Here is a 57,391-nt window from a genome sequence, read left to right on the forward strand (position 1 = left end):
CAACATCCTGGCCAGAAAGCTGGCCAGGATCGCTTGGGGCGTCTTCAAGAGCGGCCGGGACTTTGACCCGGCCATGCTGAAAGTGGGTCAAGCCTGCTTCCAGCAGGCTTGACCACGAACATAGGATCTCGGCTCTACAGAAGAGCGCGCCTCCGCATGATTTCCAAAAAAAAGCCCCGGCAAAGACCGGGGCAACATGCTGCGAGGGTTTTGCGTTCAGCGGGGGAGCGGGGGGAAGCCCCCGCGCCCGGCACACGCTTAGAACTTGAAGACGTACGACGCGCCGTAGACCAGCGGATCGATGTTGACTGTGCCGATCTTCTCGCCGTTCAACTTCACCTTGCTGTCGATGTCGATCCAGCGCATGTCCACGCGCAGGGCGCCCTTCTCGCCGATCGCGAAGTCGATGCCGGCATGCGCGGCCAGGCCCCACGAATCCTGCAGCTTCAGCTTGCTGCCGGCCAATGCGCCGGTGGTGTCTTCGCTGAAGAAGGTCGTGTAGTTCACGCCGGCGCCGACGAACGGCGAGACCTTGCCCTTGCTGTTGAAGTGGTACTGCAGGGTCACCACAGGCGGCAGCTGCTTGGTGCTGCCCACGCGGCCGAGGCCGTTGATGTTGATGTCGTGCTTGAACGGCAGCGCGGCCAGTACTTCGATGCCCAGGTTGTCGGCGATGAAGTACTCGCCGGTGATGGTCGGCTTGACGTCGTTGTCGACGTCGACCTTCAGGGTGTGGCCGGCCAGCCAGCCGTTGTTCGACTTCGGCGCCACCTGGTGGACGCCGGCCGAGACGGTCCAGTCACCCTTGGACTGGGCCATGGCCGGGGCGGCGGCGAGGGACAGGGCAGCGGCCAGGCCGGCCAGGATCAGGGGGGAGGTCTTGCGCATGGGGGTGATCTCGTTGCTGGGTGGATGGCGACAGTCTCGGCCTCACGCCGCGCTAACGCTTTGATCCGGATCAAATCCTGTCCGCCCGCCCTCTGGCGCGGGGGCTGGCCCACGGTGGCCAGCCCCGGTTTGCTAGACTTGTGGGCCCTATCCATCCCGCCGCACCCGTCGCGGCCGCAGGAGCTTGAGAACATGGCAATCAAGGTTGGTATCAACGGTTTCGGTCGCATCGGGCGTAACGTCCTGCGCTCGGCGGTGCTGAACTTCGGCGACGACATCGAAATCGTGGCCATCAACGATCTGCTGGAGCCGGATTACCTGGCGTACATGCTCAAGTACGACTCCGTGCACGGCCGCTTCAAGGCCGACGTGGCCGTGCAGGGCAACGACCTGCTGGTGAACGGCAAGAAGATCCGCCTGACCCAGGAACGCGACCCGGCCAACCTGAAGTGGGACGAAGTCGGCGCCGACGTGGTGCTGGAAGCCACCGGCCTGTTCCTGACCAAGGAAACCGCGCAGAAGCACATCGATGCGGGCGCGAAGAAGGTCATCATGTCGGCCCCGTCGAAGGACGACACGCCGATGTTCGTGTTCGGCGTGAACGACAAGACCTACGCCGGCCAAGCCATCATTTCCAACGCGTCGTGCACCACCAACTGCCTGGCCCCGCTGGCCAAGGTCATCAACGACAAGTGGGGCATCAAGCGTGGCCTGATGACCACGGTGCATGCGGCCACCGCCACCCAGAAGACCGTCGATGGCCCGTCCAACAAGGACTGGCGCGGCGGCCGTGGCATCCTGGAAAACATCATTCCGTCGTCCACCGGTGCGGCAAAGGCCGTCGGCGTGGTCATTCCGGAACTGAACAAGAAGCTGACCGGCATGAGCTTCCGCGTCCCGACCTCCGACGTGTCGGTGGTCGACCTGACCGTCGAGCTGGAAAAGGAAGCCACCTACGCCGAGATCTGCGCTGAAGTGAAGGCACAGAGCGAAGGCGCGCTGAAGGGTATCCTGGGCTACACCGAAGACAAGGTGGTGGCCACCGATTTCGTCGGTGAAACCCACACCTCGGTGTTCGACGCAGACGCCGGCATCGCCCTGGACGGCACCTTCGTCAAGCTCGTGTCGTGGTACGACAACGAGTGGGGCTATTCCAACAAGTGCCTGGAAATGGCCAAGGTTGTCGCCGCCAAGTAAGGCCGGCGAAGATCGCACGCGGACCCCGGCCTGGCCGGGGTTCGTCGTTTATGGGGCCGGCCCTGTCGTAGCATGGCCCGGTCGACCGCTGCCGCTGGGGCGCGGGATTGCAATGGAAGCATGCAATGGAAGCATTGATAGCCCTGGTGGTACTGGTTCTGCTGGCCATCCCGCTGCTGCTGGTGGTGGCGCTGGTGATGATTGCTGGCCTGCGCCGCCGTGTGGCCGCGCTGGAAGCCGCCATGGCTGCCGCGCCGGCCGCCCGGCCGGTTGCAGCCGAGCCTGCGCCGGAACGGTCTGCGCCCCTGCCTGTGGCCGGCGCCGATCCGCCGTTCCTGCGGCCGGTGGCGGCTGCCGCACCGCCTCCGCCCCAGCCAACGCCACCGCCGGTGCGCGAAGTGGTGTCTGCGGCAGTGGAGGCGCCGCGCCCGGTCGCACCACCGCCGGTGCCACCCGCGCCGGTGCAGCCGCCGTTGCCCCCCGAACCGGCACTGCCCAACTTCATCGAGCGCGGCATCGGCGCGGTCAAGCGCTGGTTCACCGAGGGCAACGTGCCGGTCAAGATCGGCATGCTGGTGCTGCTGGCCGGTGTTGCCGCGCTGTTGAAGTACGTCAGCGACCAGGGCTGGCTGGTGCTGCCGATCGAGCTGCGCCTGGCCGGTGTCACCGTGGGTGCGCTGGGCCTGTTGGCGTTCGGCTGGCACCAGCGCGAGCGCCGGCGCCTGTTCGCACTGGCACTGCAGGGCGGTGCCATCGGCGTGTTGCTGCTGACCATCTTCGCCGCCTTCAAACGGTTCGAGCTGCTCAACCCCGGGTTTGCCTTCGCCAGTTCGATCGCGCTGGTGGCCGGCCTGTGCGTGCTGGCGGTGGTGCAGAACTCGCGCACGTTGGCGGTGCTGGGCATCCTCGCCGGCTTCATGGCACCGCTGTGGCTGTCCACCGGCAGTGGCAACCACGTGGGGCTGTTCAGCTACTACGCGGTGCTCAATGCTGGCATCTTCGCCATCGCCTGGTTCCGTCCGTGGCGTGCGCTGAACCTGCTTGGCTTCGCTTTTACCTTCGGCATCGGTACGTTCTGGGGCGTGTTGCAGTACGCGCCGGACAAGTTCAGCAGCACCGAGCCGTTCCTGCTGCTGTTCTTCGCCTTCTACCTGTTGATCCCGCTGCTGTACGCGCGCCGGCAGCCCGCCGGGCGACGTGACCTGGTCGACGGCAGCCTGGTGTTCGGCACGCCCCTGGTTGCCTTCTCGATGCAGGCGGGCATGCTGCACGAGCAGCCGATGACGCTGGCGCTGTGCGCGCTGGGCCTGGCGGCGATCTACGCCGTACTGGCGCGGGCACTGATCGCGCGCGCGTCTTACACCGTGCTGGCGCAGTCGCATGCGGTGCTGGCGGTGGGCTTCGCCACGCTGGCGGTGCCGCTGGCATTGTCTGCGCGTGCCACCGGCGCGGTGTTCGCACTGGAAGGTGCGGGCCTGGCCTGGCTGGGCCTGCGCCAGAAGCGCTGGCTGCCGCAGGTGTCCGGCGCGTTGCTGCAGATCGGTGCTGCGTTCGCCTTTGTGGCCGGCGCCGACCACTGGCTCGACGACGCACGCTTCCTGCTCAACCCGACCGCCATCGGCGCGTTGCTGCTGGCCATTGCCGGCTTCGCGTCGGCGTGGAGTTACCAGCGCAGGGAGCGCCACGAGATCGCACTGGTCTACTACCTGTGGGGCCTGCTGTGGTGGCTGGGCGGTCTGGTGCACGAGATCTTCCGCTTCTTCCCGCACCGCACCCAGGCCGACGCGCTGCTTGTGCTGGTCGCAGCCACGGCCTGGCTGGCGGCTGAAGTGCAGCGCCGCCAGCCGGCACGCGCGCTGGGCGTCACCGCGCTGGCGATGCTGGCCCTGGGCTTCCCGCTGGCGCTGATGCAGAGCGATGCGCACCAGCAGCCGTTCGCCGGCTATGGCGCGCTGGCCTGGGCGGTGTTCGCGGCGCTGGGCGTCCGTACGTTGCTGTGCCTGCGCCAGGGCGGCAACACCGTGGCACGCATCGCGCAGTTCCTGTGGTGGCTGCTGTGGCCGTCGCTGCTTTCGTTGCTGGCCCTGTGGGGCGGTGGCGAGGCCGGGCTGGCACAGGGCTGGACGCTGCTGTTGTTCACGCTGCCGTGGCTGCTGATGGCGGCGCTGTCGTTGTGGCGCTGGGACGCACTGCGGTGGCCCCTGGGGGCTGCCTTCGACAGCGTGCGCCTACCGTTGCAGTGCGTGCTGTTCGGCCTGCTGTCCGCAGGCTGGCTGTTCGGCCAGTTGCTGCCGGGTGACGCAGCGCCGCTGCCGTGGCTGCCGGTGTTGAACCCGGCCGAGCTGGGGCAGTGGTTGAGCCTGGTGCTGCTGGCGCGGTGGCTGTACCGCGGGCAGGCGCCGCAGGCACTGGTGAAGATCCGGCTGCCGCTGTTGGCATTGGCCATCTTCGTCGCGCTGACCAGCCTGGTGCTGCACGGCGTGCATCAGTGGGGCGGCCTGTCGTGGAGTTCGTCGATGATGCGTTCCAGCCTGGCGCAGACCAGCCTGACCGTGCTGTGGAGCGTGCTCGGCGTGATCGCCTGGGTCTGGGGTTCGCGCCGTGGCCAGCGCGTGTTGTGGATGGTGGGAGCGGTGCTGATGGGCGTGGTGTTGGCCAAGCTGGTGCTTGTCGATCGCCAGCACCTGGGCAACCTGCTGGGCATCGCATCGTTCATCGCCTACGGCCTGCTGTGCACGGTCGTGGGTTATCTGGCACCGGCACCGCCCAGCGCGGCGCCGACCGTGGAGGAAAAACAATGAAGACGTGGAGCAGGGCGCTGCTGCCGGCGATGTTCGGCATGCTGGCCGCCATCACCGCACAGGCTGCCGATTACCGTACCCAGTACGCCGAACAGTGGCCGCTGACGTTGTCCAGCGCACAGTCGGGTGCCTACCGTGTCGTGCTGGAACCGGCGATCTACCGTCGCTCCGGTAGCGCAGACCTGGGTGACGTGCAGGTGTTCAATGCCGCCGGCCAATCGTTGCCGTCGGCATTGCTCGCGCCGGACCAGCCGCTGGCACAACCGCCGGTGCAGCGGGAACTGCCGTGGTTCGCGTTGCCGCCGCTGGCCGAAGCACAGCGTAACGACCTGCAGTTGCTGACCGAGCGCGATACCGATGGCCGTGTCCGTCGCGTGGAAGCACGTGTGACTGGCGGTGCAAGGGCCAACGGGCAGGGCGGCTGGCTGATCGACGCCAGTGTGCTGGGCCAGCAGCCGCTGGCGGCGCTGGTACTGGATTGGGCCGACAGTGGCCAGCCGTTGCAGGCTCAGGTGCAGCTGGACGTCAGCGACGACCTGCAGCATTGGCGTGCACTTGGCCGCGACATTCCGCTGGTGGACCTGCAGCGCGCCGGCAAGCGCCTGCTGCAGCGCCGCCTGCAGGTGGATGGGGAAGCGCGCTATCTGCGCGTGCTGGCGCAGGGCGATGCCCGTCTGCCAACGTTGCGCAGCGTACTGGCCGAGCTGCCGCCGGCACCGGCCACACTGCCATGGGAGTGGTTGTCGCTGGCACCGACCTCGAAGGGCAAGGGCGAGTACACCTTCGAGATGGATGGCCGCTTCCCGGCGGCGCGTGCCGACGTGGCCAGCACTGACAACAGCCTGGTGCAGTGGACTTTGTTCAGCCGCGATGACGAGAGCGCGGAGTGGCAGCGCCGCAGCGCACCGTGGATTGCCTATCAGCTGCAGCAGGGCGCGCAGGGCCAACGGCAGCAATCGGCTGCGCAACCGCTGGGCGGCGTGCACCGCGATCGTTACTGGAAGCTGGTGGCGAACCCCGCCGAAACGGCAACCGCACCCACCCTGCGCCTGGGTTATCAACCCGAAGTGCTGGTGTTCCTGAGCCAGGGTGCAGCGCCATATGCACTGGCAGTGGGCAGCGCGACCGCGCGCCGCATGGAAGCGCCGATCGGCGTGCTGATTGAAGAGCTGCGCCAGCGTAATGATCCGTCGTGGCAGCCGACGCTGGCGCGCCTGGAAGGCAGTCCGGAACCGCTGGCCGGCGATGCGGCGCTGAAGCCGCCGCACGATTGGAAGGCGTGGTTGCTGTGGGCGCTGCTGGGGCTGGGTGTGTTGGTTGTTGGCGGCCTGGCGGTCAGCCTGCTTCGGCAGAAGCCGGCGCCTTCGGCGTAGGTTCCGGCGAACGGCGCAGCCCCTCGTGGGTGGGGGTGGTCGTGCAAAGCAAAAGCAAAAGCGGCGCTTGGCCGGGCGGGGTGGGTTCGCGGGGGACGCCGCAAGTACGTCCTTGTAGGCTTGGCAGCGGCTTGCTCGTGTGCGCTGTCCTGCGCACCCGGCAAGACCGGGGTTGGGCGTCCTGCCCAACCCGCCCGAGGCATGCCTCGGGCCCATGCGGCTGACACCCCCGCGAACCCACCCCGCCCGGCCTCTGACAATTTCCGTGTGCGTCCACCCACGGAAAGAAAAAAAGAAGAGCAAAAGCTGCTTGGCAGGGCGCTCTTTGTAGAGCCGAGCCCACGCTCGGCTGCTGTTCGCGATAGACCCAGCCGAGCACGGGCTCGGCTCTACATTTTTCTCCGACATCAGAAACCGCTCTTGCCTTTGCCATCCGCTCCGTCACATGAACCTGTCGATGCCGGGGCGGTGTGGGTTGGCAGGGGTGTCAGCCGCATGGATGCGGCTGCCAAGCCTCCATGAACGGATTCACGGCGCCCCCTGCCAGCCCACACCGCCCCGGCCCACCCCCAGCATCATGAAGCGTCAGCGCTTTGGCAGTTGCTGTTGCCGTTGCCGTTGCCGTGCGCCTCTGCCTGCCGCAGGCATCGACCCTCCCACCACCCGCACCCGATACAATGGCCGTCTGCCGTACGCCGGCATCCCGTCCCTGAGCCAAAGAGTTGCCCATGTCCATCGTCCGCATGACCGACCTCGACCTCTCCGGCAAGCGCGTGCTGATCCGCCAGGATCTGAACGTGCCGATCGAGAATGGCCGCATCACTTCCGAACAGCGCATCACCGCTTCGCTGCCGACGCTCAAGCGTGCGCTGGAGCAGGGCGCGGCGGTGATGGTCACCTCGCATCTGGGGCGCCCGAAGGAAGGCGTGTGGAGCGAAGCCGATTCTCTGGCGCCGGTGGCCCAGCGCCTGTCCGAACTGCTCGGCCGCGAGGTTCCGCTGGTGCGTGACTGGGTCGACGGCGTCGAGGTGCAGCCGGGCCAGCTGGTGCTGCTGGAAAATTGCCGCATGAATGTCGGCGAGGGCAAGGACGATGAAGCCCTGTCGAAGAAGTACGCGGCGCTATGCGATGTGTTCGTGATGGATGCCTTCGGCACCGCGCACCGTGCGCAGGCCTCCACCCATGGTGTCATCCGCTTCGCACCGGTCGCGGCCGGTGGCCCGCTGCTGATGGCCGAGCTGGACGCGCTGGCGCAGGCGCTGGATGCACCGGCCAAGCCGTTGCTGGCCATCGTCGCCGGCAGCAAGGTCAGCACCAAGCTGGAACTGCTGGCCAACCTGGTCGGCAAGGTCGATCAGCTGATCGTGGGTGGCGGCATCGCCAATACTTTCATTGCTGCCGCTGGCCATAACGTCGGCAAGTCGCTGTATGAACCGGACCTGCTGGACACGGCGAAGAAGATCGTGGCCGATGCGAAGGCGCGTGGCGCCGACATTCCGCTGCCGGTGGACGTGGTCACCGCCAAGCAGTTCCTGCCCGACGCTGCCGCGGAAGTGAAGGCGGTCGATGCCGTTGCCGAAGACGACCTGATCCTCGACATCGGCCCGCAGACCGCCGCGCAGTACGCGCAGCTGATCGAGAAGGCCGGCACCGTGGTCTGGAACGGCCCGGTCGGCGTGTTCGAGTTCGAAGCCTTCAGCAAGGGCACCGAAGCGCTGGCCCGCGCGATCGCCAGCTCGAAGGCATTCTCCATCGCCGGTGGCGGCGACACCCTGGCCGCGGTCGACAAGTTCGATATCGCCCAGCAGGTCAGCTACATCTCCACCGGCGGCGGTGCGTTCCTGGAGTTCCTGGAAGGCAAGACCCTGCCGGCGGTGGCCGCACTCGACGCGCGCGGCGCATGAGTGGCGAGCGCGGCAAGGATGTGCTGTTCTTCGACCTGGACGGCACGCTGATCGATTCGCAGGTGGGCATCACCGCCTGCATCGCCTATGCGCTGCAGAAGATGGAGTACCCGGTGCCGCCGCAGGACACCCTGCGGGGCTGGATCGGTCCGTCGCTGCGTACCACCTTCATGCCGCTGTTCGGTGAACCGGCGCGGGTGGAACAGGCAGTGGGCTACTACCGGGAGCGCTTCGATGTCGAAGGCTGGCGCGAGCACACGGTGTACCCGCAGGTGGAGGACACCCTGCGCACGTTGCATGGTCGCGGCCACCGCCTGGCGGTGGTCACGGCCAAGAACGAGCCGCATGCGCGCCGCATCCTTGCCCACCTGCCGTTCGGCGGGCTGTTCGAGGAGATCGTCGGTTCGACCCTGGACGGCTCGCGCAGCCACAAGCCGGAACTGGTCGGCGAGGCGTTGCGTCGGCTGCAGGTGCAGCCTGCGCAGTGCTGGATGATCGGCGACCGCCGCATGGACATCGAAGGCGCGCGCCACCACGGCCTGCGCAGTGTGGGCGTGCTGTGGGGCTTTGGCGGTGAGGCCGAACTGACCGAAGCCGGCGCGGGCCAGCTGGCCCGTGAGCCGGCGCAGCTGACGACGCTGTTGGCCTAGGCTCCTGTGGAGCCAAGCCCATGCTCGGCTGCTTCGGCCTATGCCCAGCCGAGCATGGGCTCGGCTCTACAGAACTGCCTGCGCCGGCGTATGTCCGGGTGATGTCCGTTCCATGACCCGCGAAGACAAGCGGCACAAGGCTGTAACCGTATACATGCGACGTGAAGGATGTGCTAATTTCCGTCCTTTACCGGGAGAGGCCCATTCACCATGTTCGAGCGTCAGCGTCGCACCAAGATCCTTGCCACCCTCGGTCCGGCCACTGATCCGCCGGGCGTGCTGGAGGATCTTTTCCGCGCCGGCGTCAACGTGGTACGCCTGAACTTCAGCCATGGCGACCCCTCCGGCCAGGCCAAGCGTGCCGCCGAAGTGCGTGCCGCCGCTGCCCGCGTGGGCGTGGAAGTGGGCATCCTGGCCGACCTGCCGGGCCCGAAGATCCGCATCGAGCGCTTCGCCGAAGGCAAGGTGCAGCTCAAGGCGGGTGACCGCTTCGACCTGATCGCCAGCACCAACGCCGGCCCCGGCGATGCGACCCAGGTAGGCGTCAGCTACCTCGGCCTGCCGCAGGACGTCGGCCCGGGCGATGTCCTGCTGCTCGATGATGGCCTGATGCAGCTGCAGGTGGTGGAGGTGCAGGGCGAGCGCATCATCAGCACCGTGCTCAACGACGGCGCGCTGTCTGATCGCAAGGGACTGAACAAGCAGGGCGGTGGCCTCTCGCTGGGCGCACTGACCGAGCGCGACAAGGAACTGATCGGCATCGTCGCCAAGATCGGTGTCGACTTCATCGCCGTGTCGTTCTGCCGCAACGCGCAGGACATGAACGACGCGCGCGAGATCGCCCGCTCGCACGGCTGCGATGCCGCGCTGGTGTCGAAGATCGAGCGCACCGAGGCGATCGAGAACCTGGAAGAGATCGTCGAGGCCAGTGACGTTGTGATGGTAGCCCGTGGCGACCTGGGCGTGGAAATCGGCGATGCCGAGCTGCCCGGCCTGCAGAAGAAGATCATCAAGGCCTCGCTTGCGCAGAACAAGGTGGTGATCACCGCCACGCAGATGCTGCAGTCGATGGTTGAAAGCCCGATCCCGACCCGCGCCGAAGTGCTGGACGTGGCCAACTCGGTCATCGATGGCACCGACGCGGTGATGCTGTCGGCCGAGACCGCTGCCGGTGCCTGGCCGGTCAAGGCGGTGGAAGCGATGGCGCGTATCTGCCTGGGTGCCGAGCGCCAGTTCCAGACCGAGACCGACTTCAACGCCTCGCCGCGTAATCTGGAACGTGCCGACCAGGCGATTGCCATGGCTACCATGTTCCTGTCGCAGCACGTGGGCGTGCGTGCGATCGTGGCGATGACCGAATCCGGTGGCACCGCCCGCTACCTGTCGCGGTTCCGCGCCAAGGCGCCGGTGTTCGCAGTCACCCGCCACGACGGCGCGCGCCGCCAGATGGCCCTGATGCGCGATGTGTTCCCGATCAACTTCGACAGCCGCGGCCTGACCCCGCGCGAAGCCGCGCGCGGCAGCATCCGCCTGCTGGTGGAAGCCGAACTGCTGCAGGCCGGTGACCGCGTCGTGTTCACCAGTGGCGAGCACATGGAAACCCACGGTGCCACCAATACCCTGCGCCTGCTGGAAGTGGGAGAGGACGGCCGCGCCATCGGCCTGGGCGACCTCTGAGGCCCGCCGGGGTCGGATCCCCGCAAGGGCTCTGACCCCGTGCCGCAGGACATCGCTTGTCCTGCGCCGACATTGGAATCGTTTCCATTCTGGCCTGCACGCCGGCGCAACGGGCGGCGGGGCTATACTTGTGTTTTTCCCGCACCCGCCACAGGAAGTACATGAGCATCGAACAGCTGGCTGAAACCGCCCAGGCCATGGTTGCCCCGGGCAAGGGCATCATCGCGATCGACGAATCCACCGCTACCATCGCCAAGCGTTTCGCTGGCGTCGGTATCGAGAACACCGAGGAGAACCGTCGTGCCTACCGCGAACTGCTGCTGACCACGCCGAAGCTCAACGAGCACATCTCCGGCGCCATCCTGTTTGACGAAACCATCCGCCAGTCGACCAAGGACGGCGTGCCGTTCGCCAAGTACATGGCCGACCACGGCATGATTCCGGGCATCAAGGTGGACAAGGGCGCGCACCCGCTGGCCGGCTGCCCGGGCGAGCTGGTGACCGAAGGCCTGGATGGCCTGCGCGAGCGCCTGCAGGAGTACTACAAGCTGGGCGCGCGGTTTGCCAAGTGGCGTGCTGTGATCAACATCGGCGAGAGCATCCCGTCGGGCACCTGCATCGAGTCCAACGCCCATGCGCTGGCCCGCTACGCAGCGCTGTGCCAGGAATGCGGCCTGGTGCCGATGGTTGAGCCGGAAGTGATCATGGACGGCGACCACGACATCGAGACCTGCTACGAAGTCACCGAAGCGACCCTGCGTTCGCTGTTCGACGCCCTGTACCAGCAGAACGTGCTGCTGGAAGGCACCATCCTGAAGGCTTCGATGGTCATCTCGGGCAAGGACTGTGAAGAGCAGGCCGATGTCGAGGAAGTGGCCGAGTCGACCGTGATGTGCCTGAAGAGCACCGTGCCGGCCATCCTGCCGGGCGTGGTGTTCCTGTCCGGTGGCCAGAGCGACGAGCAGTCCACCGAGCACCTGAACGCGATGAACCAGCTGGGCAACCTGCCGTGGCCGCTGAGCTTCTCCTACGGCCGTGCCATGCAGCAGGCCGCGCTGAAGCTGTGGGCCAAGGACATGAAGGGCAACTACGCTGCTGCCCAGAAGACCGTGTACGAGCGCGCCAGGGACAATGGCCTGGCCGCGCTGGGCAAGTGGAACGGGTGATCCGTCCCATCGCTGGATGAACAAGGCAGCGCCGGCATCACGCCGGCGTTTGCTTTTGCGGGTATCTTTTCCGCCCCCATGCGCCCGGCCGGTGCGTGGGAACCACATGGAAGGCCAAGGAGAAACAACATGCGTTTGGCAGCAATCACACTGGCCGTAGCCACGGTCCTGGTCGCCGGCGGGTGCAACCGCATCGGTGGCGGCGGTGCCGAGGCAGGCAAGGCCGCGTCGCTCGATTTCGACAAGCCGGTCTCCGGCGAGATCACCTCGCGCAGCGGCATCAACTTCAATGACGGCAGCCATCACCAGCTCTACCAGATCAAGCTGGAAGACAGGGATCTGGTCGGCCTTAAGCTCACTGGTGCCCTCAGCGGCTCGATTGCGGTGTTCAACAACGGCAGCCTGGTATCCACCAGCAACACAGGCTATGAGCGCGAGGGGGACGTCTCGCTGGCTTTCCGTGCCAACGGCAGTGGTACCTACCAGGTGGCAGTCAACGCCGATGGCCCGACCGCGTTCGGCCCTTATCGCCTTCGCGCCGAGAAGCTGAAGCCGTATGACGGCAAGCCGCTGGCGGGCAGTGGCGAGATCGTCGATATGCTGGCCAGCAACTCGCAGGACTACACGTTGCAGGTGGACAAGGCGGGCCTGTACGAGATCCGGCTGGTCTCGGACGCCTTCGACCCGGTGCTGAAGCTGTCCGGGCAGGGCGTGGATGCCGAGAATGACGACGGCGGGGAAAGCACCAACTCGCGCCTGACCCTGTCGCTGAAGCCGGGCAAGTACACGCTGACCGCGCGTGGCCTCGGCGACGGCGTCAGTGGCATGTTCACCTTGTCGGCCAATCGGATCGAGCTGCCGGGCAACCTGGTCGATCGCGATGGCACCGCACTGCCGAAGTCCGGCAGCGTGTACACGATGCTCGATAACGATGGCGTCCGCCGCTTCCTGCTGACGCTGGACCGTCCGACCAATGTGCGGCTGGATGCAATCTCCGGCCAGGTCGATACCGTGCTGCGCGTGGTTGGCGGCGATGTCGAACTGACCGACGATGACGGTGGCAACGATACCAACGCACGCCTGGAAGAAGCGTTGCCTGCCGGTCATTACACCGTCGAGGTGTCCAGCCTCAGCAACGGCGCGGGCATGGTGGAAGTGCGTGTGCAGGTGGACGGCGCCAGCGCTGATGGGGCTGCTGCTTCGGCGGCAAGTGCCGCTGCCGACGCGGCCGCTGCTGCGGCCGATGATGCCGCCGCGGTGGAAGCTGCCAGCCGTTGAGCGTGTTCCACACTCCGTGGGAGTGTGGACAACGGCGCAACAGGAAAGGCCGGGCAATGCCCGGCCTTTTCCTTGACGCTGACCGCCGGATTCAGTGCGCGGCGGCGAAGCCCGCATCACCCAGCGGCGACAGCATCGAGCCGCGCGGTTCGCCGTCTGCGCCTTGCCCGGCGGCGCTCAACGCTTGCTGGTACGCCTTGGCCGTCGCGGTATTGAACGCCACCAGCACGATGCGCATCGGCTGCGCATGGCTGCGCTGCCAGGCCAGTGTCTCGGTCACGGCGATCTGCGCCGCCTGGTACAGCGGATAGCCATACACACCGCAGCTGATCGCCGGGAAGGCGATCGACTGCACCCCCAGCGACTCGGCCAGCTGCAGTGATTTCCAGTAGCAGTTGGCGAGCAATGCCGGCTCGTCGCGCTGGCCGTCGTGCCAGACCGGGCCCACCGTGTGCAGTACATGCCGTGCCGGCAAGGCGTAAGCGCCGGTGGCACGCACTTCGCCGGTCGGGCAACGCACGCCCGGGCGCAGCTCGGGCAACCGCTCGCACTCGGCCCGCAATGCGGGGCCGGCCGCACGATGGATCGCACCGTCGACACCGCCGCCACCGAGCAGTGTTTCATTGGCCGCGTTGACGATCGCATCCACCGCCAGGGTCGTGATGTCGCCCTGCCAAACTTCGATCTTCATGCGTCCGTCTCCTGCCTGTGAGGTGTTCCGCGCAGCATCTGCGCCGGCTGTTCCCACGGTAGGGGACAGGGCATCGATACTGCGTCATGACCGTCTCACGCGCTGCGATCCGACGGCCTTCACGCACGATGGCGGTCGCTGCCTTCACGCAGGCTGAAGCGGTCACGGATTCGCGGCAGGCGGTGGCGCCAGGCAATGCCCGGCGGCTTGCGTCATGGCAGGCCAGCCAGCCAGTCGTCGTCGGAACCCTCGTTCACATCGGCGAACAGCGGCGTGGAGAAATAGCGTTCACCGGTGTCCGGCAGCATCGCCAGGATCACCGAGCCCGGCTCAGCGCGGGCTGCCACGTCCAGCGCGCTGGCCACGGTGGCGCCGGCGGAGATGCCGACGAAGATCCCTTCCTCCGCCGCCAGTCGGCGCGCGGTGGCGATGGCGCGGTCATCCTCCACCGACACCAGTTCATCCACCACATCGCGGTTGAGCACGTCCGGCACGAAATCCGGGGTCCAGCCTTGGATCTTGTGCGGTTTCCAATCATCGCCCTTGAGCAGGGCGGCGCCGGCGGGTTCGGTAGCAATGACGCGGGTCTGCGGGCGCGCGACCTTCAACACTTCGCCCACGCCGGTGAGCGTGCCGCCGGTGCCCCAGCCACTGACGAAGTAATCCAGCCGCTTGCCGGCGAAGTCGCGCAGGATCTCGGCGGCCGTGGTGTTGCGGTGATAAGCCGGATTGGCCGGGTTGGCGAACTGGCTGGCCAGGAACCAGCCATGCTGCTCGGCCAGTTCGCGCGCCTTGCGCACCATGCCGCTGCCACGCTCGGCGGCCGGGGTCAGGATTACCTTCGCGCCATAGGCGCGCATCAGTTTGCGACGCTCCACCGAAAAGGTCTCGACCATCGTGGCCACGAATTTGTAGCCGCGCGCGGCAGCGACCATCGCCAGCGCCACGCCGGTGTTGCCCGAGGTGGCCTCCACGATCGTGTCGCCTGGCTTGAGCAGGCCACGCGCTTCGGCGTCGAGGATGATTGCCAGCGCCAGGCGGTCCTTGACCGAGCCGCCCGGATTGAATGACTCGACCTTGGCGTAGACGCTGACCTGTGGCGGTGCCAGGCGCTGCAGCCTGACGATGGGGGTGTTGCCGACGGTATCGAGGATGGACTCGTACAGGGCCATGGAAGCGCTCCGGAAACGGGGCCGCGCCGGGCTTCGGCGGGCAAGGGGGAGGGCTGGCTGTTCAGGCCAGCGGCTGCCGGCTGACCGTAGCGCCGGCATATGACGCCCGGAAATGACCAGATACCTTTCTTAAACAACCTTTGGTTATAAGCTGGTGACGGCAATTGACCCTAGAGTGGACCTCCGCCCCACGCCGCCTGCCTCCCATGACGCTGACCCAGCTGCGCTACCTGGTTGCCATTGCCGATGCCGAGCTGAACATCACGCTCGCTGCCTCGCGCGTGCACGCCACCCAGCCCGGCCTGTCCAAGCAGCTCAAGCAGCTGGAAGACGAGCTCGGCTTTCTGTTGTTCGTGCGCAAGGGCCGCAGCCTGGAGTCGGTCACCCCGGCCGGCACCGAGGTCATCGCCCGCGCCCGCGCGGTGCTGGCTGAGGCCAACAACATCCGCACCTACGCGGCAAACCAGCGTCGCGAGAGCCAGGGTCAGCTGATCCTGACCACCACGCACACCCAGGCGCGCTTCGTGCTGCCGCCGGCGGTGGCGGCGATCAAGCAGGCCTACCCGCAGGTCAGCGTGCACCTGCAGCAGGCCGGTGAAGCCGACGCGCTGGACCGCTTGAACCAGGGTGATGCCGATATTGCGATCATCAGCACCGCAGGCGGTGAGCCCACCGATGGCATCGCAGTGCCGCTGTTCCGGTGGCGGCGCCTGGTGGTGGTGCCCAAGGGCCATCCGCTGGACCGCGCCGGCCGCGCACCGGACCTGGCCGCGCTGGCCCGCCAGCCATTGATCAGCTACGAATCCTCGACCCGACCGAACTCATCCCTGCAACGCGCCTTCGCCGCCAATGGGCTGGTGCCCGATCTGGCACTGACCGCGCTGGATGCGGACCTGATCAAGACCTACGTGCGCACGGGTCTTGGCGTAGGCCTGCTGGCCGAGATGGCGGTCAGTTCCAACGATGAAGACCTGCGTTCGTGGCCGGCCCCGGACCCGATCGCCGAGTGCATCGCCTGGGCGGTGTTGCCGCGCGACCGCGTGCTGCGTGACTACGCGCTGGAGCTGGTGCACGTGCTGGCACCGCAGATTGATCCGCGTGACCTGCGCAGGGTGCTGGATGGCAACCAGGCGGCGGCGTGGCCGGTGCCACCGACGTGGGAGTCACTGACCCAGACCATCACGGTGTGAGGGGTTGGTCGAGCAGGGCTTGCAGCCCTGCACCCACTACGACATTCAAGCAACAGCAACAGCAACAGCAGAAGCGGCATTCCGTGGGTTGGCGGGGCGGTGTCGGAGTGTGGGGACGCTGCAAGTACGTCCCTGTAAGCTTGGCAGCCGCATCCATGCGGCTGACACCCCGCACTCCGACACCGCCCCACCTTTGACAGATCCCGATGGCTGTTGGTAGGAGTCGACCTTGGTCGACACGTAGATCCATGCCATGCGTGGATGAATCTCCATCGAAATCGAATATTTCGAATTGAAATCGAAAAGCATCCACGCATGGCGTGGATCTACTGCAGATCGCGGAGATCTGTCGAAGGCGGGGTGGGTCCGGTTGCGGGAGTGTCCGCGGCATGGGCCCGAGGCATGCCTCGGGCGGGTTGGGCAGGACGCCCAACCCCGGTCTTGCCGTGTGCGTAGGAAAGCGCACACGAGCAAGCCGCGGCCAAGCCCCCATGGATGGGTTTACGGCGTCTCCCGCAACCGGACCCACCCCGTCTACCCTCAGGGAACCGCTTTTGCTGTTGCTTCGGCTCTTGCCGTGGTCCGCAGCAGGTGCAGGGCTGCAAGCCCTGCCGATAAACCCCCTCCTGCGACGGTTCGTCGCACAGGGCAACCCTGGACCCGCCTCTACACTAGCGCGGTGACCCGCCTGTCCCGCCCGCAGCGCCTTCTGCTCCAGCTCGCCGTCCTGGCGACGCTGCTGATGGTGCTTGCGCCGCTGGTCAGCCGCGCGCTGCAGGCGCCGCCGATGGACCACACCGCAATGGCGGGCATGGACCACGCCGCCATGGGCCATGGCATGCACGACATGACCATGGCCGGGCACGACCCGCATGGCGCTTCGCAGGCAGCACCCAACCGCCCAGCCGACCCCCACGCCATGCATGGCGAAGTCTGCGAATACTGCGTGCTGGCCATGCGCCTGCTGCCGTGGCTGGCGGTGCTGGTGCTGCAGTTGCCGCTGCTGTGGCGGCCGCGCCTGGTGTTCCCGTGGTCGCAACAGGTGCTGCCGGCACTTCGCTGGCCGGCGCATGCCGCACGTGGACCACCACGCTCCTCCATCGTCCGCTGATGTCCCTATCGAATCTGCCGCACGACGCCTGACCGGGCGCCGTGCGCGCGTGCGTACCTTGGAGCTGTTCCGATGAAAATGACTTCCCGCCCCGCGGGCGCCTGCGCGCGCCTGCCGGTTGCCCTTGGCCTGGCCGTGGCCGCGTCACTGGCCCACGCTGCGCCTGCCGAAGAAGCGCGCACCCTCGACACGATGGTGGTCACTGCCGCCGCGCCTTCGTCGCCACTGCACTGGGTGACCGATCCGCGCCTGCCGCGGCAGCCGGTCCCCGCCAGTGATGGCGCCGATTACCTGAAGACCGTGCCTGGCTTCTCCGCCATCCGCAACGGCGGCACCAACGGTGACCCGGTGCTGCGCGGCATGTTCGGTTCGCGGCTGAACATCCTCAGCAACGATGGCAACCTGATCGGTGCCTGCCCGTCGCGCATGGACAATCCGCTTTCCTATATCGCGCCGGAGAGCTTCGACCGGCTGACCATCATCAAGGGCCCGCAGAGCGTGCGCTGGGGCGCAGGTGCCTCGGCCGGCACCATCCGTTTCGAGCGCGATACGCCGCGCTTCGAGGAACCCGGTCTGCGTGCCGATGCCAGTGGACTGGTCGGCTCGCGCAACCGCAACGACCAGGTGCTGGACCTGACGCTGGGCAATCCGGCCGGTTACGTGCGTGCCAGCGGCAATCGCTCGGAAGCGGACGACTACAAGGATGGTCATGGTGACGTGGTGCCGTCGAAGTGGCGCAAGTGGAACGGCGACGTGGCCATCGGCTGGACGCCGGACGCCGATACGCTGCTGGAAATCTCCGCCGGTGCCGGCGATGCGATCGCGCGCTATGCCGGGCGTGGCATGGACGGCGCGGCGTTCGAGCGCACCAGCTACGCGGCACGCTTCGAGAAGCGCAACCTGCCGGGCGCGTGGGAAACGTTGCAGGCCAACGTGTACTACAACGAAGCCGACCATGTGATGGACAACTACACGCTGCGCACGCCGAATCCCAACAGCATGATGCCCATGCCGATGGCTTCGAATGTGGACCGCCGAACCCAGGGCGGCCGGGCCAGTTCCGAGTGGCGCTGGCAGGAGGTGCAGCTGGTGGCCGGTGTGGACGGTGAGGACAGCCGCCACCGTGGCCGCAACGGCATGGGCCGCGGTACTTACCGCCAGGCCGCGTGGCAGACCGATGCGAACTTCCACCGCTATGGCGTGTTCACCGAGTTGACCCTGGGCGCCGGCACCGACCAGCGCTGGATCAGTGGCCTGCGCATCGACCGTGCCAGCGCCCGCGATGAGCGGCAATCGATCGGCGGCATGATGGGCAACCGGCCCAATCCCAGCGCCGGGCAGACGCGCAAGGAATGGCTCGGCAGCGGGTTCCTGCGCTACGAGCAGGACCTTGCCGACGGCCTGACCTGGTACGCCGGCCTCGGCCACAGTGAACGCATGCCCGACTACTGGGAGCTGTTCTCGCCCAACCATGGCCCGTGGGGCGCAGTGAACGCGTTCACCGGCGTGCAGCCCGAGCGCACCACCCAGCTCGACGTGGGCCTGCAGTACAAGGGACCGCGCGTACAGGCGTGGGTTTCGGCGTACGCCGGGCAGATCCAGGACTACATCCTGTTCACCTACCATGGCAGCGGCATGATGGGCATGAGCCAGGCCAACAACGTCGATGCGCGCATCGCCGGTGCCGAAGCCGGGCTGGAAGTGAGCCTGGCTGCGCAGTGGAAGCTGGGTGGCACGCTGGCCTATGCCTGGGGCGAGAACCGCGACCAGCAGCGTCCGCTGCCGCAGATGCCGCCGCTGGAAGCGCGCCTGAGCGCGAACTGGGAAGGCCAGCGCTGGAGTGCCGGTGCGCTGCTGCGTGCGGTGACCCATCAGCATCGTGTCGCAGATGGACAGGGCAACGTGGTCGCGCAGGACCTGGGGCCGAGTGCCGGCTTCGCTACCTTCGCGCTCAATGCCGCTTACCGCTTCAGTTCGCAGCTGCAGCTCAGTGCGGGCGTCTACAACCTGTTCGACCGCGCCTACAGCGAGCACCTGAACCTGGCCGGCAGCGCCGACTTCGGCTTCCCGGCCGACCCGGTGCGCATCAATGAACCCGGGCGCAGCCTGTGGATGAAGGTGAACTACCGGTACTGATCGGCCGGGTAAAAAAACGGGGCCGGATCCCCGCCAGGATCCGTCCCCGCCCGACGCCCTCTGTCGGGCAGCTTCGACTCTACGATGACAACGCCTGCGGCGCACGGCGGGATACACCTCGACACATGCCGACACCGCTGCTGCGAGCCTTGCACGGAACAGGTTCACGGCGCTATCGCCCCGCCGGTGCCACGCCAGTAAACGCTTGGCACATATCGCTTCCACGGGTGCTTGCCTACACTCGGCGGCCGTGGATCTATCAGGACCGTTCATGTTGGCTCGCATTGCTTCGACCCTGGCCCTTGGCCTCAGCCTGGCCCTTCTGGCCGGGTGCGGGGGCAAACAGGAGGCCGCCGCCCGTCGGCAGGGCGAAGCGGTGCCGGTGACCGCGCAGGTCGTGCAGTCCTCGCAGTGGAATGACACGCTGCAGGCGCTGGGCACGGCCAAGGCGCGCGAGTCCATCAGCGTGACGGCCAAGGTCAGCGAAATCGTCGAGAAGGTGCACTTTGAAAGTGGCCAGCATGTGGCCGCCGGTGCGCCGATCGTGACCCTGCGCGGGCAGGCCCAGGAGGCCGCGCTGGTGCAGGCGCAGGCCACCTTCCACGAAGCCGACCAGCTGTACAGGCGCCAGCGCGAGCTGGCCTCCCAGCGGCTGGTGTCCAGCGCCACGCTGGATACGCAGAAGTCGATCCGCGATGCGGCCGAGGCGCGCGTGATGCAGATGCAGGCCGACATCGGTGACCGCCGCGTGCGCGCGCCGTTCGCTGGCGTGCTCGGCATCCGCCAGGTCAGCCCCGGCTCGCTGGTGACCCCGACCACGGTCATCGCCACGCTCGATGACATCGAGCACATGCACGTCGATTTCCAGGTGCCGGAAGTGGAACTGGCTGCGCTGGGCGTCGGTGACAAGGTCAGCGCCACCAGCGTGGCGTGGCCGGGCCGCACCTTCGAGGGTGAGGTCAGCACCATCGATGCGCGCATCGATCCGGTCACCCGTGCGGTGACCGTGCGCGCCGACTTCGCCAACGGCGATCATGCGCTGCGCCCGGGCATGCTGCTGGACGTGCGGCTGTTCCGCCCCGAGCGCCCGGCGCTGGTGGTCCCGGAAATCGCCGTGGTGCAGGTCGGCCGCGATACCTTCGTGTACCGCATCAAGGCCGACGACAGCGTCGAGCGCGTGGACGTGGTCACCGGTGCGCGCCGCGCCGGCGTGGTCGAGATCAAGCAGGGGCTGGAAGCGGGCCAGCGCATCGTGGTTGATGGCACCGGCAAGCTGCGCCCGGGCCTGAAGGTCGCGGCCAGGGATGCGGCACCGGCCAGCGGCGCGAAACCGGATGCCGCGCCGGCACCGGCCGCGGCCGAGGGGCACGGCGGATGAAACTGTCCGACATCTCCATCCAGCGGCCGGTGTTCGCCGTGGTGATGAGCCTGCTGCTGCTGGTGCTGGGCGTGATGTCCTTCACCCGCCTGACCCTGCGCGAGCTGCCTGCCATCGACCCGCCCATTGTTTCGGTGTCGGTGGATTACACCGGTGCCTCGGCGGCGGTCATCGAAAGCCGCATCACCCAGGTCCTGGAAGATGCACTGGCCGGCATCGAAGGCATCGATACGATCAACGCGCGCAGCACCAACGGCCGCTCGCAGGTCAGCATCGAGTTCACCTCCAACCGCGATATCGAAGCGGCGGCCAACGACGTGCGCGATGCGGTCAGCCGCGTCGCCGACCGCATGCCGGAAGAAGCCCGGCCGCCGGAAATCGCCAAGGTCGAAAGCGATGCCGACCCGATCATCTGGTTCAACATGGTCTCTTCGACCATGGACACGCTGGAACTGAGCGATTACGCCGACCGCTATGTGGTCGACCGCTTCTCCAGCCTCGACGGCGTGGCCCAGGTCCGCATCGGCGGCCGCCAGCGCTATGCGATGCGCATCTGGCTGGACCGCGACCAGCTGGCCGCACGCGGGCTGACCACCGGCGACGTGGAAACCGCACTGCGCAACGAGAACGTGGAACTGCCGGCCGGTCGCATCGAGTCGACCGACCGTGATTTCACCCTGCGCGTGGAGCGCAACTACATCAAGCCCGAGGATTTCGCCACCATCCCGCTGGGCAAGGGCCGCGACGGCTACGTGGTGCGCATGGGCGACGTGGCGAAGATCGAACTGGCCTCGGCCGAGCGCCGCGCCTACTACCGCAGTAACGGCGAGCCGGGCATCGGCCTGGGTATCGTCAAGACCTCCACCGCCAACTCGCTGGACGTGGCGCGCACCGCGCGCGCTGAAGCCGAGCGGGTGGCACTGACCCTGCCCAAGGGCACGCAGATCTTTGTTGCGTTCGACAACACCACCTTCATCGAAGCCGCCGTTGACCGCGTCTACGCCACGCTGGTGGAGGCAATGATCCTGGTGCTGGCGGTGATCTGGCTGTTCCTCGGCAGCTTCCGTGCCGCACTGATTCCGGCGGTGACCGTGCCGGTCTGCCTGGTGGCCGCGTTCATCGCACTGTACGCGTTCGACTTCTCGATCAACCTGCTGACCCTGTTGGCACTGGTGCTGTGCATCGGCCTGGTGGTGGACGATGCGATCGTGGTGGTGGAAAACGTGCAGCGCCGCATCGACCTGGGCGAGCCCCCACTGGTGGCCTCCAAGCGCGGTACCACGCAGGTTGCCTTCGCGGTGATCGCCACCACCGCCGTGCTGGTGGCGGTGTTCCTGCCGGTCGGTTTCCTGGAAGGCAATACCGGGCGCCTGTTCCGCGAGCTGGCGGTGGCGCTGGCGGCAGCGGTGGCGCTGTCCGCATTCGTAGCGCTGACGCTGACGCCGATGATGGCGTCCAAGCTGCTCAAGCCGCACACCGGGCAGGCACCACGTGGCCTGCATGGCTTCATCAACCGCAATCTGGAGCGCCTGGCTTCGGGCTATGGCCGCGTGCTCGACCACCATGTCGACCGCACCTGGATCTACCTGCTGGTGATGGTGGCCGCACTGGCTGCCAGCTGGGGCCTGCTCAAGCTGCTGCCGTCGGAACTGGCGCCGGCCGAAGACCGCGGTTCGTTCCAGATCATGATCGACGGCCCGGAAGGCGCCGGCTACGACTACACCGTGCAGCAGGTGCAGCAGGTAGAAGCGCTGCTGGCGCCGCATGTCGGCCCGGACAAGCCGATCGTGCGCGCCAACCCGCGCGTGCCGGGCGGCTGGGGCGCCAGCGAGGAGATGCACACCGGCCGCGTCAGCATCTTCCTGCAGCCGTGGCGCCAGCGCAGCGAGGGGACGCCTGAAGTGGCCGACGCGCTGCAGAAAGAACTGGACACCATCCGCGGCGTGCGAGTGCGCACGCAGGTGGGCGGTGGCCTGGTGCGCAGTGGCGGGCAGCCGTTCCAGATCGTGCTGGGCGGCCCCGAATATGCCGAGATCGCGCAGTGGCGCGACCGCATCCTGCTGCGCATGGCCGACAATCCCGGCCTGGTTGGCCCGGACTCGGACTACAAGGAAACCCGGCCGCAGATGCGGGTGAACATCGACCGCCAGCGCGCGGCCGACCTCGGCGTGCCGGTCACCGCGATCGGATCGGCGCTGGAAACCATGATGGGTTCGCGCCGCGTCACCACCTTCGTCGACAACGGCGAGGAGTACGACGTGCTGGTGCAGGCCGGGCGCGATGGCCGTGCCAGCCCGGCCGACCTGGCCGCGATCCGCGTGCGTGCCACCTCCGGCGAGCTGGTGCCGCTGTCCAACCTGGTCACGCTGAGCGAAGTGGCCGAGGCCGGAACCCTGAACCGCTTCAACCGACTGCGCTCGATCACCATCAGTGCCGGCCTGGCGCCAGGCTATCCGTTGGGCGAGGCCATTGCCTGGGCACAGAACGTGGCCCGGGAAGAGCTGCCGCAGTACGCACAGGTGAACTGGAAGGGTGAGTCGCGTGAGTACCAGAGTGCCGGCGGTGCGGTGCTGCTGACCTTCGCGATGGCCCTGCTGGTGGTGTACCTGGTGCTGGCCGCGCAGTTCGAAAGCTTCATCCACCCGCTCACCATCATGCTGACCGTGCCGCTGGGTGTGCTCGGTGCGCTGGTCGGCCTGTGGGTGAGTGGCGGCACGGTGAACCTGTTCAGCCAGATCGGCATCGTGATGCTGGTTGGCCTGGCCGCGAAGAACGGCATCCTCATCGTCGAATTCGCCAACCAGCTGCGCGATGACGGGCGCACGGTGCGCGAGGCGATCATCGAATCGGCGATGGTGCGCCTGCGCCCGATCCTGATGACCTCGATCGCCACCGTGGTCGGCGCGATTCCGCTGGTGGTCGCCGGTGGCCCCGGCTCGGCCAGCCGTGGCACGATCGGTATCGTGATTATCTTCGGCGTAACTCTTTCGACCTTCCTGTCGCTGTTCGTGGTGCCGGCGTTCTACGCACAGCTGGCCCCGTACACCCGCTCGCCGGAAGCGGTGAAGCGCGAGCTGGAGAAGCAGGAAGCGGAATCGCCATCGGTGGGTGGCCATGCCTGACCCGACCACCGTGCTGCGAGGTGAAGGCTTCCAATTGCGCCCCTGGCGCCCGGATGACCTGGAATCGCTGCTGCACCACGCCAACGACGCCGAGGTGTCGCGGGGCCTGCGTGATCGCTTTCCGTACCCGTACACGCGCGGGGATGGCGAGGCCTTCCTCGCCGGCCGCGTGCTGGCTCCCGGCACCCTGAACCTGGCCATCGAGATAGACGGCCAGGCCTGCGGCAGCGTCGGTGCCCAGCAGGGCGTGGCCGAGCGTGGGCATACCGCCGAACTGGGTTACTGGCTGGGCCGGGCCTACTGGGGCCAGGGCCTGATGACCCGGGTGGTCGGTGTGTTTGCGCCTTGGGTGATGGACGAGCTGCGCCTGTTCAGGCTGCAGGCCACGGTGGTCGACTTCAATCTCGGCTCGGCCCGGGTGCTGGAGAAGAACGGCTTCCAGGAAGAGGGCGTGGAGCGCTGCGCGGTCTACAAGCGCGGCGCGCTGCACGACCTGCGCCGCTTCGCCCGGGTACGCACGCAGCTGCCCTGAACGCGCGGGCTGGCCGCTGTAGCGCCGAGCCCATGCTCGGCTGATTCCGGGGCCCAAGCCGGACATGGGCTCGGCGCTACACGACAGCGCTACCGCAGCGGCCTTCGATCAGGGAGAATCGACCGGTCCCCTCCAGCCGACGGGACGTCCTTACAACCCGCCGACTGGAGAGAGCGCGCGTGGAAGCAACCGTACACTTCATCAACAGCATCATCTGGAGCAAGGCACTGATCTTCGTGTGCCTGGGCGCCGGCCTGTTCTTCAGCCTGCGCACGCGCTTCATGCAGATCCGTGGCTTCTTCGAAATGTGCCGCCTCACCGTCAGGGGTGAGAAATCCGACGCCGGCGTGTCCTCGTTCCAGGCGCTGGCCATGTCGATGGCCGGCCGCATGGGCATCGGCAATATTGCCGGCGTGGCCACCGCCATCGCCTTCGGCGGCCCCGGGGCGATCTTCTGGATGTGGGTGATGGGCTTCCTCGGCGCGTCCACCTCGTACGTGGAATGCACCCTGGCGCAGATCTACAAGACCAAGGACGCCGAAGGCCGCTACCGCGGTGGCCCGGCGTACTACATCGAGAAGGCGATGGGCCTGAAGTGGTATGCGCTGGCCTTCGCCATCGCCACGATCATCGCCGCAGGTTTCCTGATGCCGGGCGTGCAGGCCAATGCCATCGCCGACAGCATCATCAACGCCTGCCGTGGGACCGCGCTGTGCGGGCCGCTCGACGGCCAGGCCTTCGGCATGGAATCGGTGCAGGCGCTGAAGCTGGGCATCGGCATCGTGGTCGCGCTGCTGCTGGGCGTGGTGATCTTCGGTGGCGTCAAACGCATCGCCAACTTCGCCGAAGTGGTGGTGCCGTTCATGGCTGCCGGTTTCATCCTGATGGCCATCATCATCATGGTCATCAACTACGACCGCGTGCCGGAAATGTTCGGCATCATCTTCCAGAGTGCCTTCGGCACGCATGCCGCATTCGGCGCGATGATGGGCCTGGCGGTGGAGTGGGGCATCAAGCGCGGCATCTACGCCAACGAAGCCGGCCAGGGTTCGGGCCCGCATGCAGCGGCCGCCTCGGAAGTCTCGCACCCGGCCAAGCAGGGCTATGTGCAGGCCTTCGCCATCTACTTCGACACCATGATGGTGTGCACCGCCACCGCGTTCCTGATCCTGGCCAGCGGCACCTACAACGTGTACTCGCCGGCAGGTGCCAGCGCACCGCCGATCTTCCAGGGCCTGGCCGGCATTCCCGAAGGCGCCGGTTACGCCCAGGCCGGCGTGGAAGCGGTGCTGCCGGGCTGGGGTTCGGCATTCGTGTCCATCGCCATCTTCTTCTTCGCCTTCACCACCATCATGGCGTACTACTACATGGCCGAGACCAACCTCAGCTATGTAAACCACAACAGGAAGCGCCCGCTGACGGTGCTGGTGCTGCGCCTGGGCATCATCGGCATGGTGGTGTTCGGCGCGTTCCACAATGCCACCCTGGCCTGGGCGCTTGGCGACATCGGCGTGGGCCTGATGGCCTGGCTGAACATCATTGCCATCCTCATCATCCAGAAGCCGGCGATGCTGGCCCTGCGTGACTACGAACGACAGAAGAAGCTGGGCCTGGATCCGGTGTTCGACCCTGATGCCTTGGGCATCAAGAACGCCGATTTCTGGCGCCAGCGCAAGCAGGAGAGTGTGTAAGTGAACAACCCTTGGAACAACCGCCGCCCGTCCGCCCGTCCGCCGCGCGCAACGCCGTTGCCGCGCCCGGAGGTGCCGGCCACGGGCGGTGGTGGGCGCGGTGGCAGCGATGAGCTGCGTCTGTACGGCCTGAATGCCGTGCTGGCTGCGTTCGAAGCGCGGCCGCAGGCGCTGCGCAAGCTGTACCTGCTGGAAGCACGCATTCCGCGCCTGCAGCCGTTGTTGAAGTGGTGCGTGGCCAACCGCGTGGGCTACCGCGTGGTCGAGGATGGCGATCTGAACAAGCTGGCCGGCACCACCCATCACGAAGGCGTGGTGGCCGACATGCTGCGCGCACCGGCACTGCCGCTGGCGCAGTGGCTGCAGCAGGTCGGTGACGGCCCGGCGCTGGCGCTGTGGCTGGATGGCGTGGGCAACCCGCACAACCTCGGCGCGATCCTGCGCTCGGCCGCGCACTTCGGCGTCAAGGCGCTGCTTCTGCCGGCTGGCAGCACGCTGGCGCTGTCCGGTGCCGCCGCGCGCGTGGCCGAAGGCGGCGCCGAAGCGGTGCCGCTGGTGCAGCTGCCGGAGACCGCTCAGGCAATGGCACAACTGCGCGCAGCCGGTTTCGGCCTGGCCGCGACCCTGGTCGAGGGCGGTGATGACGTGTTCCGCGCGTCCCTGCCAGACCGGCTGGTGTACGTGATGGGCGCCGAAGGCGAGGGCATGGACCGTGGCCTGGCGAGCCAGTGCGATCTGCAGGTCTCGATCCCCGGCAGCGGCGCGGTGGAAAGCCTGAATGTTGCTTCCGCCACGGCCGTGCTGCTGGCGCAGTGGGCGAGCCGCCGCGGCTGAGTGACGCCCGGTGGGTGCGAACCTTGGTTCGCACCGCTCTTCCCGCCGCAAACGCCGGGCATGGCCCGGCGCTACCGCATCATTCGTTCGGCGGCGTGGTCGCCTTGGCCTCGCTGCCGAAGCTGCCATCGGCTTCCGCCGCCAGGTAGGCGAACACAGTGTAGGCGGCCACGTTCTGTGCCAGCGCCTTCGGGTCGATCTTATCCAGCGTGTCGTCGGCGGTGTGGTGCAGGTGGAAGTAGTCCGAGCCGTCCTGCGCCAGCCACGCCCACGCACCGCCCTTGGCGGCCAGTGGGCCGACGTCCGGGCCCGGGCCACCCTTGTCGGCCTGGTACTCGATGCCCAGCGGCTTCATTACTTCGGCAATCTGCTTCGTCGCTTCGCGCGAGCCGTCCGGATTCGGCGAACCGGTATTGAAGGCGTAGATGCGGCCCGCGCCGAAGTCGCTCTCGGCGGCCAGCTGGTGCAGGGCCACGTCCTTCGCGTGCGCTTCGGCATAGGCCTTGCCGCCATACAGGCCCTGTTCCTCGTTGGCGAAGGCGATCACGCGGATGGTGCGCTTCGGTGCCTGCTTGAGCTGGCCGATCAGGTGGCCTGCGGCCATGGTGATGCCCACGCCCGCGCCGTCATCCACCGCGCCGGTGCCCAGGTCCCACGAATCCAGATGCCCGCCAATCACCACTACTTCCTTCGGCAGGCTGCGGCCGGTGATCTCGCCGATCACGTTGTACGAGGTCGCCGTACCATCCCAGCCGCAGTCCAGCGCCACCTTCACCGTGGTGCTGCCACGGGCCAGCAGGCGGGCCAGCTGGTCGGCATCGGGCACCGACAGTGCCGCAGACGGCACCGGGGTCAGGCCGTCATCGAAACGGGTGATGCCGGTGTGCGGCACGCGGTGCGAGTCGGTGCCGGCCGAACGCATCAGGAAACCGACCGCGCCCTTGCGGATCGCCTCGGACGGACCCTTGCTGCGGATCGCGCCGCCGCGGCCGTAGTCGCGGCCATCGCGGAACGGCAGCATCTGGTAATCGACGAAGGCGATCTTGCCCTTGAGCGAACCGGCCGGCGCCGCCTGCAGTGCGGTCAGGTCGGCGAAGCGCACCACCTCGGCTTCAACGGTGCCGCCCGGGCTGCCGCCCAGTGCGGTGATCTGCAGCGGCTGCGGATTTTTGCCGGTCACGGCAGCGTGTTCACTGCGGCGCTCCCACTTCGGGAAGGTCACCGGTTCCTTCCACACCTTGTCGAAGCCCAGTGCCTTGAACTTGGCTTCGGCCCAGGCCACGGCGCGGGCGTCAGCCTCGCTGCCGGCGATGCGCGGGCCGATCTCGGTGGTGAGCGATTCGACCACCTTCCAGCCGGTGTCATCGGCCAAGGCCTGGTCGCGCAGCTGTGCGGCGGTGGCCAGCGACGCCGGGGGCAGGGTAGTGGTGTGCGGCGCCGCGAAGGCCGGGGCGGCCAGCAGGGCGAGGGAGGATGCGATGGCAAGAACGCGGCGACGCATGGACAACTCCGGGAAGGGACCTAAGCCTTGGAGCTTAACAGTCGTTCAGCCCGGCGCATGGGCGGGAGGTCATGGCTGGCGCGGATGCTGTTTCCCGCCAGATGCAGCAAAGCGAAAGCCCCGCCGGGGCGGGGCTTTCGCCTGCTTCTGTAGAGCCGAGCCAATGCTCGGCTGCCTTTTGCAGATCAGCCGAGCGTGGGCTCGGCTCTACAGGTGGGGGGGGGCGCCCATAGGCGCCCGATACCTTATTTCTTCAGGCTGTCGCGGATCTCGCGCAGCAGCACCACTTCCTCGGCCGGTGCGGCCGGTGCAGCTTCCTTCTTGCGAGACAGGCGGTTGATCGCCTTGACCACGATGAAGATCGCGAAGGCCACGATCACGAACTGGATCAGGGTGTTGATGAAATCACCGTAGCCGATCACCACCGCCGGAATCTCCTTGCCGTCCGGGCCGATGCGGGCCGGCGACAGCGTCCACGCCAGCTGCGAGAAGTCCACCTTGCCGATCAGCAGGCCCAGCGGCGGCATGATGATCTTCTCGACCAGCGCCGTCACGATCTTGCCGAAGGCCGCGCCGATCACCACGCCGACAGCGAGGTCGATGACGTTGCCGCGCATGGCGAATTCCTTGAACTCGGTGAGCATTCCCATTGTTGTTTTTCTCCGGTGGGGAAGTGGACAGCGCGCAGGGTAGCGCAGGTGACGTCAGCCGGCGATCACGCCGTGGCGCTCGGCCACGTTTTCCAGGCGGGCACTGAAGCGGTCGCCGGGCTTCAGCGCAGCCACCCCGGACGGGGTGCCCATGAACACCAGGTCACCGGCACGCAGCTGCCACAGCTTGGACAGCTCATGCAGGATCTCCGGCACGTTCCAGATCATCTGGTCGAGCAGTGCCTGCTGGCGCACCTCGCCGTTGACCTCCAGCGACAGGTTCAGCGCAGCCAGGTCGCCGACTTCTTCGGCGTGCACGATTTCGCTGATCGGCGCGGAGGCATCGAACCCCTTCGCGGCATCCCAAGGATGGCCCTTGTCCTTGGCTGCGGCCTGCAGATCGCGGCGGGTCAGGTCCAGGCCGACGGCGTAGCCGTAGACCAGCGCATCGGCGTCGGCCACGGCCAGCTCGCCGGCGGGCGCATCGCGACCGATCGCCACCACCAGTTCCACTTCGTGGTGCAGGTTGGCGGTTGCTGGCGGATAGGGGATGGCATCGTCGTGGCCGACCACGATGGCGTCGGCCGGCTTGCTGAAGAACATCGGGCGGCCGCGGTCATCGGCCGCCGGCACCGCCGCGCCCATTTCGCGGGCGTGGTCGGCGAAGTTGCGGCCGACGCAGTAGATACGGTGCACGGGGAAGCTGCCGCCACCGGCTACCGGTACACGCGGCAGAGCTACGGCAGGGATCACATCGGAGACATCGGACATGCGGGCATCCAGGAAGGGCGTGCCCGCAGTCTAGAACGCATGGCGCCCGCCGTCAGCGGGCGCGGAAGGCCTGGATCAGCGCGAGGCCGGCAACACCGGCTTGCGCACCACGCGGTACTCGCCCTCGACCACGGTCGGGTCCACCGGACGCGCGGCACCCGGCTTGCGCGAGGCCAGCAGCTTCCACGCCAGGCCGACCATGATCATCGCCGCACCAACAAACACGCCGATGAACACCATCGCGGCCAGGATCGCCAAGCCAAGCAGGCCCACGGCAACGCGCACCAGCGGATGGCGCGGCTTGCGCGGCGCGAACAGGGTGCGGAACTGGTTGAAGGCGGATGCGCGGTTGAACATGGCGGCTCGATAGGCTGGGATCAGCGAAAACAGAGTATCGGGAGGCGCCACTGTCATTGAGTGAAAAACTCGTTAAATATAGCCTGTGCTAATTACGGATCAATGACTTGTGTTCATGTCGCAGCCGGTCACCTGAGCAGGCATGCGACAATTCCGGTTTACCGTCCGAGCTTTCGCCATGACTATCGCTGCTGCCCTGATCGCCCTTGATGCCATTGCCGATGGCGCGTTTGCCGAGGTCGAAGCGGTGATCGATGGCGATGCCGAATCGCTGGTGCTGTACCGCGACGGCGCGCAGGTGCGCGCATTCCTGAACATCTGCCCGCACGCCGGCCGTCGCCTGGACTGGGCCCCGGGCCAGTTCCTGAAGAGCCGCGAAGGCCATCTGGTCTGCGCCGCGCATGGCGCCTCGTTCACGCTGGACAGCGGCGACTGCATTGCCGGCCCGTGCAAGGGCGACCGCCTGCGTGCGGTGCCGGTCGATATCCGCGATGGGCAGGTCTATCTGGCTTGAGGCCGGAAGCAGTCGAGCACGGCTCGATTCTACAAAGGCTCCACGCATGGCGTGGACCCACCCCGCCATCCCACGGAATGCCAGCCGTTGACGTTGACGTTGACGTTGACGTTGATTCTGCGGGTGCAGGGCGCAGCCCTGCCAACAAACCCAACCCTCAGAACATCAGGTTGATCATCAACACCACCACGCAGGTGTAGATCAGCGACAACGGTCCGCCGACCCGCCACATCTCGCGCGGGGTGTAATTGGCCGGGCCGGTGATCATCGAAATCACCGGGTTGGAGGCCGTCATCAGGTTGTTGGACGCCGACAGCGCCACGATCAGCGCGAACGCGGTCGGGTTGCCGCCCGCCGCCAGTGCCAGATTCACCGCGATCGGTACCATCACGATGGTCGCGCCCACATGGCTGATCACCAGCGAGAACGCCGTGGTCAGCAGTGCCAGCGCCACCTCCAGCACCCACACCGGGATGCCGGTGGGCAGCTTGTCGATGGTGTGGCCGGCCACCCATGCCGCCGCACCACTGGAGTCCATCGCCCATCCGAGCGGGATCAGCCCGGCCATCATGAACACCGTTTTCCAGTTGATCGAGGCATACGCCTCGTCCATGCGCAGCACGCCGGTCAGCAGCATGCCGGCCACGCCGGTCATCAGCGTCAGCGCGACCGGCAGCTTGCTGGTCAGCGCGATCAGGATGGTCAGCGCGAAGATCGCCATCGCAATCTTGAACTTGTGCGGGCGCTGCTCGCCGGTCGGATAGTCGGTCACCACCACGAAGTCGCGGCTCTTGGCCGCCTGTGCCAGGTCGGTCCAGATGCTGTGGAAGACCAGCATGTCGCCTGCACGCAACTGCACGTCGCGCACGTCCTCGCGGATCACCTGCTTGTCGCGGTTGATCGCCAGCAGGCTGATGCCACGCTCCTTGCGCAGGCGCAGGTCGGCCGCGCTCTTGCCGATCACGTTCGAGGTCGGCGGTACCACCGCCTCGGAAATACCGGCGCGGCTCGGGTTGAACAGGTCACCCAGGTGCTTCAGGCGCGAAGACATGCGCAGGAACTGGTTCTGCGCGAAATCGTTGATCTGCTGGCGCGGGCCCATCGCACCGAGCACGCTGCCTACCCAGATGCGCATCTCCGCCGGCGGCGCCAGGCGGGTGTCATTACCGGTTTTCAGGGCCAGCAGCAGCGGGGCGTCGTGCAGGTTCTCGGCCTCGCCCAGGGTCATGCCCACCAGCGGACTTTCCGCGCTGACCACCAGCTCGAACACATCGCCTTCGATGCCATAGGTCTTGGCGAAGTAGCTCTCGGTGCGTGCTGGGGTGACCCCGTCGTTGACCAGGGTTTCTTCCTCGATCAGCTTGCGGTCGCCGTAGTAGCGGAAGTACAGCAGCGAGGCGATCAGCAGTGCCACGCCAATCGGCAGCGGCGCGAACATGCGCAGCGGCTCGATGGTGGCCAGGCCGGAAGGCAGGTTGTTGTTGGCCGAGGCCAGCAGATCGTTCAGCAGGATCAGCGGCGAATTGCCGACCATGGTCAGCGCACCGCCCATCACGATCGCCGCCGAGATCGGCAGCAGCAGGCGCTGCATCGTCAGCCCGGTGCGCGCTGCCAGTCGCGAGGCGACCGGCAGATACAAGGCCATCACCGACGGGTTCTGCATGAAGGACGAGTTCAGGCCGGCGATGGCGGTGGTCATCATCAGCAGCCGCTGTTCGACGCCGTGGCCGCGCCGCAGCAGCCATGCGGCCAGCCGGTTCAGCGCCCCGGTGCGGTCCAGGCCCGCACCGAGGATGGTGGTGGCGATGATGCTCATCACCGCGTTACCGGAGAAACCGCCGAAGATCTCCTCCGGCGCGATCAGGCCGGTGACACCGAGTACCACCAGCACCACCAGCGCGACCACGTCGGCGCGGATGCGCTCGAACAGGAACATCGCCATCGTGAAGCCGACCAGCCCGAGCACGAGCTTCATGTCGTTGGTCAGCGTCAGCGCGGTATCCATGTGGGGCGCGGCGTCCTCAGGCGATCATCAGGTGCGGTCGTACAGCAGGTCCCAGACGCCGTGGCCGAGTTTCTGGCCGCGGGTCTCGAAGTGGGTCTGCGGGCGCCAGTCCGGACGCGGCACGCTGCCACGCGGGCCGGCGCGGTTGACCAGGCCGGCAGTCGCGTCAAGCACGTCCCACATCTGCTCGGCGTAGTCTTCCCAGTCGGTGGCGCAGTGCAGGCGGCCACCCGGGCGCAGCTTGCGCACCAGCAGCTCGGCAAATGCCGGCTGCAGCAGGCGGCGCTTGTTGTGGCGCTTCTTGTGCCACGGGTCCGGGAAGTAGATGCGCACTTCATCGAGCGCGCCATCGGCGATCTCGTTCTGCAGCACTTCCACCGCGTCATGGTGGTACAGGCGCACGTGGTCGGCATTGTCCTCAGCCAGCGCGTTCAGCAACCGGCCCACGCCGGGGGCGTGCACTTCGATGCCGATGTAGTCGCGCGACGGATCGTGCTGGGCGGCGAAGCGCAGCGCGGCACCGTTGCCGAAGCCGATTTCCAGCACCTTGTGTGCCGGGCGGCCGAAGGTGGCATCCAGGTCACGCGGCTGGCCGGTGTAGTCGAGGCCGAAGCGCGGCCAGCGTTCGTCGAACGCGCGCTGCTGGGCGGGGGTGAAACGTCCCTGGCGCAACACGAAGCTGCGCACCTCGCGGCGGCCCTCGCTTACGGTGAAGGGCTTGGGTGGGGCCTTGGAGCCGGCGCTGTCAAAAGGATTGGTCATCAGCCGATCAGCCCGTCCACCGGAGAGGATGCGCTGGCGTAGCGCTTGCGCGGGATGCGCCCGGCCAGGAAAGCCTCGCGGCCGGCCTCGACTGCCTTGCGCATGGCAGTGGCCATCAGCACCGGGTTGCGCGCACCGGCAATGGCGGTGTTCATCAACACGCCGTCGCAGCCCAGTTCCATCGCGATCGCCGCATCCGACGCGGTGCCCACGCCGGCATCAACAATGATCGGCACCTTGGCGTCTTCGATGATCTGCAGCAGGTTGTACTTGTTCTGGATGCCCAGGCCCGAACCGATCGGCGCGGCCAGCGGCATCACTGCGGCGCAGCCGATCTCTTCCAGGCGCTTGGCCAGGATCGGGTCGTCGGAGGTGTAGACCATCACCTCGAAGCCGTCCTTGACCAGCTGCTCGGCGGCCTTGAGGGTCTGCACCACGTCCGGGTACAGGGTCTTCTGGTCGCCCAGCACCTCCAGCTTGGTCAGGTTGTGGCCGTCCAGCAGCTCACGGGCCAGGCGGCAGGTACGCACCGCGTCTTCGGCGGTGTAGCAGCCAGCGGTGTTGGGCAGGATGGTGAAGCGCTCCGGTGGCAGCACGTCCAGCAGGTTCGGCTCGCCCGGGTTCTGCCCGATGTTGGTGCGGCGGATGGCCACGGTGACGATCTGGGCGCCAGCAGCCTCGGTGGCCAGGCGGGTTTCTTCCAGGTCCTTGAACTTGCCGGTGCCGGTGAGCAGCCGCGAGCCATAGGTCTTGCCGGCGATCACCAGCGAATCGGGGGAGACATGAACGTTCATGGCGCGATTATCGCCTATCCGCCTGAAGATGGGATCACGCAATGGCGTGCCGGCCGTGGATCGGCATGGGTAGTGCCGGCCGCTGGCCGGCAAACCCGGACAGGCCTCAGCCCCCACCCAGCGCGTGCACGATCTCGACAATGTCGCCTTCAGCCAGGACATGCTCGCGATGGCGGCTGCGGCTGACGATCTCGCCGTTGACCTCCACTGCCACCCGGCGCTGCAGCAGCTGCTCGGCCTCGAGCAGGTCGTGAAGGGTCGCCGAGGCGGGCAGGGTGCGGGGTTCGCCGTTGAGCTGGATGTTCATTCGTGCATTGTCGCTTATAGCCCTTCGTGATCGGAACGTTTGCAATTTGATCGGGGCGCCAGCTCCAGCACAGCAGGCTTCGGCGTGCTCAGGCGACAATCCATGCGGCGGCGCAGCGTGAGCAAACGGCGGCCCGGTGAAACCATTGACCGTGCGCCGGCGTACGTGTGCCGGATTCCAACCTATTTACCCCACAGGAGTTCCTAGATGCAGCTCAGCAAACACCCGATCCGCTCCCTGATGGCGGCTGCGATCGCACTCGCCGCGCTGCCGGCCATGGCAGGCGAAAGTCCGTATTCCAAGGCCGTGTTCTTCGGCGACAGCCTCACCGACGCCGGCTATTTCCGGCCGCTGCTCGATCCGGGCGTGCAGCCGGTCACCGGCCAGTTCACCACCAACCCGGGTTGGGTGTGGGCACAGCAGGTCGCCAACTACTACGGCCTCAACGGGGGTGCCAACGGCAACGGCCAGAGTGGCGACAACTACGCCGTGGGCGGTGCCCGGGTATCGGTGGACGAGGCCGGTGGCCTGGGCGTGATTCCGTCGCTGAAGTCGCAAGCAACCCGCTACCTTGCCGCGAACGGTGGCAAGGCTGACGGCAACGCCCTGTACACCGTATGGGGAGGCGCCAATGATCTGTTTGCGGCCACCCGTGCGGCGGCAGGTGGCGCGTCGCAGGCCCAGGTGCAGGGCATCATCGGCGCAGCGGTCACCGACCAGATCGCGCTGGTAGGTGCGCTGAAGCAGGCTGGTGCCCAGTACGTGCTGGTACCGAACCTGCCGGATGTGGGCATCACCCCGCAGTTCCGCGGCCCCAATGCCGCCGCCGCCACCGCACTGTCGGCCGGCTACAACAAGGCGCTGTACGGTGGCCTGAAGCAGGCAGGCATCGAGTTCATTCCGCTCGATACCTTCAGCATCCTGCGCGAAGTGACTGCCAATCCGGGCATGTACGGCTTCACCAACGTCACCAGCACCGCCTGCAGGATCGATCCGAACAACTCCACCGCCAGCATCATCGGCTGCAACCCGACCAGTTACGTCAGCCCGGATGCAGCCAACACCTACCTGTTCGCCGACGGCGTGCATCCGACCACCGCCGGCCATCAGCTGCTGGGCCAGTATGCTGTCTCGGTGCTGGAAGGCCCGCGTCTGCAGCAGGTGCTGAGCCACTCGGCCCAGACCATCGGCCGTTCGCGTGCCGACCAGGTCAGCATGCACCTGGGTGGTCGCCCGGCCGATGGCCTGTCCTGGTGGGGCGGCGTGCGCGGTGACCTGCAGCGTTATGACCATGCCGACCTGTACGACGGCCTGGCGCCCGCCGGCCTGTTCGGTATCGACTGGGCACGCGACGGCATGGTGTTCGGCGGCTTCGCCGGCTTCGGCCGCCTCAACGCAGACTTCGGCAACAGCCGTGGCGACTTCACCCAGAAGGACACCACTGCCGGTCTGTTCGCCGGCTGGTATGGTGACCGCATCTGGATCAATGGCCAGGTCAGCTACACCTGGCTGTCCTATGACGTGAACCGCAAGGTCCAGCTGGGCCCGGCCACTCGTGAGCACGGCGGTTCGCCGGACGGCAGCAACCTGACCGCCGCGCTGAACGCCGGCTACGAGTTCGGCACCGAAGGCGGTTTCCGCCACGGCCCGATTGCTTCGGTGATCTGGCAGAAGGTGAAGATCGATGGCTACACCGAAAGCGCTGCCGCCGGCACCCTGGCCACCGCACTGGGCTACGACCGCCAGAACGTCGATTCGACCGTCGGCCGCATCGGCTGGCAGGCCCGCTTCGATGGCGGCACCGTCAAGCCGTACGCGCAGGTGACCTACGACCACGAGTTCGAAGACACCAAGCAGGCCAGCGCATGGCTGCAGACCCTGCCGGAACTGGGCAGCTATCGCGTGCCGGGCCTGAACTTCGACAAGAACTACGCCGCCGTGGTGCTGGGTGCCCGTACCGAGCTGTTCGGCCTGCAGAGCAACTTCGGCCTGAGCGCTTCGGCCGGGCAGAAGCGTGCCCAGGACGCGACGCTGTTCGCCAACTTCAGCGGCAGCTTCTAAGCAGAAACCAGGCGGGGCCGGATCCCTTTCGGGAACGAAGGGGATCCGGCCCCGCTCTGATGCGGGGGCACCATTGCGCAACACCGGCCCCAGCGCATAGACTTTCCACCGCAACGCGGGCGTAGCTCAATGGTAGAGCTGTAGCTTCCCAAGCTACTGACGTGGGTTCGATTCCCATCGCCCGCTCCATGTCTCCAGGGTATTCACCCCCGGCAGACGCGGCGTACTCGATGCACCACACCCAGCTCGAGCGTGTGGCAGCAGCGCCGCAATCTCCTCCTCAGTGTTGGGCTGTGGCCCCTTCGAACCATAGCTCGAGTGGCTTATGCGCCCGCTTGCGGCCGGGCGAAGTCCACCAGGTCGGAAGGATAGTGCGGGCAGGTGCGCAGCGCGGTGTCGTCGCCGCCATACAGCACCACCAGCGCTGCTACCTCCAGCGCCCAGTAACCCCACGCATGCGGTCCGGTCAGCCGTCGGGTCCGCTTCTGAGCCTGGGGCGACAGTAGAAAGAAGTCACGGTAGTGCACCTGCAGGTAGCCGGCCAGCAGTGAAGGGTCGAACGCTTCACCGTCGCGCAATGGCGCGAACAGCTCGGCGAACGGGCGCGGATGGAATATCGCATCGCTGGCTTCGGCAAGGCCCAGTGCCGGCGCGCTGAGGTAGTCCAGCACGCGGTCGGTTTCGAAGCAGAGCACCTGCTCCACCAGCGCCGGAAGACGATCCTGCGCATCCAGCAGCACGCCCAGTGACAACAACTGTAGTGCGTATTCGTAGTGCTGCGTTGTGCGCGGTTGCAGCGGTGCGGCCAGCGCGATGTCGTGGCCCTGCTGTTGCAGGCTGTTCCGGGCAATGGCCAGCAAACGTGCATGCTCGAGCCAGAGTTCTGCAACGTCGGCATGCATCTGCTGCAATGCCGTGGGGGCGAATCCACGGTCGATGCCTTTCAGCAGCAGGTTGCTGCCGGTCTGGGCAACCGCTTCCCAGCCGTACGCATGTTCCAGCGCCGCATGCCCCTGCAGCGGTTCCTCCGCAGGGTCACCGCCATTGCGCGCATGACGCGCAAGCAGGGCCATGCCCGCGTTCCAGTCTGCCTGCCAGTCCGGCAGGCGAAGCATGCGGCGCGGTAATCCCGGATCCTTGGCCAGTGCTCTCCATCGCGGTAGTACGTCCAGCAGCAGATTCCGGCGGTTCACGGCAGTCATCGGTTCCATCATCAGGGAAAGTCTAGCGGCAATGCCGGTTCGACCCCCATTGCCTGGCACCGCGTTGAAGGTTTGAATGGTGCGCAATCGCAGTCACCATGCCCGCATGACCGTTGATCGAATCGCCCTCCGCCGTTTCACCCAGTGGCTGCCGTTCCTGGTCCTGGTCGCCATCTGCGTGGCCTGGTGGTCGCCGCTGGGCGTGGTTGTCGCCCTGGCCGCGTGCCTTGCAGTGGGTGGTGTGCTGCAGCGTCTTGATCTGGTCGGCGATACCGTAGGCGGCGCACTGCTGCGCTCGCGGGCGACGCTACCCTTTGCTACCCGGCCGCCCACGCATGATGTCCTGTTGGATTGGGGCGAACTGGGCATGGGGGGTCCGGCCTACAGCACCCAGATGCTGCGCGATGGAGCCATTGTCGAGGGCGTATCCACTGGAGGCAGCCACGACGCCAGTGGCGAGTGGCAGACGCTGGCGGGAAGCGGGCTGCGTGTGGCCAGTGGCTATGTTGATCGCAGCGAAGCGGTGATCGTCTACGACGAAGCGGACAAGCGGGTGATGCACCTGCAGGCGATTGTTCCCAGCCTGTTCTGGCAGGAACTGCACGAGCGCCGGCAGCTTGGCGGGGATGCCGAAGCCGCAATGTGGTTGCGGGATATCCCCTGTCGATCGACCACGCTGCGGCCCTGCCGGGGTCTATGGCTGGAACCGGAGCATCCCGCGCTGGCCGCCGGGTTGCCGCAGGCATGGCGGCATGTCCTGCCGGATGCCCGGGTGCTGCAGGCCATACCGCTGCTGCCCGACGATCTGCGCCTGACCGCGCATCCGACGCTGTTCGCGCGCATCTGCCCGTACGCGCTCTGTCTTGATGGCGAGCCCAGTGACCGTCACGCTTGCGATCTGGAAACGGTGATTACCAGCCCGTCCGGACGGTGCGTGGCGGTGGCGGGCAGCGTGCTTGATGGGGATCTGCGTCCCATCGAGGGCGTATGGCTCGTCCACTGGCAGGGGTGTTGGCAGGCCATTGGCCGCCGTGCGACGGGCGGCAGCGGCAAGGCCCGCAGTGGTGCCTGGATCGATGTGATCGAGGCCGGCGATGACGGTTCGCTTCGCTGCGAAGCCTATGAGGAACACTGGACGTTCGACGCGATCACACGCGTCCCCACGCCACACACGGCGCTCGCCCTGCCTGTGGAATGGCGGGAAACCGCGCTGGCCGTGCGTGTCCGCGATGGGCACTTCTCGCTGCGCCTGCCCCCGCGCTGATCAGCGGCGGCAGGCATCCCTTGGATGAGCCATGAGGATGTCCCCGGCGACGGTGCGGTCATCGCCGGAGACGGTGCGGCGACTATCGGCTGTCAGTCTGAGTAGAAGCCGTTGCCAAGGGTGCCGGGCAGGCTGGGTTCCGGCCACGGCATCAGTGATGTGCAGGCGTCATACAGCGTGCAGAAGTCCTGCCGCAGTTGCGCAGGCACCCAGCTGCCGTAGGACACGTCGGTCGAGTCGCCCTGGCAGGCGTAGGAAACATCGATCCAGCGGGTATTGGCGTTTGAGGCAACGCCTTGGTGCTGTGTCTTGCCCGTGCAGTAGCGCAGGCCCTGGCCGATCAGGGTGTTGTTGGCATCGAAGTAGAGCCGGGAGACTGCGTGGGTCGGCGCAGCCCCTACGTCTGCGGCGCCTCCCACCAGGCCAAACAGCAACAACAGCGGAATTCCCATTCGCATCTGTGGTTCTCCTTGGATTGTGCAAGCCGGCCGTTTATGTCCATCAGCCGGCAACGGCATATTCGCACAGCCCCGGCAGGCATGCAGATGCGGTGGCCTGCGGGGCATCATCCACCCGCCACACGCCCGCGCTATGCTGCGCGCCTGCCGCCCGATCCTGCCGCGATGAAGCTCGCCATCCTGTCCCGCAACAGTTCCCTGTATTCCACCCGCCGGCTGGTCGAGGCGGCACGCACGCGTGGCCATACCGTTCGCATCCTCGACCCGCTGCGCTGCTACATGCGCATCGCCGCCGATGGTTTTTCGATGCACTACAAGGGCCGGCCGATGACCGGCGTGGACATGGTCATCCCGCGCATCGGTGCCTCGATCACCCGCTATGGCACCGCCGTGCTGCGGCAGTTCGAGCTGATGGGCGCACGCACCCCAAACCCCTCCGACGCGATCCTGCGTTCGCGCGACAAACTGCGTGCGCACCAGCTGCTGGCCGCCAAGGGCATCGACATGCCTGTCACCGTGTTCGGTGACAACCCGGATGACACCGTCGACCTGTTGTCCATGCTCGGCCCGCCGCCCCACGTGGTGAAGCTCAACGAGGGTACCCAGGGGCGGGGAGTGATCCTCACCGAAAAGGCCAGCGCATCGCGCGGCATCGTCGAGGCCCTGCGCGGGCTGTATGCCAATTTCCTGATGCAGGAGTTCATCGGTGAGGCCAAGGGCGCCGACCTGCGCTGCTTCGTGGTGGGCGACCAGGTGGTGGCCTCGATGCAGCGCCAGGCGCCGGAAGGCGACTTCCGCTCCAACCTGCATGCCGGTGGCACTGCGGTGGCGGCCAAGGCCAGCCGCGCCGAACAGCAGGTGGCGGTGCGTTCGGCCAAGGCGCTGGGCCTGTCGGTGTGCGGGGTGGATCTGATCCGCTCCGCGCGCGGCCCGCTGGTGCTGGAAGTCAACTCCACGCCGGGGCTGGAGGGGATCGAAGCCGCCTGCGGGGTAGATGTGGCCACGCGCATCATCGAGCACGTCGAGAAGCTGAAAAAGCCATGACAAATCAATATCTTGAGATTCTCATGGGCGAATGAGGCCGGCTTTAACATGCCTTTAATCGGCGCCGGCGTAGCCTTCAGCGAACCGCAGCTCTGCCTCTCAGCAGGATCGGTATCGGGATACGACTTCAGACCCAGGCGGGCCACCGCCTGGGTCTTTTTTATACCTGCCGGAAGTCCCTTGTGGAGGCCGCGTGACGGCCGTAGAGTGGCCATCGTTCCTGGATGGATCCGGAGGCTGGCGATGTACCGCATCACGATGATCGCGTTGTTGCTGGGGTTGTCTGGCACTGTCTCCGCCAAGCCGGAGAAGACCGCCATACAGATGGACGGGCAGGCACCGGTGGCCGAGCAGGTCCGGCGGGTTGAAAGGGCCCTTGATGATGGCGAGTACAGCGAGATTTCCGCTGACGACCGCGCCCAGGTGCAGCAGGCACTGGCGCGCATCACCCAGCGCATGGGGGACCACAGCACGCTCCAGGAGCTCCCGCCGCAGGTCCAGGCAGAGGTCTTCAACGACCAGGAGCGGATCAACACCGTTCTTGTCCGCGCCCACGAAGACAGCCGCCAGATCTGCCAGCACACCCGCACCACGGGCAGCAACATGCCCAAGAGCCGCTGCTTGACGGTGGCCGAGCGCCGCCGGATCGAGGAAAAGGGCAAGGCCCTGCTCAACGACCAGCGCACCTTCAACAATCTCACGCCTCCCAGTAACCGCTAGCCGGGCCGATTGACGCCCGAGCGACCGGCACTTGCTCGCGTGAAGGCGGTGCGAATACAGTCAACCCTCAACTCAAACAAGGATTCGTTTGTCATGAAGTCCCTCCTGATGTCGGCGGTCCTGGTCTCGGGCCTGACCCTGGCCACCGCCGCCTCCGCATCCAGCCAGGCCGGTGAGGTCTTTATTCCGGGCAAGCCGCTGCAGCAGCAGATCGAGCGCATCGAAATCGAGCTCAACGATGGCGAGACCTACAGCGAGCTGAAACAGGCCGACCGCAGCCGCGTGCGCGAGGCGCTGGTGCGCATGCGTACGGCCGTCGAGCAGCATCCCGACCGCGATTCCATGCCTGAACAGGTACGAACCGATGTCTTCAACGATCAGCAGATCGTGAACACGGTTTTGACACAGGCCCGTGAAGATAGTCGTCTAATATGCCAACGTGAAAAGGCCACGGGTTCGAACCGGTCCACGACGCAGTGCACGACCGTAGCCGAGCGCGCGCGACGGAAGGACAAGGCACAGCGTGATATGGGCCAGGCCCAGCGCGTCGGCAAATTCGTCAATTAGAGGTGACAGTGAGAATCCTGGTAATCGAAGACAACAGCGACATTGCGGCCAACCTGGGCGACTACCTGGAGGACCGGGGCCACACCGTGGACTTCGCGGCTGACGGGGTTACCGGTCTGCATCTGGCCGTGGTGCACGAGTTCGACGCGATCGTGCTGGATCTCAACCTGCCAGGCATGGACGGCATCGAGGTCTGCCGCAAGCTGCGCAACGAAGCGCGCAAGCAGACCCCGGTACTGATGCTCACCGCCCGCGACTCGCTGGACAACAAGCTGGCCGGCTTCGATTCCGGCGCGGACGACTACCTGATCAAGCCGTTCGCGCTGCAGGAAGTGGAAGTGCGTCTGAACGCCCTGTCGCGACGCGGCAAGGGCGTGCAGACCCGCGTGCTGGAAACCGGCGATCTGGAATACAACCTGGATACGCTGGAAGTGCGCCGCCAGGGCAAGCTGCTGCAGCTCAACCCGACTGCACTGAAGATCCTGCAGGCGCTGATGGAAGCGGCCCCGGCCGTGGTGACCCGCCAGGAACTGGAAACCCGCGTGTGGGGCGAAGAACTGCCCGATTCGGATTCCCTGCGCGTGCACATCCACGGCCTGCGTGCGGTGGTCGACAAGCCGTTTGAAGTGCCGCTGATCCAGACCCGCCATGGCATCGGATACCGCATCGCCACCCCGGAAGCCTGATTCGGTGGCAAGCAAGGGGGAGCGCCGGCGCACGCCGTATCGGCGGCGCCTGCGCAGCCGCATCATCGTTTCGTTCGTGTTGTTGGGCTTCTGCCTGACAACGCTGTTCGCGTTCGCCACCAACTGGGCCCGCCTGCGCGTGGAAAACCAGCTGGTGGAAGAGCTGATGAACCGCAACATCGACGAGTATGCGCGCCGCTATTACGAGCACCCCGGGCATAACCCGGATGCACCGGTGCTGCAGATCAGGGCTTATGCCTATTCGAAGGACAAGTTCGACCGGGTGCGCGAAGAACGCGCGCAGTGGGCGGGCTTCTCCGATGGCATCCACAGCGTCAGCGGTGATGAGCACGGCGAGCCGTACTCCTACAAGCTGGCCGTGCGCAAGACGCCGGACGCCTGGTTCTTCCTCGCCTATGACATGACCGACAGCGTGCGCGGCGGCAAGCAGCTCAACCGCGCGCTGGTGCTGTCGGTGCTGGTGTTCAGCCTGCTGTCACTGGTGCTGGGCTGGTGGTCGGCCTCGAAGGTGATGAAGCCGGTATCGGACCTGGCCGCACGGTTGCGCGCCTACCGTGGTGGTACCAGTGACCCTGAGCCGCTGGCGCCGCGTTTCCCCGATGACGAAGTGGGGCAGCTGGCACAGGCACTGGACGACTATTCCTCGCGGCTGACCGAAGTTGTGCAGCGCGACCGTGAGTTCAATGCCGACGTCAGCCATGAGCTGCGCACGCCGCTGGCGGTGATCCGGGGTGCCACCGAGCTGCTGCTGACCCGGCCCGGCCTGGACGAAAAGGTGCTGCAGCGCCTGCAGCGCATCCAGCGTGCCGAACAGCAGTGCAGCGATCTGATCGGCGCGTTGCTGCTGCTGTCGCGCAACGAACGCGGTCAGGGCACCAGCAACGTGGCCCGCGTAGCCGAGCAGCTGCTGGATGCGCACCGTGCGCAGCTGGGCGGCAAGCCGCTGGAGCTGGTGCTCGAAGGTGAGCGCAACCTGGTGATCGACGCGCCCGAGGCGGCGCTGTCGGTGGCACTGGGCAACCTGATCGGCAATGCGGTGAAGTACTCGCAGGACGGCGAGGTGCGCGTGTTCGTCGGCGCCAATTCGGTCTCGGTGACCGACAGTGGCCCGGGCCTGAGCGAGGAAGATGCCGCCAAGCTGTTCCAGCGTGGCTACCGCGGCACGCATGCTGGCCATTCGCAGGGCGGCGGCATCGGCTTGTCGATCGTCAGCCGCCTGTGCGATCTGTACGGCTGGCAGGTGAGCGTGCGCCCCGGTGGCGAGCGTGGCGTGATCGCCACCCTGACGTTCTCGCCGAAGCCGTTGTAAGGGCCCCTGCTTTGGTGGGTGCCGACCTTGGTCGGCACGGACCCTGCCGACCTTGCATCGCGCTCTGTGTCGCTTGTGCCACTGAATTACCCTCGCGCGATGATCAGGCATCAGGCCCAACGCGACACCACCGTGATCGCTGCCGCGCCCCGCGCGTGTTCCAGTGCACGCATTGGCAAGCCCGCGCCGCACTTGAGAATTTCCTTACAGATCGCCGCGTGCGGCGATGGCCTGATGACCTGGCCGGGGCAGGTGCCTTGGCCGGGATTGGCGTCCTGAAAAAAACCAACAAATCAAAAGCTCCGGATGTGCTCTAGCTCATCATGGAAAATGCATCGTCTGCCCTGGCTTTGGCGGACGGTGCGTGGGGATTCGCCAGAATCCGCTGGAGTCTTTTTCCTTCGCTTTTGAGTTGTTGGGTCTCCGGTACGCCAACCCGCACCGTCCGCCACCTTGCATCTGCAGGTGGCCTGCCGACTGCGAGGAGCTCCACCATGTCCACCCGCCCGCTGTTCCCCCAGCTGCACGCCCTGATCGGCGATGCGGCCTACCTGCTGCCTGCCGACGTCGCCGAGCGTGTCGAAGTGCTGCTGGATGACCCCAAGGACCTGCTGCCCGCCCTGCTGGCGCGCATGGATGGCCGCGACGCCGCCGACGGCCAGCGGCTGGACGTGCAGGGGGCCAGCCCGGCGCAGGCCGCCACGATGGCCGGCCTCAGCCGCACGCTTGCCGGTCTGAACACCCTGATCCAGCTGTTGCACGCCGCCGAAATCGCGCGGGAGCAGGGCGGTGCCCGTCAGCAACTCAATCCCGATGTCGTCGACGGCCTGCTGCTCGGCGCCCGCGAACTGGCCCGCTACGCCCGCCTGCAGCTGGAGTAGATCCACGCCACGCGTGGATGCAGAGCGTTTTGTAGAGCCGAGCCGATGCTCGGCTTGATGGTCGCAGCCGAGCATCGGCTCGGCTCTACAGCAGATGCCCAGATCCATACCATGCGTGGATGCACTTCGGTAGCGCGGGCCGCTGGCCGGCAACCTGGCCTCACCCCCCGGCCAACTTCAGATACCGCGCGTGCAGCTGTTCCACCTGCACCTGCAGGTCCTCCGGCTGCCCATCATTGACCACCACGTCATCGGCCAACGCCAACCGCTGCGCGCGGCTGGCCTGGGCAGCAATCATCCGGTCGGCCAGCGCAGCATCAATGCCATCGCGCTGCATCAGCCGGGCGTGCTGCACGGCTTCGGGCGCATCCACCAGCAACACCCGGTCCAGCCATGGGTAGGCCTTCCGCCCGCCCACCTCGGTCAGCAGCGGAATGGCCGCAATCGCATAGGCGCTGGTGGCCTGCTCGCACTGCTGCTGCATCAGCAGGCGGATGGCCGGGTGGGTGATCGCTTCCAGCGCCGTCCGTTCGGCCGGGTCGGCGAACACGTGGGCGCGCAGGCGCCCCCGGTCCAGGCTGCCATCGGCCAGCAGCATGTCGGCGCCGAAGCGCTCGGCGATGCGGGCCAGCGCCGGGCTGCCGGCGGCCACCACGGCCCGTGCGGCCAGATCGGCATCGGCCACCACAATGCCCAGCGCCTCGAAGCGCCGGGTTACTTCGGTCTTGCCGGAGGCGATGCCCCCGGTCAGGCCAACCACATAGCGGCTCATGGGGACTCCCCTCAGCGCAGCCCGCTCATCATCAGGTACTGATCCACCAGCGGTGCGCCCCACATGAAGTACAGCCAGCCGGCGATGGCCAGATACGGCCCGAAGGGAATGGGCGTGGCGCGGTCACGGCCCCGGCTGTACAGCCAGATCGAGCCGATGATGGCGCCCAGCACCGACGACAGCAGGATGATCGGCAGAATGCCCTTCAGCCCGCACCAGGCGCCGAGCGCGGCCAGCAGCTTGAAATCACCGTGGCCCATGCCTTCCTTGCCGGTCAGCTGCTTGAACAGCCACCAGACCATCCACAGCGACAGGTAGCCCACCGCCGCGCCGACCAATGCAGGCTTTGCCGGCATGTACAGGTTGTCGATGTTGCCTATCAGGCCCAGCCACATCAGTGGCAGGGTCAACTGATCGGGCAGCAGCTGGGTGCGCAGGTCGATGCCGGACAGGGCGATCAGGAAGCACGTCAGCACGATGGCGCCGAAGCCCTGCCAGCCGAAGCCGAACTGCCAGACGCAAGCCAGCACCAGCACCGAGGTCAGCGCCTCCACCAGCGGGTACTGCAGCGAGATCGGCGCCTTGCAGTGGCGGCACTTGCCGCCCTGGATGATCCAGCTGAACAGCGGGATGTTCTCGTACCAGCTCAGCTTGTGCTTGCAGTGCGGGCAGTGCGACGGCTCCACCACGATCCCCGGTGGGGGGGGCTCATAGAAGTCCGGTTCCTCCAGGACCTCGCGCGCATCGCGCTTCCACTGCCACTCCAGCCGCTTGGGCAGGCGCAGGATGACCACGTTGAGGAAACTGCCCAGCAGCAGTCCCAGGGCGGCCGCGGCGGGGTAGCCGAGGCCGGGATGCTGGTCGAGAAATGCCATGTATGTGTTATCCGACGACGGAAGCGAGCTTGAAGATCGGCAGGTACATGCCGATGACCATGCCGCCGACGATGGTACCAATGATCACCATGATGATCGGTTCCAGCAGGCTGCTGAGGGCATCAACGGCATTGTTGACCTCCTGCTCATAGTACTCGGCCACCTTGAACAGCATGGCATCCAAGGCGCCGGCCTCTTCACCGATGCCGGTCATCTGGATGACCATGTGAGGGAACAAGTTGCGCTGTTTCATCGCCACGTTCACCGGATAGCCCACGGAGACGTCGTCGCGCATGCGCAAGACGGCTTCCTCGTACACCGTGTTGCCGGTGGCCCCGGCAACGATACCCAGTGCTTCCACCAGGGGCACACCTGCCTTGAAGGTGACTGCTGTTGTACGTGCGAACCGCGCAATGGCGCTGTTGTGCATGAGTTGACCGATAACCGGCACCCGTAGGACCAGCCGATCTATGCTGTGTTGCAGCGCTGGTGAACGTTTGTAGGCGGCAATGAACCCCGCAATGGAGCCGATGATGACGATCAGGATCAGCCACCACCAAGACACCATGAACCGGGACATATTCACGATCATCTGGGTGAAGGCGGGGAGGTCTGCGCCGAAACCCTTGAATACGTCTTCAAACTGCGGAACCACCCACACTAGCAGAATGCCGCTGACAATCAGTGCGACCGCCAGCACCATTGCCGGATAGAACATCGCCTTGCGTATTTTCCCCTTCAGGGCTTCGATGTTCTCTTTGTACGTGGCGACGGTGTCCAGCACCGTTTCCAGTACGCCAGCGCCTTCGCCAGCCTTGACCAGGTTGCGGTACAGCTCGTCGAACTGCACCGGGTGCTTGCTGACCGCTTCATAGAGCGACGAGCCGCCCTCGATATCGGTGCGAAGCGAGTCCACCATCTTTTTCATGCGCGGGTTCTTGTGCCCGCTGCCAATGATGTCCAGTGCCGAGACGATTGGCACACCGGATTTCATCATCGTCGCCATTTGGCGGCTAAAGAACGCAATGTCCTTCGGCGATATCTTGCTGCCTGCTGCGCCGAACAGCGGTTTGGGCTTGGCCTTGACCTGGCCCGGATTGATCCCTTGTCGGCGGAGTTCGGCCCTGAGCAGATTGGCGTTCTTTGCCATCTGCTCACCCTTCATCTTCACTCCGCGCTTGTCGGTCCCCTCCCAGACAAACGGCTGCAGCTCCGTGGTGCTGCGCGCCACGGGCTCCTTCTTGATCGCACTGCCACTGACAGACATATAGGCTCCCCAAGACCCGCCATCCCCAGCGGGCGTCTAGCCGTCGATGGTAGCCGGTTCATCGCCATCTGGGCAGCTGGAAGGCGGTCCGGCGTGCGATTTCGTGCCGGCGGACGGCCAAAGGTGACGTACTGCGTCACATTGCCGCGTCCATCGCAGATTCGGATGTGGGGGGTTCCCATTCGCAGAATTACTGCCATCATTGGCAGGGGGAGTCTTGGGGAGGCGTGCCGGGGTTGGCACGCAACCTGCGTTGATCTACCCGCAGGGGGCGGGACCCGCTCACCGGCGCTGGCCGGACCGAACCTGTCCACCGAAATCAACCACCACTATCTTGGGGATGTACCACAATGAAGAACCAGAAGGGCTTCACCCTTATCGAACTGATGATCGTCGTCGCGATCATCGCCATCTTGGCCGCCATCGCTCTGCCGATGTACCAGGATTACGTGGCCAAGTCGCAGGCAACTGCCGGCCTCGCCGAAATCACCCCAGGCAAGACCCAGGCCGAAGTTCTACTGAATGAAGGCAAGAACTACGCCGACGCTGCTGGTATCGGTCTGACCGCGTCGACTGAGCGCTGCGCAATCTCCGGTACCGGCGATGCCGAGGACGGTACCGCTTCGATTGCTTGCGTGCTGAAGGGCAATTCCAAGGTTGCTACCAAGAATGTCACCCTGAACCGCAGTGCAGCCGGTGCTTGGACTTGCACCACTGATTTGGAAAGCAAGTATCGTCCGGCTGGTTGTGGCGAAGCTGCAGCAAACCCGTAATCGGATAGCTGTTTTCATCGTGTGAGCAAGAGCCCCGCTACGCGGGGCTCTTGTGTATGGGGTATCGGGACGCTGACGCAAACGGCCCGAAGGTGAGATTTTGACAATCTGTTTGGGGACAGACTGGTCATGAAGCATCCAAACGAAGCGGGGTTCACCCTCGTCGAACTGATGATCGTCATCGCGATCATTGCAATCCTCTCTGCCATCGCTGTGCCTCTTTACCAAATCTACATTGCCAAGGCGCAAGTAGGTGCCGCGTTGGCCGATATCCGACCAGGGAAAACCACGATGGAGTACGTGGCCCAGGACGCAAAAGATGCCAGTGTTGTAACGGCAGCCTACATTGGCCTGATGCCGACTCAGCGTTGCCCGACGATTGAAGCGGAGCTGGACAGCGTCGGGATCGGCAGCATTCGCTGCACGCTGCAAGGCGGTAGCGCGGTGCAGGGCAAAGATATCATCCTCCGCCGTGCGGCGAATGGCGTCTGGAGCTGCGATGGCAGTGCCTTTGAAGCGCGGTATCGTCCGGCAGGCTGTTGACTGAAATTCTGGTCCGCCAATGGGATGTTGGCGGATCGTTGACGGGGCTATCATGCTTGGGGGAGTCAGGATCATGCCTGCCGGGCCGGAAGGTTCAGGCACGGCAGTGTTGCTTATGGATGGGCGATGCCAACGGCTACGGGGCCGTGGCAGGTTCTGCTGCCCGGTGCTTCGCCTCGGGAAGGTGCGTGGTACTGCCAGACCCATGAGCCAAGGATTCATATGAGTGCTTTAACCACCGCCAACCTCGTCGGCATCACCGGCCTGGCCCGCCGCCTGGTCCAGGACGGTGCTCTGGACGAGGCCTCCGCCCGCGATGCGATGGCCAAGGCCGCTGCGGCACGCCAGCCGCTGCCCACTTGGTTCGCGCAGAACAAGCTGGTCAGTGCCCCGCAGCTCGCCGCCGCCAACGCGGTCGAGTTCGGCATGCCGCTGTTCGACGTGTCCACGTTCGACGCCAGCCAGAACGCCATGAGCCTGGTCAGCGAGGAGCTGCTGCGCAAGCACAACGTGCTGCCGCTGTTCAAACGCGGCGGCAAGCTGTTCGTGGGTACCAGCAATCCGACCCATGCGCTGGACGAGATCAAGTTCCATACCAACCTGGTGGTGGAGCCGATCCTGGTCGATGAGGACCAGATCCGCCGCACGCTGGAACAGTGGCACGCCAGCCATGACACCATCGGCGACGCGCTGGGCGGCGACGACGAAGGCATGGCCAACCTCGATGTCGGCCTGGGCGACGACGAAGGCGCGGGCACCGACGCCGGCATCGACGCCAAGGGCGACGACACCCCGGTAGTGAAGTTCGTCAACAAGGTACTGGTCGATGCGATCCGCAAGGGGGCCTCGGACATCCACTTCGAGCCCTACGAAGACGATTACCGCGTGCGCCTGCGCATCGACGGCCTGCTGAAGATGGTGGCGCGCGCGCCGGTGAAGTTGAACCAGCGCATTGCCGCGCGCCTGAAGGTGATGGCGCAGCTGGACATCGCCGAAAAGCGCGTGCCGCAGGACGGGCGCATCAAGCTCAACCTGTCCAAGACCAAGCAGATCGATTTCCGCGTCAGCACGCTGCCGACCCTGTTCGGTGAAAAGGTGGTGCTGCGTATCCTGGATGGCAGCGCGGCCAAGCTGGGCATCGACAAACTGGGCTACGAGCCGGACCAGCAGAAGCTGTTCCTGGATGCGATCCACAAGCCTTACGGCATGGTGCTGGTGACCGGCCCGACCGGTTCGGGCAAGACCGTTTCGCTGTATACCGCGCTGGGCATCCTCAACGACGAGACGCGCAACATTTCCACCGCCGAAGACCCGGTGGAAATCCGCCTGCCCGGCGTCAACCAGGTGCAGCAGAACAACAAGCGCGGCATGACCTTCGCCGCGGCGCTGCGCTCGTTCCTGCGACAGGATCCGGACATCATCATGGTCGGCGAAATCCGCGACCTGGAGACGGCGGAGATTGCGATCAAGGCGGCGCAGACCGGCCACATGGTGCTGTCCACGCTGCATACCAACGATGCGCCGCAGACCATCGCGCGCCTGATGAACATGGGCATCGCGCCGTACAACATCACCAGCTCGGTGACGCTGGTGATCGCGCAGCGCCTGGCACGCCGGTTGTGCCCGAACTGCAAGCGCCCGGCGAACCTGCCGGAGCACGCGCTGCTGGCCGAGGGCTTCACCCAGGCGCAGCTGGATGCGGGCATCCAGTTGTATGAGGCGGTGGGCTGCGATGAGTGTACCGAGGGCTACAAGGGCCGAACGGGTATCTATCAGGTGATGCCGATGACCGATGAGATCGCCACCATCGTGCTGGCCGGTGGCAATGCACTGCAGATTGCAGAGGCGGCGCAGCAGATCGGGGTGAACGACCTGCGGCAGTCTGCGTTGAAGAAGGCTGCGGCCGGGATCACCAGCCTGGCGGAGATCAATCGCGTTACCAAGGATTGAGGTAGAGCCGAGCCCATGCTCGGCTGAGGTACCGAAGAGCAGCCGAGCGTGGGCTCGGTTCTACAGTAGATCCACGCCATGCGTGGATGATCGGCCACGGATCCCATAGTAGTTCCACGCCATGCGTGGATGGCGCGGTCCCGACCACCGCGCATCCGGGCATGGGCTCGGCTCTACTCCATCCCCAGCTTCTTCAGTTTGTAGCGCAGCGCGCGGAAGGTAATCCCCAACTGCGCAGCCGTGCGGGTCTTGTTCCAGCGGTTCTCCTCCAGCGCGCGCTGGATGGCGCTGCGCTCCAGCTGCTCGATGTACGAGGGCAGGGCGGCGCTGCCGGGCTGCAGGTCGGCCACGGCTTCGGCGGGCGCGGCACTGCCCGGCGCACGCGGGGCGTGCTGCGGCAGGCGCAGGTCGTCGGCACCGATGCGGTCTTCTTCGGCCAGTGCCAGCGCGCGTTCCAGAATGTTCTCCAGCTCGCGCACATTGCCCGGGAACGCATAGTGGGCCAGCGCTTCCAGCGCCGACGGCGCCAGCAGCGGGGTGGCGCGGCCGTGGCTGCGGGCCAGCCGCGCCAACACGGCAGCGGCCAGTTCCGGCAGGTCCTGGCGGCGCTCGCGCAGTGGCGGCACCTTCAACTCGATCACGTTGATGCGGTAGTACAGATCGTGGCGGAAGCGCCCGTCCTCGACCAGCTCGGCCAGGTCCTTGTGGGTGGCCGAGAGAATGCGCACATCCACCGGTTCCTCGTTGGCCGCACCCACCGCACGTACCGACTTTTCCTGGATCGCGCGCAGCAGCTTCACCTGCATCTGCAGCGGCAGCTCGGCCACTTCGTCCAGGAACAGGGTGCCGCCGTGCGCGGCTTGGAACAGGCCGGGCTTGTCGGCATGCGCGCCGCTAAAGCTGCCTTTGCGGTGACCGAAGAATTCGCTTTCCATCAGCTCGCCGGGAATGGCGCCGCAGTTGACCGGCACGAACGGCCCGGCCGCGCGCGCGCCCTGGGCGTGGATGGTGCGAGCAACCAGTTCCTTGCCAACCCCGGATTCACCGAGGATGTAGACCGGCGCCTGGCTGCGCGCGACCTTGCTGATGGTGGTGCGCAGTACGTCCATGGCCGGCGAAGCGCCGAGCAGGCGTGCTGCCTGTTCGGTGGCGGGGCCGGGCGCAGGGCGTTCGCTGTTGTTGAGTTCCAGCGCGTGCTTGACCAGGCCACGCAGTACCGAGATGTCCACCGGCTTGCTGACGAAGTCGAAGGCACCGGCCTTCAGCGCTTCCACGGCCAGGTCCATGCTGCCGAACGCGGTGATCATCGCCACCGGCGTGCGCGGGTAGTGCTGGGCGATCTCGCTGACCAGCTCGATACCGTTGCCATCCGGAAGCCGCATGTCGGTGATGCACAGATCGTACGGATTGCTGGCCAGCAGCTCGCGGGCTTCGGCCAGGTTGGCGGCGGTACTGATGCGCAGGCCCATGCGGCCAAGGGTCAGTACCAGCAGTTCGCGGATGTCGCGTTCATCGTCGACGACGAGGGCGCTGCGGGTTTCGTTCATGGGCGTGAAAGATAAACGAGGGGGCTGGAAGCGACAAATGTTTGACGCACAGATCTGCAATCAGGTGGGCAGCAGCGTGTGGGGGCCGGGCAGCACCAGGCGGAAGCAGGAGCCGCCGGCGGGCACGGGAATGTAGTCCAGGCGTGCCTGGTTGGCCCGGCACAACTCGCGGGCGATATACAGGCCCAGCCCGGTGCCGTGCTCGGAGGTGGTGAAGAACGGACGGAACAGCTGTGCGGCCACGCTCTCGGGAATGCCCGGGCCACGGTCCATCACGTCGATCACCGCGCTGCGCTCGTGCTGGGCCACGCGCAGGCGCACCCGCGCCGGCTGCTGGCCGATGCGGCCGTACTTCAATGCGTTGTGCACCAGTACGGTGAGCACCTGGTACAGGTGCTTGGTATCGACCTGCGCCATCACCGCCGTACCGCTGATGATCGGTTCGATGCTGTCGGTTTCCAGCGTCTGGCCTTGTTTGTACTCCAGCACGAAGCGGCGCACGAAGGCGACCAGGTCGACGTTCTCGGGCGTGGCGCGTTCGCGCCGTGCCAGCCCCAGCACGCTTTCGACGATGCCATTGGTGCGCTGGCATTGCTGGCGGATGATCTGCAGCAGGCGGCGGTCGCTTTCGTTGAAGCCGGTGCCTTCTTCCAGCAGCTGCACGGCATAGTTGATCGCCGCCAGCGGGTTGCGGATTTCATGGGCGAGGCTGGCCGAGAAGCGGCCCATGGCCGACAGGGTGAGCGATTCGGCGCGCCGCGAGACCACGCTGGAATCGTCCAGGAACACCAGGGCCAGCTCGCTGCCCGCCAGCAGGCGGGCGAAGCGCGGTTGCACTTCCGGCTGGTCGGGGTTGAGCTGCAGCGGCAGTTCGTCCTGCGCCCAGCCGTTGCGCCAGCGCTGCAGGCGGCGCGCCAGTTCCGGCGCGGCACTGGCCAGATCCAGGCGTCCTGTCTCACCGATGCCGTCATTGTCACCGAGCAGCATCGAGGCCGCTTCATTGGCCAGGGTGATGCGGTTGTCGGCGTCTACCACCAGCACGCCAGTGCGCATGCGGCGGATGATCAGTTCGTTGATCTGGAACAGGTTGGCTACTTCGTCGCCGCGCTGGTTGGCCAGCTGCTGGTTGCGGCGTGCGCGGCTGCCCACCTGGTAGCTGATGAAGGCCAGCGCCAGGTAGCTGGTGGCGAACATGGCCAGCTCGGCCAGCGTGCGGGTGGGATCGCCGCCTTCCAGCACTTTCCACAGGTATTCGGTACCGGTGGCCAGGCTGGCCGCGACTGCCAGGCCCAGCCCCCAGCTCAGCGGCAGCAGGGTGGCGGCCGCGGCGATGTTGAACAGCAGCGACATCGAGATGCCGGCGCTGGCGCCGGGCAGGGCGTGCGCCAGCAGGGTGGCGGCGATGATATCCACCAGCACGCTGGTGACCACGATGGGGCGCAGCCAGCGTTCGTTGCGGCCGATCGCCAGGGCCAGCAGCGACAGCACCAGATAGATGGCCGCAACGGTATCGGCCAGGCGCGGGTGGTGGGCCTCGCCGACCATGCCGGACAGGGGGCTGTAGAGCAGGCCGGCGATGACTGCGGCGATCAGCACCCGGTACAGCGCGAAGAAGTACAGCTCACGCCGCGGAATCGATTCGATGCGGTCGATCAATGAAGCACTGGGTGACACGCCGGAACTCCCCTTCTGGCTGCCTGGGTCTGGAATCTGCGGCGGGCCTGCCTGGCATCCCCTGAGGCCGGGCGGGCACGTCGCGTCGATGTAGTGTCGAGCGTGCTCGAGAGGGCCAGTATAGGGCCCCTGCGCTGGCGCCGCGGGACCGCCCCGCATCGCGCATTTGGCCCGCCGCGGAGACCGGAGGCCAGCGCCAGGGCGGGCGCAACTGCCTGAATGACCGCGAAAATCCGCCCGCGTCTGGCGTTTTGTACAGACTTCTTTGCGCCCCGGCGCCGGCTCGGCCACAATAGTGGGCCCGCCGCGGTCCGTGCCGGTGCCTCTTCCAGGGGGCCCTGAGGAATTGCGTGCGGTCGTTCCTATTCCCACGGTGACGCATGAATTTCCACGAATACCAGGCAAAACAACTGCTTGCCGAATACGGCATCCCGGTCCCGGCCGGCAAGGTCGCGGCGACCCCGGACGAGGCGGTTGAAGTCGCCCAGTCGCTGGGCCAGGGCCCCTGGATGGTCAAGGCGCAGATCCACGCTGGCGGCCGCGGCAAGGCTGGCGGCGTCAAGTTCTGCAAGACCGTCGATGATGTGAAGGCCGCAGCGGCCAAGATGCTCGGCACCAAGATGGCCACCTACCAGACCGCCGGCGTCGAGCTGCCGATCAACCTGGTGCTGGTGACCACCGCCGGTGAGATCGTCAAGGAGCTGTACCTGTCGGTCCTGGTGGATCGCGGCACCCGCACCATCAGCTACATCGCCTCTTCCGAAGGCGGCATGGAAATCGAGCAGGTCGCTGCCGAGACCCCTGACAAGATCCACACCCTGAACGTGGACTTCGTCGAGGGCGTGCAGGGTTACCACGGCCGTGACATCGGCTTCAAGATGGGCCTGACCGCCAAGCAGGCCGGCCAGTTCGCCAACATCATGGTGAACCTGTACCGCATCTTCAACGAAAAGGACCTGGCGCTGGTTGAGATCAACCCGCTGGCCATCCTGGACGATGGCAACCTGTACGCGCTGGACGGCAAGTTCAACAGCGACGACAACGCCAACTTCCGCCACAAGGAACTGGTCGCGATGCGCGACAAGTCCCAGGAAGACGAAACCGAAGTGACTGCTTCGGAGCTGGACATCAACTACGTCACCATGGACGGCAACATCGGCTGCATGGTGAACGGTGCCGGCCTGGCCATGGCCACCATGGACGTCATCAAGCTCAACGGCGGCGAGCCGGCGAACTTCCTGGACGTGGGCGGCGGTGCCAACAAGCAGCGCGTCATCGAAGCGTTCAAGCTGATCCTGTCCTCGGACAAGGTCGAAGGCATCTTCGTCAACATCTTCGGCGGCATCGTCCGCTGCGACATGATTGCCGAAGGCATCATCGCCGCCGTGAAGGAAGTGGGCGTCAAGGTTCCGGTCGTGGTGCGCCTGGAAGGCACCAACGTGGAAGAAGGCAAGCAGCTGCTGCGTGACAGCGGCATGGCCATCATCCCGGCTGACAACATCAACGACGGCGCCAAGAAGGTCGTTGAAGCGGTCAAGAACGCCGCCTGATCCACGACACCGAAGGAAATTCCCATGTCTGTTTTGATTAACAAGAACACCAAGGTGATCGTGCAGGGCTTCACCGGCCAGCAGGGCACCTTCCACGCCACTCAGATGATCGAGTACGGCACCCAGGTTGTTGGCGGCGTGACCCCGGGCAAGGGTGGCACCACCCACATCGACCTGCCGGTCTTCAACACCGTTGCCGATGCCGTGCAGAGCACCGGCGCCAACGCGTCGGTCATCTACGTGCCGCCGCCGTTCGCGGCCGATGCGATCCTGGAAGCCGCTGCTGCCGGCATCAAGGTCATCGTCTGCATCACCGAAGGCATCCCGGTGCTGGACATGCTGCGCGTCAAGAACGTGCTGACCCGTTCCTACCCGGACACCGTCCTGATCGGTCCGAACTGCCCGGGTGTCATCACCCCGGGTGAGTGCAAGATCGGCATCATGCCGGGCCACATCCACAAGCCGGGCAAGATCGGCATCGTGTCGCGTTCGGGCACCCTGACCTATGAAGCGGTCAAGCAGACCACCGAAGTCGGCCTGGGCCAGTCCACCTGCATCGGCATCGGTGGCGACCCGATCAATGGCCTGAACTTCGTCGACTGCCTGAAGCTGTTCAACGAAGACCCGCAGACCGAAGGCATCATCATGGTCGGCGAAATCGGCGGTGACGCCGAGGAAGCCGGTGCCGAGTACATCAAGAACCACGTGAAGAAGCCGGTCGTCGGTTTCATCGCCGGTGCGTCGGCTCCGGCCGGCAAGCGCATGGGCCACGCCGGTGCGATCGCCTCGGGCGGCAAGGGCACTGCCGAAGGCAAGTTCGCCGCCATGGAAGCTGCTGGCGTCGTCACCGTCCGTTCGCCGGGCGACCTGGGCGCCGCCATCGCCAAGCTGGTCAAGTAAGACCGCTGGGCGGGGGATTGTAGAGTCGACTGTTAGTCGACTGCTCTTCCCACCGGCTGCTGCAAAACAGAAAGGCCGCCTCCGGGCGGCCTTTCTGCGTCTGGCGCCCTGGCGATTCGGGTAACCCCATCCACGCATGGCGTGGATCTACTGAGCCGGGGCTGTCCACGCAGTGAACGCCCCCGGCGCGCGCACGACGCGGCGCTACAATGGGCGCATTGCAACCACAGGCTGGATTCCCATGGCTTCGATCCGCATCGCGATGGCGCAGTTCGATTTCCCGGTCGGCGATGTCGCCGGCAACACCGAGCGCATCATCGAGATGATCGGACAGGCGCGCGACGAGTATGGCGCCGAGCTGGTGATGTTCCCCGAGCTGGCAGTGAGCGGTTATCCGCCGGAGGACCTGCTGCTGCGTCCCGGCTTCCTGTACGAATGCGAGCAGGCGATGGGCCGTATCGCTGCTGCCTGCCGTGGCATCACCGCCGTGGTCGGCTGGCCGCAGGCGGCTGGTGCGGTGGTCTACAACGCCGCCAGCGTGCTGCGCGATGGCCTGCTGGAGCAGACCTACCGCAAGCGCGAGCTGCCCAACTACGCGGTGTTCGACGAGCGTCGCTACTTCGATGTCGATCCGGACGGCGGCAGCTGTGTGTTCGAGGTCAATGGCATTCCGGTGGGTTTGCTGATCTGCGAGGACCTTTGGTTCGCCGAGCCGCTGGCCGACACCGTGCGCGCGGGGGCGCAACTGGTGGTAGTGCCCAATGCCTCGCCGTACGAGCGGGGCAAGCACGCCCAGCGCGACGCGGTGCTGGCCGCACGCACCCGCGAGAGCGGGGCGGCCATCGCCTATCTCAACGTGGTCGGTGGCCAGGATG

General features: G+C 66.3%; 49 protein-coding genes, 1 tRNA gene and 1 pseudogene (1 of these 51 cut by a window edge). 33 read left to right on the plus strand and 18 right to left on the minus strand.

Annotated elements, in window-relative coordinates:
- Positions 1-112: pseudogene (locus AC5P7R_RS21190) on the plus strand (IS110 family transposase); the annotation flags it as partial.
- Positions 113-258: 146 nt separating this feature from the next.
- On the opposite strand, the gene AC5P7R_RS21195 reads toward AC5P7R_RS21190, so the two are convergent.
- Positions 259-888, minus strand: coding sequence for an OmpW/AlkL family protein (locus tag AC5P7R_RS21195; protein ID WP_005410839.1), 630 nt, complete (start codon positions 886-888; stop codon positions 259-261).
- Positions 889-1,080: 192 nt separating this feature from the next.
- Here AC5P7R_RS21195 and gap point away from each other — a divergent pair, with 192 nt between their 5' ends.
- The 8 genes from gap (at position 1,081) to AC5P7R_RS21235 (ending at position 12,934) form a co-directional block, all read left to right on the plus strand.
- Entirely contained in the window at positions 1,081-2,085 is a 1,005-nt protein-coding gene (gene gap / locus AC5P7R_RS21200) for a type I glyceraldehyde-3-phosphate dehydrogenase (protein WP_019660012.1), read from the plus strand.
- A gap of 125 nt (positions 2,086-2,210) precedes the next feature.
- The gene (locus AC5P7R_RS21205) at positions 2,211-4,886 is read left to right on the plus strand and encodes a DUF2339 domain-containing protein (protein ID WP_478405444.1); all 2,676 of its coding nucleotides are present in this window, start codon (positions 2,211-2,213) and stop codon (positions 4,884-4,886) included.
- Entirely contained in the window at positions 4,883-6,259 is a 1,377-nt protein-coding gene (locus AC5P7R_RS21210) for a DUF3999 domain-containing protein (RefSeq protein ID WP_021203678.1), read from the plus strand. The genes AC5P7R_RS21205 and AC5P7R_RS21210 overlap by 4 nt, the downstream gene beginning before the upstream one ends.
- A 728-nt stretch (positions 6,260-6,987) precedes the next feature.
- A complete protein-coding gene (locus AC5P7R_RS21215) occupies positions 6,988-8,163 on the plus strand; it encodes a phosphoglycerate kinase (protein WP_021203677.1) in 1,176 nt (391 codons plus the stop codon).
- On the plus strand, positions 8,160-8,813 hold the full coding sequence (locus tag AC5P7R_RS21220; RefSeq protein ID WP_019660016.1) for an HAD hydrolase-like protein: 654 nt from the start codon (positions 8,160-8,162) through the stop codon (positions 8,811-8,813). Before AC5P7R_RS21215 ends, AC5P7R_RS21220 begins: the two co-directional genes overlap by 4 nt.
- Before the next feature lie 210 nt (positions 8,814-9,023).
- Positions 9,024-10,490: a pyruvate kinase gene (gene pyk, locus AC5P7R_RS21225; RefSeq protein WP_021203676.1), complete on the plus strand. Its 1,467-nt coding sequence runs from the start codon at positions 9,024-9,026 to the stop codon at positions 10,488-10,490.
- Positions 10,491-10,651: 161 nt separating this feature from the next.
- Complete coding sequence (locus AC5P7R_RS21230) at positions 10,652-11,656, plus strand: class I fructose-bisphosphate aldolase (protein ID WP_019660018.1); 1,005 nt, start codon at positions 10,652-10,654, stop codon at positions 11,654-11,656.
- Positions 11,657-11,785: 129 nt separating this feature from the next.
- The gene (locus tag AC5P7R_RS21235; RefSeq protein ID WP_478436025.1) at positions 11,786-12,934 is read left to right on the plus strand and encodes an ABC transporter substrate-binding protein; all 1,149 of its coding nucleotides are present in this window, start codon (positions 11,786-11,788) and stop codon (positions 12,932-12,934) included.
- Between the two features lie 91 nt (positions 12,935-13,025).
- On the opposite strand, the gene AC5P7R_RS21240 is transcribed toward AC5P7R_RS21235, so the two are convergent.
- Both AC5P7R_RS21240 and cysK read right to left on the minus strand, forming a co-directional pair.
- Complete coding sequence (locus AC5P7R_RS21240) at positions 13,026-13,625, minus strand: O-acetyl-ADP-ribose deacetylase (protein WP_019660020.1); 600 nt, start codon at positions 13,623-13,625, stop codon at positions 13,026-13,028.
- A gap of 212 nt (positions 13,626-13,837) precedes the next feature.
- The gene (cysK, locus tag AC5P7R_RS21245; protein ID WP_019660021.1) at positions 13,838-14,797 is read right to left on the minus strand and encodes a cysteine synthase A; all 960 of its coding nucleotides are present in this window, start codon (positions 14,795-14,797) and stop codon (positions 13,838-13,840) included.
- A 206-nt stretch (positions 14,798-15,003) separates the two neighbouring features.
- Here cysK and AC5P7R_RS21250 point away from each other — a divergent pair, with 206 nt between their 5' ends.
- From AC5P7R_RS21250 to AC5P7R_RS21285, 8 genes are all read left to right on the plus strand, one after another.
- Positions 15,004-15,987, plus strand: a complete 984-nt coding sequence (locus AC5P7R_RS21250; protein WP_019660022.1) for a LysR family transcriptional regulator — start codon at positions 15,004-15,006, stop codon at positions 15,985-15,987.
- A gap of 679 nt (positions 15,988-16,666) precedes the next feature.
- Positions 16,667-17,098, plus strand: a complete 432-nt coding sequence (locus tag AC5P7R_RS21255) for a DUF2946 domain-containing protein (RefSeq protein WP_134731273.1) — start codon at positions 16,667-16,669, stop codon at positions 17,096-17,098.
- 72 nt (positions 17,099-17,170) lie between these two features.
- Positions 17,171-19,234: a TonB-dependent copper receptor gene (locus tag AC5P7R_RS21260; RefSeq protein WP_494540255.1), complete on the plus strand. Its 2,064-nt coding sequence runs from the start codon at positions 17,171-17,173 to the stop codon at positions 19,232-19,234.
- A gap of 271 nt (positions 19,235-19,505) precedes the next feature.
- Positions 19,506-20,612 carry an efflux RND transporter periplasmic adaptor subunit gene (locus AC5P7R_RS21265; RefSeq protein WP_019660197.1) on the plus strand — a complete coding sequence of 369 codons (1,107 nt, stop codon included), beginning with the start codon at positions 19,506-19,508 and terminating at the stop codon, positions 20,610-20,612.
- Complete coding sequence (locus tag AC5P7R_RS21270) at positions 20,609-23,734, plus strand: efflux RND transporter permease subunit (protein WP_495214171.1); 3,126 nt, start codon at positions 20,609-20,611, stop codon at positions 23,732-23,734. Before AC5P7R_RS21265 ends, AC5P7R_RS21270 begins: the two co-directional genes overlap by 4 nt.
- Positions 23,727-24,266 (plus strand): GNAT family N-acetyltransferase, encoded by a 540-nt coding sequence (locus AC5P7R_RS21275; protein ID WP_134731277.1) that lies wholly within the window; start codon positions 23,727-23,729, stop codon positions 24,264-24,266. Before AC5P7R_RS21270 ends, AC5P7R_RS21275 begins: the two co-directional genes overlap by 8 nt.
- Before the next feature lie 179 nt (positions 24,267-24,445).
- The gene (locus tag AC5P7R_RS21280; protein WP_021202003.1) at positions 24,446-25,957 is read left to right on the plus strand and encodes an alanine/glycine:cation symporter family protein; all 1,512 of its coding nucleotides are present in this window, start codon (positions 24,446-24,448) and stop codon (positions 25,955-25,957) included.
- A complete protein-coding gene (locus AC5P7R_RS21285) occupies positions 25,958-26,791 on the plus strand; it encodes a TrmH family RNA methyltransferase (protein WP_111101807.1) in 834 nt (277 codons plus the stop codon). It begins immediately after the preceding gene.
- A 79-nt stretch (positions 26,792-26,870) separates the two neighbouring features.
- Here AC5P7R_RS21285 and AC5P7R_RS21290 read toward each other — a convergent pair whose 3' ends face one another.
- The 4 genes from AC5P7R_RS21290 to AC5P7R_RS21305 form a co-directional block, all read right to left on the minus strand.
- Positions 26,871-28,292 carry a M28 family peptidase gene (locus AC5P7R_RS21290; protein ID WP_478436024.1) on the minus strand — a complete coding sequence of 474 codons (1,422 nt, stop codon included), beginning with the start codon at positions 28,290-28,292 and terminating at the stop codon, positions 26,871-26,873.
- 245 nt (positions 28,293-28,537) lie between these two features.
- Positions 28,538-28,942: a large-conductance mechanosensitive channel protein MscL gene (mscL, locus tag AC5P7R_RS21295; protein ID WP_019660191.1), complete on the minus strand. Its 405-nt coding sequence runs from the start codon at positions 28,940-28,942 to the stop codon at positions 28,538-28,540.
- Between the two features lie 54 nt (positions 28,943-28,996).
- A complete protein-coding gene (locus tag AC5P7R_RS21300; RefSeq protein ID WP_019660190.1) occupies positions 28,997-29,713 on the minus strand; it encodes a fumarylacetoacetate hydrolase family protein in 717 nt (238 codons plus the stop codon).
- A gap of 75 nt (positions 29,714-29,788) precedes the next feature.
- Entirely contained in the window at positions 29,789-30,070 is a 282-nt protein-coding gene (locus tag AC5P7R_RS21305) for a hypothetical protein (RefSeq protein WP_021202000.1), read from the minus strand.
- Positions 30,071-30,248: 178 nt separating this feature from the next.
- On the opposite strand from AC5P7R_RS21305, the gene AC5P7R_RS21310 reads away from it, so the two are divergent.
- Positions 30,249-30,584: a Rieske (2Fe-2S) protein gene (locus tag AC5P7R_RS21310; protein WP_111098281.1), complete on the plus strand. Its 336-nt coding sequence runs from the start codon at positions 30,249-30,251 to the stop codon at positions 30,582-30,584.
- A 157-nt stretch (positions 30,585-30,741) separates the two neighbouring features.
- Here AC5P7R_RS21310 and AC5P7R_RS21315 read toward each other — a convergent pair whose 3' ends face one another.
- The 4 genes from AC5P7R_RS21315 to thiS form a co-directional block, all read right to left on the minus strand.
- Positions 30,742-32,589: an SLC13 family permease gene (locus AC5P7R_RS21315; RefSeq protein WP_019660187.1), complete on the minus strand. Its 1,848-nt coding sequence runs from the start codon at positions 32,587-32,589 to the stop codon at positions 30,742-30,744.
- Between the two features lie 27 nt (positions 32,590-32,616).
- The gene (gene trmB / locus AC5P7R_RS21320) at positions 32,617-33,351 is read right to left on the minus strand and encodes a tRNA (guanosine(46)-N7)-methyltransferase TrmB (protein ID WP_019660186.1); all 735 of its coding nucleotides are present in this window, start codon (positions 33,349-33,351) and stop codon (positions 32,617-32,619) included.
- Positions 33,351-34,145: a thiazole synthase gene (locus tag AC5P7R_RS21325; protein WP_019660185.1), complete on the minus strand. Its 795-nt coding sequence runs from the start codon at positions 34,143-34,145 to the stop codon at positions 33,351-33,353. The genes trmB and AC5P7R_RS21325 overlap by 1 nt, the downstream gene beginning before the upstream one ends.
- A gap of 106 nt (positions 34,146-34,251) precedes the next feature.
- Entirely contained in the window at positions 34,252-34,452 is a 201-nt protein-coding gene (gene thiS, locus AC5P7R_RS21330; protein ID WP_019660184.1) for a sulfur carrier protein ThiS, read from the minus strand.
- Between the two features lie 240 nt (positions 34,453-34,692).
- Between thiS and AC5P7R_RS21335 the strand changes: the two genes are divergently transcribed.
- Both AC5P7R_RS21335 and AC5P7R_RS21340 read left to right on the plus strand, forming a co-directional pair.
- Entirely contained in the window at positions 34,693-36,513 is a 1,821-nt protein-coding gene (locus AC5P7R_RS21335) for an autotransporter outer membrane beta-barrel domain-containing protein (protein WP_227854186.1), read from the plus strand.
- 115 nt (positions 36,514-36,628) lie between these two features.
- Positions 36,629-36,702: transfer RNA gene (locus AC5P7R_RS21340), tRNA-Gly, on the plus strand.
- 134 nt (positions 36,703-36,836) lie between these two features.
- On the opposite strand, the gene AC5P7R_RS21345 is transcribed toward AC5P7R_RS21340, so the two are convergent.
- Entirely contained in the window at positions 36,837-37,706 is an 870-nt protein-coding gene (locus AC5P7R_RS21345; RefSeq protein ID WP_227854182.1) for a PoNe immunity protein domain-containing protein, read from the minus strand.
- A 115-nt stretch (positions 37,707-37,821) separates the two neighbouring features.
- Between AC5P7R_RS21345 and AC5P7R_RS21350 the strand changes: the two genes are divergently transcribed.
- On the plus strand, positions 37,822-38,979 hold the full coding sequence (locus AC5P7R_RS21350) for a hypothetical protein (RefSeq protein WP_227854181.1): 1,158 nt from the start codon (positions 37,822-37,824) through the stop codon (positions 38,977-38,979).
- A 92-nt stretch (positions 38,980-39,071) separates the two neighbouring features.
- Here AC5P7R_RS21350 and AC5P7R_RS21355 read toward each other — a convergent pair whose 3' ends face one another.
- Positions 39,072-39,437, minus strand: coding sequence for a hypothetical protein (locus AC5P7R_RS21355; RefSeq protein ID WP_227854180.1), 366 nt, complete (start codon positions 39,435-39,437; stop codon positions 39,072-39,074).
- Between the two features lie 165 nt (positions 39,438-39,602).
- Between AC5P7R_RS21355 and rimK the strand changes: the two genes are divergently transcribed.
- From rimK to AC5P7R_RS21385, 6 genes are all read left to right on the plus strand, one after another.
- On the plus strand, positions 39,603-40,481 hold the full coding sequence (gene rimK, locus AC5P7R_RS21360; protein ID WP_026347043.1) for a 30S ribosomal protein S6--L-glutamate ligase: 879 nt from the start codon (positions 39,603-39,605) through the stop codon (positions 40,479-40,481).
- Between the two features lie 243 nt (positions 40,482-40,724).
- A complete protein-coding gene (locus tag AC5P7R_RS21365; RefSeq protein WP_019660178.1) occupies positions 40,725-41,201 on the plus strand; it encodes a hypothetical protein in 477 nt (158 codons plus the stop codon).
- Positions 41,202-41,294: 93 nt separating this feature from the next.
- Entirely contained in the window at positions 41,295-41,768 is a 474-nt protein-coding gene (locus AC5P7R_RS21370; protein ID WP_021201975.1) for a hypothetical protein, read from the plus strand.
- Between the two features lie 8 nt (positions 41,769-41,776).
- The gene (locus tag AC5P7R_RS21375; RefSeq protein WP_005410804.1) at positions 41,777-42,454 is read left to right on the plus strand and encodes a response regulator transcription factor; all 678 of its coding nucleotides are present in this window, start codon (positions 41,777-41,779) and stop codon (positions 42,452-42,454) included.
- On the plus strand, positions 42,417-43,784 hold the full coding sequence (locus AC5P7R_RS21380) for a sensor histidine kinase (RefSeq protein WP_031269244.1): 1,368 nt from the start codon (positions 42,417-42,419) through the stop codon (positions 43,782-43,784). Before AC5P7R_RS21375 ends, AC5P7R_RS21380 begins: the two co-directional genes overlap by 38 nt.
- 494 nt (positions 43,785-44,278) lie before the next feature.
- Complete coding sequence (locus tag AC5P7R_RS21385; RefSeq protein ID WP_111101803.1) at positions 44,279-44,665, plus strand: hypothetical protein; 387 nt, start codon at positions 44,279-44,281, stop codon at positions 44,663-44,665.
- Between the two features lie 160 nt (positions 44,666-44,825).
- On the opposite strand, the gene coaE is transcribed toward AC5P7R_RS21385, so the two are convergent.
- From coaE to AC5P7R_RS21400, 3 genes are read right to left on the minus strand one after another with little or no spacing between them, the layout of a single operon-like run.
- Positions 44,826-45,437 carry a dephospho-CoA kinase gene (gene coaE, locus AC5P7R_RS21390; RefSeq protein ID WP_478437274.1) on the minus strand — a complete coding sequence of 204 codons (612 nt, stop codon included), beginning with the start codon at positions 45,435-45,437 and terminating at the stop codon, positions 44,826-44,828.
- Between the two features lie 11 nt (positions 45,438-45,448).
- On the minus strand, positions 45,449-46,312 hold the full coding sequence (locus AC5P7R_RS21395; protein WP_021204211.1) for a prepilin peptidase: 864 nt from the start codon (positions 46,310-46,312) through the stop codon (positions 45,449-45,451).
- Positions 46,313-46,319: 7 nt separating this feature from the next.
- A complete protein-coding gene (locus tag AC5P7R_RS21400; RefSeq protein ID WP_021204210.1) occupies positions 46,320-47,579 on the minus strand; it encodes a type II secretion system F family protein in 1,260 nt (419 codons plus the stop codon).
- 350 nt (positions 47,580-47,929) lie between these two features.
- Here AC5P7R_RS21400 and AC5P7R_RS21405 point away from each other — a divergent pair, with 350 nt between their 5' ends.
- The 3 genes from AC5P7R_RS21405 (at position 47,930) to pilB (ending at position 50,845) form a co-directional block, all read left to right on the plus strand.
- On the plus strand, positions 47,930-48,352 hold the full coding sequence (locus tag AC5P7R_RS21405; RefSeq protein ID WP_021204209.1) for a pilin: 423 nt from the start codon (positions 47,930-47,932) through the stop codon (positions 48,350-48,352).
- A 129-nt stretch (positions 48,353-48,481) separates the two neighbouring features.
- Positions 48,482-48,895, plus strand: a complete 414-nt coding sequence (locus tag AC5P7R_RS21410; RefSeq protein ID WP_021204208.1) for a pilin — start codon at positions 48,482-48,484, stop codon at positions 48,893-48,895.
- A gap of 222 nt (positions 48,896-49,117) precedes the next feature.
- On the plus strand, positions 49,118-50,845 hold the full coding sequence (gene pilB / locus AC5P7R_RS21415) for a type IV-A pilus assembly ATPase PilB (protein ID WP_478436022.1): 1,728 nt from the start codon (positions 49,118-49,120) through the stop codon (positions 50,843-50,845).
- 173 nt (positions 50,846-51,018) lie between these two features.
- Here the strand turns inward: pilB and AC5P7R_RS21420 are convergent, their stop codons facing one another.
- Positions 51,019-52,392 carry a sigma-54-dependent transcriptional regulator gene (locus AC5P7R_RS21420; RefSeq protein WP_021204206.1) on the minus strand — a complete coding sequence of 458 codons (1,374 nt, stop codon included), beginning with the start codon at positions 52,390-52,392 and terminating at the stop codon, positions 51,019-51,021.
- Positions 52,393-52,452: 60 nt separating this feature from the next.
- Positions 52,453-54,066 (minus strand): sensor histidine kinase, encoded by a 1,614-nt coding sequence (locus tag AC5P7R_RS21425; protein WP_111098288.1) that lies wholly within the window; start codon positions 54,064-54,066, stop codon positions 52,453-52,455.
- Positions 54,067-54,446: 380 nt separating this feature from the next.
- Between AC5P7R_RS21425 and sucC the strand changes: the two genes are divergently transcribed.
- From sucC to AC5P7R_RS21440, 3 genes are all read left to right on the plus strand, one after another.
- Positions 54,447-55,616 (plus strand): ADP-forming succinate--CoA ligase subunit beta, encoded by a 1,170-nt coding sequence (sucC, locus tag AC5P7R_RS21430; protein WP_005418614.1) that lies wholly within the window; start codon positions 54,447-54,449, stop codon positions 55,614-55,616.
- A 24-nt stretch (positions 55,617-55,640) separates the two neighbouring features.
- Positions 55,641-56,516, plus strand: coding sequence for a succinate--CoA ligase subunit alpha (gene sucD, locus AC5P7R_RS21435; RefSeq protein ID WP_005418610.1), 876 nt, complete (start codon positions 55,641-55,643; stop codon positions 56,514-56,516).
- Between the two features lie 241 nt (positions 56,517-56,757).
- On the plus strand, positions 56,758-57,391 hold the start of the coding sequence (locus AC5P7R_RS21440; RefSeq protein WP_021204204.1) for an NAD+ synthase. Its footprint extends 1,001 nt past the window's final position; 634 of the gene's 1,635 nt are visible here — the first part of the coding sequence; it begins with the start codon at positions 56,758-56,760; the stop codon falls past the right edge of the window.

The sequence above is a fragment of the Stenotrophomonas sp. YJH_SMC_27 genome (genome assembly GCF_059369815.1).

Coding starts and splice junctions, on each gene's coding strand:
- AC5P7R_RS21370 (WP_021201975.1), top strand. CDS start 41,295: ATGAAGTCCCTCCTGATGTCGGCGGTCCTGGTCTCGGGCCTGACCCTG.
- AC5P7R_RS21405 (WP_021204209.1), top strand. CDS start 47,930: ATGAAGAACCAGAAGGGCTTCACCCTTATCGAACTGATGATCGTCGTC.
- AC5P7R_RS21355 (WP_227854180.1), bottom strand. CDS start 39,437: ATGCGAATGGGAATTCCGCTGTTGTTGCTGTTTGGCCTGGTGGGAGGC.
- AC5P7R_RS21215 (WP_021203677.1), top strand. CDS start 6,988: ATGTCCATCGTCCGCATGACCGACCTCGACCTCTCCGGCAAGCGCGTG.
- AC5P7R_RS21195 (WP_005410839.1), bottom strand. CDS start 888: ATGCGCAAGACCTCCCCCCTGATCCTGGCCGGCCTGGCCGCTGCCCTG.
- AC5P7R_RS21275 (WP_134731277.1), top strand. CDS start 23,727: ATGCCTGACCCGACCACCGTGCTGCGAGGTGAAGGCTTCCAATTGCGC.
- AC5P7R_RS21260 (WP_494540255.1), top strand. CDS start 17,171: ATGAAAATGACTTCCCGCCCCGCGGGCGCCTGCGCGCGCCTGCCGGTT.
- AC5P7R_RS21380 (WP_031269244.1), top strand. CDS start 42,417: ATGGCATCGGATACCGCATCGCCACCCCGGAAGCCTGATTCGGTGGCA.
- rimK (WP_026347043.1), top strand. CDS start 39,603: ATGAAGCTCGCCATCCTGTCCCGCAACAGTTCCCTGTATTCCACCCGC.
- AC5P7R_RS21210 (WP_021203678.1), top strand. CDS start 4,883: ATGAAGACGTGGAGCAGGGCGCTGCTGCCGGCGATGTTCGGCATGCTG.
- AC5P7R_RS21395 (WP_021204211.1), bottom strand. CDS start 46,312: ATGGCATTTCTCGACCAGCATCCCGGCCTCGGCTACCCCGCCGCGGCC.
- AC5P7R_RS21265 (WP_019660197.1), top strand. CDS start 19,506: ATGTTGGCTCGCATTGCTTCGACCCTGGCCCTTGGCCTCAGCCTGGCC.
- AC5P7R_RS21325 (WP_019660185.1), bottom strand. CDS start 34,145: ATGAACGTTCATGTCTCCCCCGATTCGCTGGTGATCGCCGGCAAGACC.
- gap (WP_019660012.1), top strand. CDS start 1,081: ATGGCAATCAAGGTTGGTATCAACGGTTTCGGTCGCATCGGGCGTAAC.
- trmB (WP_019660186.1), bottom strand. CDS start 33,351: ATGACCAATCCTTTTGACAGCGCCGGCTCCAAGGCCCCACCCAAGCCC.
- mscL (WP_019660191.1), bottom strand. CDS start 28,942: ATGGGAATGCTCACCGAGTTCAAGGAATTCGCCATGCGCGGCAACGTC.
- coaE (WP_478437274.1), bottom strand. CDS start 45,437: ATGAGCCGCTATGTGGTTGGCCTGACCGGGGGCATCGCCTCCGGCAAG.
- AC5P7R_RS21350 (WP_227854181.1), top strand. CDS start 37,822: ATGACCGTTGATCGAATCGCCCTCCGCCGTTTCACCCAGTGGCTGCCG.
- AC5P7R_RS21230 (WP_019660018.1), top strand. CDS start 10,652: ATGAGCATCGAACAGCTGGCTGAAACCGCCCAGGCCATGGTTGCCCCG.
- AC5P7R_RS21335 (WP_227854186.1), top strand. CDS start 34,693: ATGGCGGCTGCGATCGCACTCGCCGCGCTGCCGGCCATGGCAGGCGAA.
- AC5P7R_RS21270 (WP_495214171.1), top strand. CDS start 20,609: ATGAAACTGTCCGACATCTCCATCCAGCGGCCGGTGTTCGCCGTGGTG.
- AC5P7R_RS21365 (WP_019660178.1), top strand. CDS start 40,725: ATGTACCGCATCACGATGATCGCGTTGTTGCTGGGGTTGTCTGGCACT.
- AC5P7R_RS21385 (WP_111101803.1), top strand. CDS start 44,279: ATGTCCACCCGCCCGCTGTTCCCCCAGCTGCACGCCCTGATCGGCGAT.
- AC5P7R_RS21205 (WP_478405444.1), top strand. CDS start 2,211: ATGGAAGCATTGATAGCCCTGGTGGTACTGGTTCTGCTGGCCATCCCG.
- AC5P7R_RS21310 (WP_111098281.1), top strand. CDS start 30,249: ATGACTATCGCTGCTGCCCTGATCGCCCTTGATGCCATTGCCGATGGC.
- AC5P7R_RS21315 (WP_019660187.1), bottom strand. CDS start 32,589: ATGGATACCGCGCTGACGCTGACCAACGACATGAAGCTCGTGCTCGGG.
- AC5P7R_RS21420 (WP_021204206.1), bottom strand. CDS start 52,392: ATGAACGAAACCCGCAGCGCCCTCGTCGTCGACGATGAACGCGACATC.
- pyk (WP_021203676.1), top strand. CDS start 9,024: ATGTTCGAGCGTCAGCGTCGCACCAAGATCCTTGCCACCCTCGGTCCG.
- pilB (WP_478436022.1), top strand. CDS start 49,118: ATGAGTGCTTTAACCACCGCCAACCTCGTCGGCATCACCGGCCTGGCC.
- cysK (WP_019660021.1), bottom strand. CDS start 14,797: ATGGCCCTGTACGAGTCCATCCTCGATACCGTCGGCAACACCCCCATC.
- AC5P7R_RS21410 (WP_021204208.1), top strand. CDS start 48,482: ATGAAGCATCCAAACGAAGCGGGGTTCACCCTCGTCGAACTGATGATC.
- AC5P7R_RS21400 (WP_021204210.1), bottom strand. CDS start 47,579: ATGTCTGTCAGTGGCAGTGCGATCAAGAAGGAGCCCGTGGCGCGCAGC.
- AC5P7R_RS21300 (WP_019660190.1), bottom strand. CDS start 29,713: ATGTCCGATGTCTCCGATGTGATCCCTGCCGTAGCTCTGCCGCGTGTA.
- AC5P7R_RS21220 (WP_019660016.1), top strand. CDS start 8,160: ATGAGTGGCGAGCGCGGCAAGGATGTGCTGTTCTTCGACCTGGACGGC.
- AC5P7R_RS21235 (WP_478436025.1), top strand. CDS start 11,786: ATGCGTTTGGCAGCAATCACACTGGCCGTAGCCACGGTCCTGGTCGCC.
- AC5P7R_RS21305 (WP_021202000.1), bottom strand. CDS start 30,070: ATGTTCAACCGCGCATCCGCCTTCAACCAGTTCCGCACCCTGTTCGCG.
- sucC (WP_005418614.1), top strand. CDS start 54,447: ATGAATTTCCACGAATACCAGGCAAAACAACTGCTTGCCGAATACGGC.
- AC5P7R_RS21250 (WP_019660022.1), top strand. CDS start 15,004: ATGACGCTGACCCAGCTGCGCTACCTGGTTGCCATTGCCGATGCCGAG.
- sucD (WP_005418610.1), top strand. CDS start 55,641: ATGTCTGTTTTGATTAACAAGAACACCAAGGTGATCGTGCAGGGCTTC.
- AC5P7R_RS21240 (WP_019660020.1), bottom strand. CDS start 13,625: ATGAAGATCGAAGTTTGGCAGGGCGACATCACGACCCTGGCGGTGGAT.
- AC5P7R_RS21290 (WP_478436024.1), bottom strand. CDS start 28,292: ATGCGTCGCCGCGTTCTTGCCATCGCATCCTCCCTCGCCCTGCTGGCC.
- thiS (WP_019660184.1), bottom strand. CDS start 34,452: ATGAACATCCAGCTCAACGGCGAACCCCGCACCCTGCCCGCCTCGGCG.